General features: G+C 65.8%; 52 protein-coding genes (2 of these 52 running past the window's edge). 28 read left to right on the top strand and 24 right to left on the bottom strand.

From position 1 onward, the window contains the following. On the top strand, positions 1–1,298 hold the 3' portion of the coding sequence (locus DZC73_RS03090; RefSeq protein WP_198414765.1) for a Do family serine endopeptidase. 223 nt of this gene lie to the left of the window's left edge; only the last 1,298 of its 1,521 coding nucleotides appear in the window; its start codon lies off the left edge, out of view; the stop codon is at positions 1,296–1,298. A 43-nt stretch (positions 1,299–1,341) separates the two neighbouring features. Further along, entirely contained in the window at positions 1,342–1,758 is a 417-nt protein-coding gene (locus tag DZC73_RS03085; RefSeq protein WP_124538718.1) for a carboxypeptidase-like regulatory domain-containing protein, read from the top strand. A 21-nt stretch (positions 1,759–1,779) separates the two neighbouring features. On the opposite strand, the gene DZC73_RS03080 is transcribed toward DZC73_RS03085, so the two are convergent. The 5 genes from DZC73_RS03080 to kynB all read right to left on the bottom strand — a co-directional run bounded on the left by DZC73_RS03080 (position 1,780) and on the right by kynB (position 5,867). Further along, positions 1,780–2,223 (bottom strand): VOC family protein, encoded by a 444-nt coding sequence (locus tag DZC73_RS03080; RefSeq protein ID WP_124538717.1) that lies wholly within the window; start codon positions 2,221–2,223, stop codon positions 1,780–1,782. Positions 2,224–2,296: 73 nt separating this feature from the next. Next, positions 2,297–3,112, bottom strand: coding sequence for an AraC family transcriptional regulator (locus DZC73_RS03075; protein WP_124538716.1), 816 nt, complete (start codon positions 3,110–3,112; stop codon positions 2,297–2,299). Positions 3,113–3,124: 12 nt separating this feature from the next. Further along, the gene (gene kynA / locus DZC73_RS03070; protein ID WP_124538715.1) at positions 3,125–3,961 is read right to left on the bottom strand and encodes a tryptophan 2,3-dioxygenase; all 837 of its coding nucleotides are present in this window, start codon (positions 3,959–3,961) and stop codon (positions 3,125–3,127) included. Continuing rightward, positions 3,958–5,229, bottom strand: a complete 1,272-nt coding sequence (gene kynU, locus DZC73_RS03065) for a kynureninase (protein ID WP_124538714.1) — start codon at positions 5,227–5,229, stop codon at positions 3,958–3,960. Before kynU ends, kynA begins: the two co-directional genes overlap by 4 nt. A 14-nt stretch (positions 5,230–5,243) precedes the next feature. Beyond that, a complete protein-coding gene (gene kynB / locus DZC73_RS03060) occupies positions 5,244–5,867 on the bottom strand; it encodes an arylformamidase (RefSeq protein WP_124538713.1) in 624 nt (207 codons plus the stop codon). 139 nt (positions 5,868–6,006) lie between these two features. Here kynB and DZC73_RS03055 point away from each other — a divergent pair, with 139 nt between their 5' ends. The 8 genes from DZC73_RS03055 to DZC73_RS03020 all read left to right on the top strand — a co-directional run bounded on the left by DZC73_RS03055 (position 6,007) and on the right by DZC73_RS03020 (position 15,026). After that, positions 6,007–8,373, top strand: a complete 2,367-nt coding sequence (locus tag DZC73_RS03055; RefSeq protein ID WP_124538712.1) for a bifunctional salicylyl-CoA 5-hydroxylase/oxidoreductase — start codon at positions 6,007–6,009, stop codon at positions 8,371–8,373. A gap of 1 nt (position 8,374) precedes the next feature. Continuing rightward, a complete protein-coding gene (locus tag DZC73_RS03050) occupies positions 8,375–9,121 on the top strand; it encodes an SDR family NAD(P)-dependent oxidoreductase (protein WP_124538711.1) in 747 nt (248 codons plus the stop codon). Positions 9,122–9,156: 35 nt separating this feature from the next. Next, the gene (locus DZC73_RS03045) at positions 9,157–9,702 is read left to right on the top strand and encodes a MarR family winged helix-turn-helix transcriptional regulator (RefSeq protein ID WP_407924085.1); all 546 of its coding nucleotides are present in this window, start codon (positions 9,157–9,159) and stop codon (positions 9,700–9,702) included. After that, positions 9,699–10,550 carry an enoyl-CoA hydratase family protein gene (locus tag DZC73_RS03040; RefSeq protein WP_124538710.1) on the top strand — a complete coding sequence of 284 codons (852 nt, stop codon included), beginning with the start codon at positions 9,699–9,701 and terminating at the stop codon, positions 10,548–10,550. Before DZC73_RS03045 ends, DZC73_RS03040 begins: the two co-directional genes overlap by 4 nt. A gap of 3 nt (positions 10,551–10,553) precedes the next feature. Beyond that, on the top strand, positions 10,554–11,711 hold the full coding sequence (locus tag DZC73_RS03035; RefSeq protein WP_124538709.1) for an acyl-CoA dehydrogenase family protein: 1,158 nt from the start codon (positions 10,554–10,556) through the stop codon (positions 11,709–11,711). Between the two features lie 18 nt (positions 11,712–11,729). Beyond that, positions 11,730–13,361, top strand: coding sequence for an AMP-binding protein (locus DZC73_RS03030; protein WP_124538708.1), 1,632 nt, complete (start codon positions 11,730–11,732; stop codon positions 13,359–13,361). Next, positions 13,358–13,750 (top strand): RidA family protein, encoded by a 393-nt coding sequence (locus DZC73_RS03025; protein WP_124538707.1) that lies wholly within the window; start codon positions 13,358–13,360, stop codon positions 13,748–13,750. The genes DZC73_RS03030 and DZC73_RS03025 overlap by 4 nt, the downstream gene beginning before the upstream one ends. A 67-nt stretch (positions 13,751–13,817) precedes the next feature. Further along, the gene (locus DZC73_RS03020; RefSeq protein WP_124538706.1) at positions 13,818–15,026 is read left to right on the top strand and encodes a serine hydrolase domain-containing protein; all 1,209 of its coding nucleotides are present in this window, start codon (positions 13,818–13,820) and stop codon (positions 15,024–15,026) included. A gap of 7 nt (positions 15,027–15,033) precedes the next feature. Here the strand turns inward: DZC73_RS03020 and DZC73_RS03015 are convergent, their stop codons facing one another. Together DZC73_RS03015 and DZC73_RS03010 are read right to left on the bottom strand one after the other, a co-directional pair. After that, complete coding sequence (locus DZC73_RS03015; RefSeq protein WP_235834963.1) at positions 15,034–17,151, bottom strand: TonB-dependent receptor; 2,118 nt, start codon at positions 17,149–17,151, stop codon at positions 15,034–15,036. A 72-nt stretch (positions 17,152–17,223) separates the two neighbouring features. After that, on the bottom strand, positions 17,224–18,501 hold the full coding sequence (locus DZC73_RS03010) for an RNA polymerase sigma factor (protein WP_124538705.1): 1,278 nt from the start codon (positions 18,499–18,501) through the stop codon (positions 17,224–17,226). A gap of 242 nt (positions 18,502–18,743) precedes the next feature. Here DZC73_RS03010 and DZC73_RS03005 point away from each other — a divergent pair, with 242 nt between their 5' ends. Further along, positions 18,744–20,783, top strand: coding sequence for a hypothetical protein (locus DZC73_RS03005; protein ID WP_124538704.1), 2,040 nt, complete (start codon positions 18,744–18,746; stop codon positions 20,781–20,783). A 478-nt stretch (positions 20,784–21,261) separates the two neighbouring features. Then, the gene (locus tag DZC73_RS03000; protein ID WP_124538703.1) at positions 21,262–22,011 is read left to right on the top strand and encodes an SDR family NAD(P)-dependent oxidoreductase; all 750 of its coding nucleotides are present in this window, start codon (positions 21,262–21,264) and stop codon (positions 22,009–22,011) included. 1 nt (position 22,012) lies between these two features. Here DZC73_RS03000 and DZC73_RS02995 read toward each other — a convergent pair whose 3' ends face one another. From DZC73_RS02995 to DZC73_RS02980, 4 genes are all read right to left on the bottom strand, one after another. After that, the gene (locus tag DZC73_RS02995) at positions 22,013–22,396 is read right to left on the bottom strand and encodes a hypothetical protein (protein ID WP_235834962.1); all 384 of its coding nucleotides are present in this window, start codon (positions 22,394–22,396) and stop codon (positions 22,013–22,015) included. A gap of 72 nt (positions 22,397–22,468) precedes the next feature. Next, positions 22,469–23,314, bottom strand: a complete 846-nt coding sequence (locus tag DZC73_RS02990) for a hypothetical protein (protein WP_124538702.1) — start codon at positions 23,312–23,314, stop codon at positions 22,469–22,471. Positions 23,315–23,320: 6 nt separating this feature from the next. Next, positions 23,321–24,517: an alginate lyase family protein gene (locus DZC73_RS02985; protein ID WP_124538701.1), complete on the bottom strand. Its 1,197-nt coding sequence runs from the start codon at positions 24,515–24,517 to the stop codon at positions 23,321–23,323. Between the two features lie 344 nt (positions 24,518–24,861). After that, the gene (locus DZC73_RS02980) at positions 24,862–25,518 is read right to left on the bottom strand and encodes a peptidylprolyl isomerase (RefSeq protein WP_235834961.1); all 657 of its coding nucleotides are present in this window, start codon (positions 25,516–25,518) and stop codon (positions 24,862–24,864) included. A gap of 208 nt (positions 25,519–25,726) precedes the next feature. Here DZC73_RS02980 and DZC73_RS02975 point away from each other — a divergent pair, with 208 nt between their 5' ends. The 5 genes from DZC73_RS02975 (at position 25,727) to DZC73_RS02955 (ending at position 30,576) form a co-directional block, all read left to right on the top strand. After that, positions 25,727–26,425: an energy transducer TonB gene (locus DZC73_RS02975; protein ID WP_124538700.1), complete on the top strand. Its 699-nt coding sequence runs from the start codon at positions 25,727–25,729 to the stop codon at positions 26,423–26,425. Next, entirely contained in the window at positions 26,425–27,171 is a 747-nt protein-coding gene (locus DZC73_RS02970) for a MotA/TolQ/ExbB proton channel family protein (RefSeq protein WP_407924084.1), read from the top strand. Before DZC73_RS02975 ends, DZC73_RS02970 begins: the two co-directional genes overlap by 1 nt. Before the next feature lie 10 nt (positions 27,172–27,181). After that, on the top strand, positions 27,182–27,601 hold the full coding sequence (locus tag DZC73_RS02965) for an ExbD/TolR family protein (protein WP_124538698.1): 420 nt from the start codon (positions 27,182–27,184) through the stop codon (positions 27,599–27,601). Between the two features lie 77 nt (positions 27,602–27,678). Then, positions 27,679–29,892: a TonB-dependent receptor gene (locus tag DZC73_RS02960; protein WP_124538697.1), complete on the top strand. Its 2,214-nt coding sequence runs from the start codon at positions 27,679–27,681 to the stop codon at positions 29,890–29,892. A gap of 3 nt (positions 29,893–29,895) precedes the next feature. After that, entirely contained in the window at positions 29,896–30,576 is a 681-nt protein-coding gene (locus DZC73_RS02955) for a Fe2+-dependent dioxygenase (RefSeq protein ID WP_124538696.1), read from the top strand. Between the two features lie 10 nt (positions 30,577–30,586). Here the strand turns inward: DZC73_RS02955 and DZC73_RS02950 are convergent, their stop codons facing one another. Beyond that, positions 30,587–31,285 (bottom strand): hypothetical protein, encoded by a 699-nt coding sequence (locus DZC73_RS02950; protein ID WP_124538695.1) that lies wholly within the window; start codon positions 31,283–31,285, stop codon positions 30,587–30,589. A 450-nt stretch (positions 31,286–31,735) separates the two neighbouring features. Here DZC73_RS02950 and DZC73_RS02940 point away from each other — a divergent pair, with 450 nt between their 5' ends. From DZC73_RS02940 to DZC73_RS02925, 4 genes are all read left to right on the top strand, one after another. Then, entirely contained in the window at positions 31,736–32,062 is a 327-nt protein-coding gene (locus tag DZC73_RS02940; RefSeq protein WP_124538693.1) for an EthD family reductase, read from the top strand. An 89-nt stretch (positions 32,063–32,151) separates the two neighbouring features. Next, positions 32,152–32,490, top strand: a complete 339-nt coding sequence (locus tag DZC73_RS02935; protein WP_124538692.1) for a DUF805 domain-containing protein — start codon at positions 32,152–32,154, stop codon at positions 32,488–32,490. Positions 32,491–32,615: 125 nt separating this feature from the next. After that, a complete protein-coding gene (locus DZC73_RS02930; protein ID WP_161974428.1) occupies positions 32,616–34,637 on the top strand; it encodes a S9 family peptidase in 2,022 nt (673 codons plus the stop codon). Positions 34,638–34,990: 353 nt separating this feature from the next. Then, a complete protein-coding gene (locus DZC73_RS02925) occupies positions 34,991–36,088 on the top strand; it encodes a D-alanyl-D-alanine carboxypeptidase family protein (protein WP_235834960.1) in 1,098 nt (365 codons plus the stop codon). 1 nt (position 36,089) lies between these two features. On the opposite strand, the gene truD is transcribed toward DZC73_RS02925, so the two are convergent. Next, entirely contained in the window at positions 36,090–37,115 is a 1,026-nt protein-coding gene (gene truD / locus DZC73_RS02920; protein WP_124538689.1) for a tRNA pseudouridine(13) synthase TruD, read from the bottom strand. Positions 37,116–37,255: 140 nt separating this feature from the next. Continuing rightward, positions 37,256–38,680, bottom strand: coding sequence for an SGNH/GDSL hydrolase family protein (locus tag DZC73_RS02915; protein WP_124538688.1), 1,425 nt, complete (start codon positions 38,678–38,680; stop codon positions 37,256–37,258). Between the two features lie 153 nt (positions 38,681–38,833). Between DZC73_RS02915 and DZC73_RS02910 the strand changes: the two genes are divergently transcribed. Beyond that, the gene (locus tag DZC73_RS02910; RefSeq protein ID WP_124538687.1) at positions 38,834–39,784 is read left to right on the top strand and encodes an ADP-ribosylglycohydrolase family protein; all 951 of its coding nucleotides are present in this window, start codon (positions 38,834–38,836) and stop codon (positions 39,782–39,784) included. 46 nt (positions 39,785–39,830) lie between these two features. Here the strand turns inward: DZC73_RS02910 and DZC73_RS02905 are convergent, their stop codons facing one another. Continuing rightward, positions 39,831–40,442, bottom strand: a complete 612-nt coding sequence (locus DZC73_RS02905; RefSeq protein ID WP_124539476.1) for a DUF1003 domain-containing protein — start codon at positions 40,440–40,442, stop codon at positions 39,831–39,833. Between the two features lie 32 nt (positions 40,443–40,474). Continuing rightward, positions 40,475–41,554 carry a zinc-binding dehydrogenase gene (locus DZC73_RS02900; RefSeq protein WP_124539475.1) on the bottom strand — a complete coding sequence of 360 codons (1,080 nt, stop codon included), beginning with the start codon at positions 41,552–41,554 and terminating at the stop codon, positions 40,475–40,477. Positions 41,555–41,726: 172 nt separating this feature from the next. Here DZC73_RS02900 and DZC73_RS02895 point away from each other — a divergent pair, with 172 nt between their 5' ends. Then, entirely contained in the window at positions 41,727–44,072 is a 2,346-nt protein-coding gene (locus DZC73_RS02895; RefSeq protein ID WP_124538686.1) for a nitric-oxide reductase large subunit, read from the top strand. 78 nt (positions 44,073–44,150) lie between these two features. On the opposite strand, the gene DZC73_RS02890 is transcribed toward DZC73_RS02895, so the two are convergent. Then, positions 44,151–44,564, bottom strand: coding sequence for a DUF6691 family protein (locus tag DZC73_RS02890; RefSeq protein ID WP_124538685.1), 414 nt, complete (start codon positions 44,562–44,564; stop codon positions 44,151–44,153). Between the two features lie 10 nt (positions 44,565–44,574). Next, a complete protein-coding gene (locus tag DZC73_RS02885) occupies positions 44,575–45,066 on the bottom strand; it encodes a YeeE/YedE family protein (protein ID WP_328589470.1) in 492 nt (163 codons plus the stop codon). Between the two features lie 144 nt (positions 45,067–45,210). Between DZC73_RS02885 and DZC73_RS02880 the strand changes: the two genes are divergently transcribed. Both DZC73_RS02880 and DZC73_RS02875 read left to right on the top strand, forming a co-directional pair. Next, positions 45,211–45,636: a CopG family transcriptional regulator gene (locus DZC73_RS02880; protein WP_124538683.1), complete on the top strand. Its 426-nt coding sequence runs from the start codon at positions 45,211–45,213 to the stop codon at positions 45,634–45,636. 27 nt (positions 45,637–45,663) lie between these two features. Next, positions 45,664–46,887: an extracellular catalytic domain type 1 short-chain-length polyhydroxyalkanoate depolymerase gene (locus tag DZC73_RS02875; RefSeq protein WP_124538682.1), complete on the top strand. Its 1,224-nt coding sequence runs from the start codon at positions 45,664–45,666 to the stop codon at positions 46,885–46,887. A 21-nt stretch (positions 46,888–46,908) separates the two neighbouring features. On the opposite strand, the gene DZC73_RS02870 is transcribed toward DZC73_RS02875, so the two are convergent. Together DZC73_RS02870 and DZC73_RS02865 are read right to left on the bottom strand one after the other, a co-directional pair. Next, positions 46,909–47,766: a transglutaminase-like domain-containing protein gene (locus tag DZC73_RS02870; RefSeq protein WP_161974427.1), complete on the bottom strand. Its 858-nt coding sequence runs from the start codon at positions 47,764–47,766 to the stop codon at positions 46,909–46,911. Between the two features lie 38 nt (positions 47,767–47,804). After that, positions 47,805–48,482 carry a type 1 glutamine amidotransferase domain-containing protein gene (locus tag DZC73_RS02865; RefSeq protein WP_124538680.1) on the bottom strand — a complete coding sequence of 226 codons (678 nt, stop codon included), beginning with the start codon at positions 48,480–48,482 and terminating at the stop codon, positions 47,805–47,807. Here DZC73_RS02865 and DZC73_RS30555 point away from each other — a divergent pair. From DZC73_RS30555 to DZC73_RS02850, 3 genes are all read left to right on the top strand, one after another. Next, positions 48,481–50,361, top strand: a complete 1,881-nt coding sequence (locus DZC73_RS30555) for a LuxR C-terminal-related transcriptional regulator (protein WP_198414764.1) — start codon at positions 48,481–48,483, stop codon at positions 50,359–50,361. The two genes, DZC73_RS02865 and DZC73_RS30555, sit on opposite strands and share 2 nt — an antisense overlap. Positions 50,362–50,479: 118 nt before the next feature. Beyond that, positions 50,480–51,109 carry a methyltransferase family protein gene (locus DZC73_RS02855; protein ID WP_124538679.1) on the top strand — a complete coding sequence of 210 codons (630 nt, stop codon included), beginning with the start codon at positions 50,480–50,482 and terminating at the stop codon, positions 51,107–51,109. A gap of 27 nt (positions 51,110–51,136) precedes the next feature. After that, complete coding sequence (locus DZC73_RS02850) at positions 51,137–51,793, top strand: choice-of-anchor R domain-containing protein (protein WP_124538678.1); 657 nt, start codon at positions 51,137–51,139, stop codon at positions 51,791–51,793. A 261-nt stretch (positions 51,794–52,054) separates the two neighbouring features. Here DZC73_RS02850 and DZC73_RS02845 read toward each other — a convergent pair whose 3' ends face one another. From DZC73_RS02845 to DZC73_RS02830, 4 genes are all read right to left on the bottom strand, one after another. Beyond that, positions 52,055–52,678, bottom strand: coding sequence for a tyrosine-type recombinase/integrase (locus DZC73_RS02845; RefSeq protein WP_124538677.1), 624 nt, complete (start codon positions 52,676–52,678; stop codon positions 52,055–52,057). A gap of 178 nt (positions 52,679–52,856) precedes the next feature. Further along, positions 52,857–54,227, bottom strand: coding sequence for a TolC family protein (locus DZC73_RS02840; protein ID WP_124538676.1), 1,371 nt, complete (start codon positions 54,225–54,227; stop codon positions 52,857–52,859). Between the two features lie 97 nt (positions 54,228–54,324). Next, the gene (locus tag DZC73_RS02835) at positions 54,325–55,740 is read right to left on the bottom strand and encodes an HlyD family type I secretion periplasmic adaptor subunit (RefSeq protein WP_124538675.1); all 1,416 of its coding nucleotides are present in this window, start codon (positions 55,738–55,740) and stop codon (positions 54,325–54,327) included. An 11-nt stretch (positions 55,741–55,751) separates the two neighbouring features. After that, positions 55,752–55,984: the 3' portion of a type I secretion system permease/ATPase gene (locus tag DZC73_RS02830; RefSeq protein WP_124538674.1), read on the bottom strand. Its footprint extends 1,927 nt past the window's final position; only the last 233 of its 2,160 coding nucleotides appear in the window; its start codon lies beyond the right edge, outside the window; the stop codon is at positions 55,752–55,754.

The following is a 55,984-nucleotide window of genomic DNA, read 5'->3' as shown; positions in this document are numbered from 1 at the left end:
TGAAACAGGCCGGCCCTGCCGTCGTGGGCGTGACGGTGGAAGGCATGCACAAGGCCACCGCCGAGGAATCGGGCCTGCCGCCCGGCGCCGAGAACGACCCGTTCTTCCAGTTCTTCCGCGGCCTGCCCGGCTTCCAGGGGCGAGGCGGGCGCGGCGGCCTGCCGTCGGTGCCGTTCAAGGGCCAGGGTTCGGGCTTCATCATCTCGTCAGACGGCCTGATCCTCACCAACGCCCACGTCGTGCGCGAGGCCAAGAACGTCACCGTCAAGCTCAGTGATCGCCGCGAGTTCAGCGCCAAGGTGCTGGGCTCGGACACCACCACGGACATCGCCGTGCTGCGCATCGACGCCAAGGACCTGCCCACGGTGCGGCTGGGCGACCCGCAGGCGCTGGAGGTCGGCGACCCGGTGCTGGCCATCGGCTCGCCCTTCGGCTTCGAGCAGACCGCCACCCAGGGCATCGTGAGCGCCAAGGGCCGCTCGCTGCCGGGCGACGCGGTGGTGCCGTTCATCCAGACCGACGCGGCGGTGAACCCCGGCAACTCCGGCGGCCCGCTGTTCGACGGCAACGGCTCGGTCGTGGGCATCAACGCACAGATCTACTCGCAGTCCGGCGGCTACATGGGCCTGTCGTTCGCGATTCCCATCAACGTCGCGCTGAAGGTGAAGGACCAGATCGTGGCGCATGGCAAGGCGCAGCATGCGCGGCTGGGCGTGACGGTGCAGGAGCTGAACCAGGCGCTGTCGGAGTCCTTCGGCCTGCCGCGCCCGGGTGGTGCACTGGTGTCCAATGTGGCGCCCAGCAGCGCGGCGGCGGCGGCCGGCCTGAAGTCGGGCGACGTGATTGCCTCGGTGAACGGCCAGGCCATCGACCATTCCGGCGAGTTGTCCAGCATCATCGGCATGTCCGCGCCGGGCGAGCACGTCAAGCTCAAGGTCTGGCGTGACCGCAGCTGGCATGAACTGGAAGCCAAGCTGGGCAGCGCCGAGGAACCGGGCAAGCAAATTGCTGACAAGGATGGTGCGGCCGAGCCCGGTTCGCTCGGCCTGGCGCTGCGGCAACTGACGCCGCAGGAAAGGCGCCAGGTCCATGTGGACCAGGGCATGGTGGTGGAAGACGTGGGCGGCCCGGCCGCACGCGCCGGCATCGAGCCGGGCGACGTGCTGCTGGCCATCAACGGCAAGCCGGTGCAATCGATCGACACCGTCAAGAGCGTGCTGCAGAGCAAGCCCAAGAGCGTGGCCTTGCTGGTGCAACGCGATGGCGACAAGATCTTCGTGCCGGTGAACCTCGGGTAAGCGTCTGTACAACAGCGCCGGCCCGCAACGAGGAGAGTGAGCGATGAGATCGATGACGCTTCTTCTGGGCGGGCTGGCGCTGGCGGCCTCTGCCATGGCTGCGGGCCTGCCGCCCGAACGGCAGGCCGGTGGCGTGAGCTACGTGAGCGGCGGCGTGTCGGCCGACGAGGCCGAGGCCTTCAAGGCCATGCGCAACAACTATCCGCTGGCCATCGAGCTGGTGCAACAGGTGGGCGGGCGCAACATGTTCACCGCGGACGCGAAGGTGCGCGTCATGGACAGCGCAGGCCACGTGGTGCTCGACGCCCGCGCCGACGGCCCGTTCATGCTGGTGCGGCTGCCGCCGGGCCGCTATCGTGTGGAGGCCACCTTCAAGGGCATGACGACGGAATCGCCTGCCACCGTGAACATCGGCGGGCATGCCCAGGCCACCTTGAACTTTCCGGGCAGCCCGGACTGAGCCACTTCTTCAGTCGTCGGCTCAAGTGCTGAGCAGCGCCGTGTAGCGGCGCTGCATTTCTTCGGGCGTCAGCTTCTCGATGGTGTGGCCCAGCAGCCAGTCGTGGCCGAACGGGTCGCGGATGCGGCAGCTGCGTTCGCCGTAGAACTGGTCGGTGGGTGGCATCACCATCGTGGCGCCGGCGGCCACGGCTCGTGCGCCCATCTCGTCGGCGTTGTCCACATGCAGGTGCACGGTGCAGCCCGTGCCCTTGTCGGTCTGCGGGCCGCGCATGCCGTACTCGGGAAACTCGTCGGCCACCATGAGCACCGCCGGACCGAGCTGGAGTTCGACGTGGCCGATGCGGCCGGAGGGCTCGGTAAGACGGAAGATTTCCCTGGCGCCGAAGGCCTGCCCGTAGAAGGCGACGGCGGCTGTCGCGTCGCGGACCATGAGGTAGGCGAAGACTTCGTGGATGGTGTTCATGCAGGGCTCCGGGATGGGAATGGCCGGGAGTGTGGAGGCATCCAGCGCCGCCGTATTGGAGATTTTTTCGGCGCTACCGGATGGCCACGTGTGTCGGCTGGTCCGCTTGCACCGGCAAGTAGCTCGATGGCGTCATCCCCGCCAGCCGCCGGAATTCATGGATGAGGTGCGACTGGTCGTAGTACCCGCCATCGACGGCCACCTGTGCCCAGTCCCGTGGGCCGCAGCGCACCAGGGTCGGCAGCAGGGCATTGAAGCGCCGCACCCGCGTGTAGCGCTTGGGCGTGAGGCCGACGTTGGCTTCGAACCGGCGGATGAACTGCGCAGTGCTCAGGCCGGTGGACTGCTGGATCGGTTCGATGAGTGCATCGGCCGGCGAGCGCTCGAAGCTCGACAAGGCATTCGCGATGATCGGATCGGGCGCCGTCGCACGCAGCCGCTGGGCCAACAGGTGTTCGAGCAGTGCCAGCGCATCGTGCGGGGTGGGGGCCAGGGCCAACTGTTCCTGCAGGTGCCGCGCGGCCGGCCCCCACAGGTCTTCCAGCAGCTCGGTGCGATTGCGCAGCTCAGCACACAAGGATCCGAACAGGGCCGCGGCACCGCCCGGCTTGAAGTGCACGCCGGCCACGCGCGACGGACCTTCCACGCCACGCACCGAATGGCGGTCGTGCGCGCCCTGCACGATCGGCCCGCGCAGCCGCCGCGCCCCCGCGTCGTCCTCACTGCCGTAGCGAAGGATGTCCTGCCCTTCCAGCAAGGGGATCACGATGTCCGCGCAGCCCGTGGGCAGGCTGCGTTCGCGGCGGTGCGGCAAGGCCCCGCGCTCGCTGAACCACAGGTGCTCCACGAAGAGCGCCAGCGGTGCAGCGGGCTTGCGGGTGATGAGCATGGCGTGTGGTTGCTACAGGTCGGTGCGCAGTTTCCAGATCTCGGGAAACAGTACCACGTCCAGCATCTTGCGCAGGTAGCCCACGCCGCTGGTGCCACCGGTGCCGCGCTTGAAGCCGATGACGCGTTCCACCGTCGTGACGTGCCGGAAACGCCAGAGGCGGAAGGCGTCTTCGAGGTCGGTCAGTTCCTCGCCGAGCTGGTAGAGGTCCCAGTTCGCATCGGGGGAACGGTAGACCTGCAGCCAGGCTTGTTCCACTTCGTCGCTCGATACGTAGGGCTGCGTCCAGTCGCGCTCGACGTAAGCCGCAGGAATCGGCAGGCCGCGCCGGGCCAGCAGCCGCAAGGACTCGTCATACAGCGACGGCGCCCTGTACGCCTGCTCCACCCGTTCGAGCAGGTCGGGCCGATGCTGATGAGGCTTGAGCATGGCCGCATTCTTGTTGCCCAGCATGAACTCCACGCAGCGGTATTGCCAGCTCTGGAAGCCGCTGCTGTTGCTGAGGTAGGGGCGGATGGCCGAGTACTCCGGCGGCGTCATCGTCGCCAGCACGTCCCAGGCGTGCACGAGCTGCTCCATGATCTTGCTCACCCGCGCCAGCATCTTGAAGGCGCTGCCCAGCTTGTCCTGCGACACGCACTGCACGGCGGCGCCCAGCTCGTGCAGCATCAGCTTCATCCAGAGCTCGCTGGTCTGGTGCTGCACGATGAACAGCATCTCGTTGTGGTCGGGCGAGAGCGGGTGCTGCGCGTTCAGCACCGCGTCCAGGTGCAGGTAGTCGCTGTAGCTCATGTCGCGGCTGAAATCCAGCTGCGCGCCTTCTTCCTTGACGATCTTTTCGCTGCTCATGTCACCGCCGCACGCTGGTTGAACCGGGCCTCGCGCCACTCGCCGCCATCAAGCACCTGCGCGAGATGCTCCACCGAGTTCCACACATCGATGAAGCGCACGTACAGCGGGGTGAAGCCGAAGCGCAGGATGTCGGGCGCGCGGAAGTCGCCGATCACGCCGCGCGCGATGAGCGCCTGCATGATGGCGTAGCCGCCTTCCTCACGAGCGAAGCTCACCTGGCTGCCGCGGATCGACGCGTCTCGCGGCGTCTGCAACGTGAGGCCGTGGCCGGCGCAACGCTGCTCGACCAGGGCGATGAAGGTGTCGGTCAGTGCGATGGACTTCCTGCGCAGTGCCGTCATGCCGCCCAGCGGTTGTGCGGCGAGCATCGTGTCCACGCCGCATTCCAGCGCGGCCATGGAGATGACCGGTGGCGTGCCGCAGATGAAGCGGTTCACGCCCGCTGCCGGACGGTAGTCAGGCGTGAACTCGAAGGGCGCTGCGTGGCCCAGCCAGCCCGACAACGGCTGCCACAGCTGCTCGGCATCCATCACCTCGGTGTGCGAGCGATGGGCCCAGGCGAAGGCCGGTGCGCCCGGACCGCCGTTGAGGTACTTGTAGCCGCAGCCCACCGCGAAGTCGGCACCGGCGGCGTTCAGGTCCACCGGCACGGCACCGGCTGAATGGGCCAGGTCCCAGATCACCAGCGCACCGGCTTCCTGTGCCTGCCGGGTGAGGGCGGGCATGTCGTGCATGCGGCCGGTGCGGTAGTTCACGTGGGTGAGCATCAGGACGGCCAGGTCGTCGTCCAGGTGCGCGGGAATCTCGTCGGGCTCCACCAGCCGCAGCACCAGCCCCCGTTCGCGCGCCAGGCTCTCGGCGATGTAGAGGTCCGTCGGGAAGTTGTGCCGCTCGGACACGATGACCTTGCGCTGCGGTGCATCGGTGCGCTGCAGGTTCAGCGCCGCGGTGAGGACCTTGAAGAGGTTCACCGAGGTGGAGTCCGCCACCACCACCTCGTTCTCGCCCGCACCGATGAGCCGGGCGATCTTGTTGCCGATGCGCTGCGGCATGTCGATCCAGCCGGCGGTGTTCCAGCTGCGGATGAGGTCCTGGCCCCACTCGCGCGTGACCACGTCGGCCACGCGGGCCGCAGCGGTCCTGGGCAGCACGCCGAGCGAATTGCCGTCGAGGTAGGTCACCCCATCGGGCAGTTCGAATTGCTCGCGCAGCGGCGCGAGCGGGTCTTGCGCATCGAGCGCGAGGCAGTCTTGTCTCGTGGTCATGGTCGGGTCGTCGGTCAGAGTTCGCGCAGCACCGCCCGCACGGGGCTGGCGCAGGCCTGGGTGAGTTTCAGGGGCAGGGCAATCAGTTCGTAGTCGCCGGCGGGCACCTCGTCGAGCACCAGGTTCTCGAGCACGCGCAGGTCGTTGGCGAGCAGCCGGTGGTGGCTGTCCAGTGTCTTGCTGCTGGCCGGGTCCACCGACTGGCTGTCGATGCCCACCAGCTTCACGCCCAGCGTGGCCAGCCAGTCGATGGTCTCGGGCGCGAAGGAGGCAAAGTCCTCACTCCAGGTGGTGGGCGCCCGCTCGCAGGTGCGCACCAGCACGCGTTCGGGAACGCCCTCGATGAAGGGCAGCAAGTGTTCGGGCCGCACCAACTGACCCTTGCCGATGACATGGAACACGCGGCACGGCCCGAGGTAGGGAACGAGGCTCACGGCGCCGATGGCCGGGGCGTCGTCCGCATAGTGAAGCGGTGCATCGGCATGCGCGCCGATGTGCGGCGACATCGTGATCGCGCTCAGGTTGACCGGGCAGCCAGGACCGATGCGCGCCGTCCATTTCTGCGAGTACGGCTCGTCGCCCGGGAACAGCGCAGAGTCCGGTGCGATGGGCGGTGAGATGTCCCAGATGCGTTTCATGCAGGGGACGTTAGCACCGGTTCAAAGCGCGTGGTGTCGGTTTATTCGCACACTCGACCCATGGTTTGCGATTATTTGACATCTCAAATATCTCAACCTAAAGTAACTGCGTTCCCACCTGGAGTCGGAAGCGGTTTTCATGCGCATCACCTGCATCGGCGGCGGTCCGGCCGGCCTGTACCTGGCCCTGCTGATGAAGAAGCAGGACCCGTCGCACGAGGTGACGGTGCTGGAGCGCAACCGCGCCGGCGACACCTTCGGCTGGGGGGTGGTGTTCTCCGACCAGACCCTGTCCGCGCTGCAGCGCAGCGACCCGAAGACGGCCACGCAGATCCTGGACGCCTTCAACCACTGGGACGACATCGAGGTCCACTTCCGGGGCCGCACCATCCGCTCGTCCGGCCACGGCTTTTGCGGCATTGGCCGGCGGCGGCTGCTCGACATCCTGCAGGCGCGCTGCACCGAACTGGGCGTGAACCTGCGCTTCGAGACCGACGTGGCCGATGACTCGCAGGTCGACGCCGACCTCATCATCGCGGCCGATGGCCTGAACAGCCGCATCCGCAGCAAGTACGCCGCCACCTTCTCGCCCGACTTCGACCTGCGCCGCTGCCGCTTCGTGTGGCTGGGCACGCACAAGTGCTTCGATGCTTTCACCTTCGCCTTCGAGGAAACGCCCTGGGGCTGGTTCCAGGCGCATGCCTACCGCTTCGACGAGAACACCTCGACCTTCATCGTCGAGGCGCCGGAGGAGGTGTGGCGCGCGGCGGGGCTGGAGGGCATGTCCAAGGAAGAGGGCATCGCCTTCTGCGAGCGGCTGTTCGCGAAGTACCTCGATGGGCATGCGCTCATGTCCAACGCGGCGCACCTGCGCGGCTCGGCGCAGTGGATCCGCTTCCCGCGCGTGGTGTGCAAGACCTGGATCGAACCGAACGGCGGCGCAGACGGCCGCACGCCGGTGGTGCTGATGGGCGATGCAGCGCACACGGCGCACTTCTCCATCGGCTCGGGCACCAAGCTCGCGCTGGAAGATGCGATCGACCTCGCGGCAAGCCTTGCCGCACAACCGCATGACGCGATGGCCGCGCTGCAGGCCTACGAAGCGCGCCGCAGCATCGAGGTGCTGAAGATCCAGAACGCCGCGCGCAATTCCACTGAATGGTTCGAGAACGTGGCGCGGCATGCGAAGCTGGAGCCCGACCAGTTCGCCTACTCGCTGCTCACGCGCTCGCAGCGCATCTCGCACGAGAACCTGCGTGAGCGCGATGCCGTCTACGTGGGCGGCTTCGAGCACTGGATTGCCGACCGCGCCGGCCTGCACGTGCCCGATGGCGTGCCGCCGATGTTCACGCCGTTCCAGCTGCGAGGCCTCACGCTGAAGAACCGCGTGGTCGTCTCGCCGATGGCGCAGTACAGCGCGGTGGATGGCGTGCCGGGCGACCATCACCTCGTGCACCTGGGGGCGCGGGCCATGGGTGGTGCCGGGCTGGTGTTTGCCGAGATGACCTGCCCCACGGCCGAGGCGCGCATCACCCCGGGCTGCCCGGGCCTGTGGAACGACGAGCAGCAGGCCTCCTGGAAACGCATCGTGGACTTCGTTCACGGCGGCACCAGCGCGAAGATCGCGATGCAGCTCGGCCATGCCGGCGCGAAGGGATCCACGCGCGTGCCATGGGAAGGCGAAGACCTGCCGTTGGCGTCCGGCAACTGGCCGCTCATCTCCGCATCGCCTCTGCAATACATCGATGGCGTGAGCGACTGGGCCCGGGCCATGACGCGCGACGACATGCACCGCGTGACGCAGGACTTCGTGGCCTCCACCCGCCGGGCGCAAGCGGCCGGCTTCGACTGGCTGGAGCTGCACTGCGCTCACGGCTACCTGCTGTCGGCCTTTCTCTCGCCGCTCACCAACCAGCGCACCGACGAGTACGGCGGCTCGCTGGAGAACCGCCTGCGCTATCCGCTGGAAGTGTTCCAGGCGATGCGCGCTGCATGGCCTGAAGACAAGCCCATGTCGGTGCGCATCTCGGCGCACGACTGGGTGGACGGCGGCAACACGCCCGAGGACGCCATTGCCATCGCGCGTGCCTTCAAGCAGGCCGGTGCCGACCTGATCGACGTGTCCTCCGGCCAGGTCAGCAAGAAGCAGAAGCCGGTGTACGGCCGCATGTACCAGACGCCGTTCGCCGATGCCATCCGCAACGAGGTCGGCATCGCGACGATGGCGGTGGGCGCGATCTCCGAGGCCGACCATGTGAACAGCATCATCGCGGCGGGCCGGGCGGACCTGTGCGCCATCGCGCGGCCGCACCTGGCCAACCCGGCATGGACGCTGCTGGAGGCCGCGAAGATCGGCCACACCAACGGCATCGGCGTGGACTGGCCGGTGCAGTACCTCTCGGGCAAGTCGCAGCTGGAGCGCAACCTGGAGCGCGAACGCGCGCTCGCCGCGCAGAACGCCGGGCTGAGCCCGCAGGAACAGGCCAACCTGGCGCAGGGGGTCTGACATGAAAGGCCTGCACGCAGTCGTCACCGGGGGAGGCAGCGGCATCGGTGCGGCCATCGCGATGGCGCTGGCCGCCGAGGGCGTGGCCGTGACGCTCATGGGCCGGTCGATGAAGCGGCTGAAGTCGCTGCCCCTGCCCGCCTCGCATTGCATCGTGGCGGACGTGTCCGACCCCGAGAGCGTCAAACGCGCCTTCGATGCCGCGGCGGACTTCGGCCCGGTGGACATCCTCGTCAACAACGCCGGGCAGGTGGAGAGCCAGCCCTTCGTGCGCACCAGCGTCGACGTCTGGCAACGCATGCTGGACGTGAACCTCACCGGCAGCTTCGTGTGCACGCAGCAGGTGCTGCCAGGCATGGTGGAGCGCGGCTTCGGCCGCATCGTGAACGTGGCGAGCACGGCGGCGCTCAAGGGCTATGCCTATGTCGCGGCCTACTGCGCGGCCAAGCATGGCGTGCTGGGCATGACGCGCGCACTGGCCCTGGAGGTGGCGAAGAAGGGCATCACCGTGAACGCGGTGTGCCCGGGCTACACCGAGACATCGATCGTCGACAAGGCCGTGCAGCAGATCAGCAGCAAGACTGGCCGCAGTGCCGACCAGGCGCGTGCTGAACTGGCGTCGAGCAATCCGCAAGGACGCCTGATCCAGCCCGACGAGGTGGCGCGCACCGTGGTGTGGCTGTGCCGGCGCGAGTCCTCGTCCATCACCGGCCAGGCCATCGCGGTGGCCGGCGGGGAGGTGATGTGAGCGCCGCCCGGCCGCCCGAAGGCGCTCGCACCGCAGTGCGAAGCACGGAGGTTACTCAGCACGCCATTCCCGACCAAGACCTGGAGTCGCGCGTCATCGACGACCACCACCAGGCCATCAAGCTGTGGCTGCGCATGCTGGCGTGCACGACGCGCATCGAGTCGGTGGTGCGCAACCGCCTGCGCAGCGAGTTCACGACGACGCTGCCGCGCTTCGACCTGCTGTCGCAGCTGGAGCGCGAGCCCGACGGCCTGACCATGGGCGAACTCTCGCAACGCCTGATGGTGACCGGCGGCAACGTGACGGGCGTGACCGACCAGCTCGAAGCCGAGGGCCTGGTGAAGCGCACGCCCCATCCGCACGACCGACGGGTGTCGTCGGTGCAGCTCACGCCCGCGGGCAAGCGGCAGTTCCGCCGCATGGCCGCAGTCCACGAGCAGTGGGTGATCGAGCTGTTCGCCGGCTGGAGTGCGCAGGAGAAGTCGCAGGTCTATGCGCTGCTGGCCGGCCTCAAGAAACACCTGGGCGACGTGGACCCCGCGCTGCCCAAACGCAACAAATCGAAGAAGGAGACGGCATGAGCCGAACCATGGATTCGCACCTGCTGGCCGGCAACCGCCGCGATGCCGCTGGCCTGGCGCCCAAGCACTTTGGCTGGCGCATCGAGGACAAGGTGGGCGTGGTCACGCTGGATCGACCCGAGCGCAAGAACCCGCTGACCTTCGAGAGTTATGCGGAGCTGCGCGACCTGTTCCGCCTGCTCGCCCAGGCCGACGACGTGCGCGCCGTCGTGATGCAAGGCGCCGGCGAGAACTTCTGCTCCGGTGGCGATGTGCACGAGATCATCGGCCCGCTCACGAAGATGACCATGCCGGACTTGCTGACCTTCACGCGCATGACGGGCGACCTGGTGAAAGCGATGCGGGGCTGCCCGCAACCCATCATCTCGGCGATCGACGGCGTGTGTGCCGGAGCGGGGGCGATCATCGCGATGTCGTCGGACCTGCGCATCGGCACCGCGCGCAGCAAGGTGGCCTTCCTGTTCTCGCGCGTGGGCCTGGCCGGTTGCGACATGGGCGCCTGCACGATGCTGCCGCGCATCATCGGCCAGGGCCGTGCGTCCGAGCTGCTGTTCACCGGCCGTTCGATGAGCGGCGACGAGGCGCTCGCCTGGGGCTTCTACAACCGCATCGCCCGCAGCGATGACCTGCACGCCCACGCCGTGGGCTGGGCGGCCGAGCTGGCCGCCGGCCCCACCTTCGGCCACGCCATGACCAAGCGCATGCTCCACCAGGAATGGGCCATGGGCGTGGACGAAGCCATCGAGTCCGAGGCGCAGGCGCAGGCCATCTGCATGATGACGCAGGACTTCCATCGGGCCTACGCGGCATTCGCGGCCAAGGCCAAGCCGGTCTTCGAAGGCGACTGAGCGATGGACCGCCAACACCTGGAGCTGCCGTTCTTCGAGGCTCGCCATCGTGAACTGGCGGCGGCCGTGGATGCCTGGGCCGGCGCGCATGTGCACCACCCGGCAGGCCTCGGCGTGGACGACGAGTGCCGGCAGCTCGTGCGGCAACTGGGCGAAGCGGGCCACCTGCGCCATGCCGTGGCCGGCGTGGCGCAAGGTGGCTCGGCGGAGGTGATCGACACCCGCTCCATCTGCATCCTGCGCGAGACGCTGGCCTTCCACCATGGCCTGGCCGACTTTGCCTTCGCCATGCAGGGCCTGGGCTCGGGCGCCATCTCGCTGCACGGCACGCCGGCCCAGCGCGAGCGCTACCTGCCGCGCGTGGCACGCGGCGACGCCATCGCGGCATTCGCGCTGTCCGAGCCGCACGCCGGTTCCGACGTGGCGGCCATGGCCTGCGAGGCCAAGGCCGAAGGCGACCACTACGTGCTCGATGGCGAGAAGACCTGGATCTCCAACGGCGGCATCGCAGACTTCTACGTGCTGTTCGCCCGCACCGGCGAGGCACCCGGTGCACGCGGCATCAGCGCCTTCATCGTGGACGCGAACACCCCGGGCTTCGAGATCGCCGAGCGCATCGACGTGATCGCACCGCATCCGCTGGCCAGGCTGCGCATGAACCGCTGCCGCATCCCGACATCGCAGCGCCTGGGCGACCCCGGCCAGGGATTCAAGATCGCCATGCAAACGCTGGACATCTTCCGCACCTCCGTCGCTGCCGCCGCACTGGGCTTTGCACGCCGCGCCCTGCACGAAGGCCTGCAACGCGCCACGCAGCGCCAGATGTTCAGCCAGCGCCTGGCCGACTTCCAGCTCACGCAAGCCAAGCTCGCCGACATGGCCACCACGGTGGACAGCGCCGCGCTGCTCACCTACCGCGCCGCCTGGCAGCGCGACCAGGGCGAGACGGTGACGAAGCAGGCCGCCATGGCCAAGATGGCGGCCACCGAAGGCGCGCAGAAGGTCATCGATGCCGCGGTGCAGCTCTTCGGCGGCGAAGGCGTGCGCAGCGGGCAGATGGTGGAGTCGCTGTACCGGGAGATCCGAGCGCTGCGGATCTACGAAGGGGCGACCGAGGTGCAGCAGCTCATCATCGCCCGCGAACTGCTGCGCGATCTCTGACAACGCGTGAGGTGTTCCGTGACACGTCCTTCCCATGTCGATGACTTCTGTGCGCGCAACCTCCCGCCTCGGGAGTGGTGGCCGGAGTTCCGCTTCGATCGCCCAGAACTCCAGTTCTCCGAGCGGATGAACTGTGCGTACGAACTGCTGGACAAGTGGGTGGCGCAAGGCCACGGCGACCGGCCCTGCCTCATCGGCAGCGAAGTGCGGTGGACCTATGTCGAACTGCTGGCACAGGCCAACCGCATCGCCAACGTGCTCACGCAGGACCTGGGCCTGGTGCCCGGCAACCGCGTGCTGCTGCGCGGCGCGAACTCGCCGATGCTGGCCGCCTGCTGGCTGGGCGTGGTGAAGGCCGGCGGCGTGGCGGTGGGCAGCATGCCCCTGCTGCGGGCCAAGGAGCTGACGCAGATCGTCAACAAGGCCGAGATCAGCCACGTGCTGTGTGATGAGCGGCTGGCCGACGAGGTCCGCAACGCGCAGCCGCAATGCCCGACGCTCAGGCGGGTGGTGTTTTTCCACAGCGATGCGGCCGACGGCCTGGAGGCGCGCGCGGCGGCCAAGTCGCCACAGTTCGCGAACGTCGACACCGCGGCCGACGAGGTCTGCATGATGGCCTTCACTTCCGGCACCACCGGCACGCCCAAGGGCGCGGTGCAGTTCCATCGCGACGTGATGGCCGCCTGCTGGTGCTGGCCCAGGCATCACCTGCAGGCCACCCGCGACGACCTCTTCATCGGCAGCCCGCCGCTGGCCTTCACCTTCGGGCTGGGCGGGCTGCTGCTGTTCCCGCTGTCCATCGGCGCATCCAGCGTGCTGCTGGAGAAGGCCACGCCCGACGTGCTGCCCGCGGCCATCGAGAAGTACAAGGGCACGGTGTGCTTCACCTCGCCCACCGCCTACCGCGCGATGTCGGCGGCCGTGAAGAACCACGACATCAGCTCGCTGCGCAAGTGCGTGAGTGCCGGCGAGGCGCTGCCCGCCGCCACCCGCAAGCTGTGGAAGGATGCGAGCGGCATCGAGATGATCGACGGCATCGGCTCGACGGAAATGCTGCACATCTTCATCTCGCACACCGACACGGATGCGAGGTCCGGCGCCACGGGAAAGGTCGTGCCCGGCTACACCGCCGCGATCCTCGACGACGACCTGAAGCCATTGCCGGCGGGAAAGATCGGCCGCCTGGCCATCAAAGGCCCCACCGGTTGCCGCTACCTCGGCGACGACCGCCAGCAGCAGTACGTGCAAGGCGGTTGGAACCTCACCGGCGATGCCTACCTGGTCGATGAAGACGGCTGGTTCGTGTACCAGGCCCGCACCGACGACATGATCGTGAGCGGCGGCTACAACATCGCCGGCCCCGAGGTGGAAAGCGTGCTGCTCGCCCATCCGGCAGTGGCCGAATGCGGCGTCATCGGCGCGCCCGATGAGGAACGTGGCCAGGTCGTGAAGGCGTACATCGTGCTGCGCCCTGGATTCACCGGCAACGACGAGATGTGCAAGACCCTGCAGGACTACGTGAAGCAGACCATCGCCCCCTACAAGTACCCGCGCAAGATCGAGTTCCGCGAGAGCTTGCCCCGCACCGAAACCGGCAAGCTGCAGCGCTTCCGGCTGCGTGCAGAAGCATCCAGCGGAGGCCAGGCATGAAACTGCTGCAACCCGCGGGCTGGAAGCCGCCGCGCGGCTACGCGAACGGCGTCGCTGCCCAGGGCACGACGGTGTTCGTGGCCGGGCAGATCGGCTGGAACGCGCAGTGCGAGTTCGAGAGCGACGACTTCGTGGCGCAGGTGCGGCAGGCGCTGCTGAACGTGAGGGCCGTGCTGGAAGCAGGAGGCGCGCGGCCCGAGCACATCACCCGCATGACCTGGTACCTCACCGACAAGCGCGAATACCTCGCCCGCGGAAAGGAGATCGGCGCGGTGTTCCGTGAGGTCATCGGCAGCTACAACGCGGCCATGAGCGCGGTGCAGGTGGTGGCGCTCATCGAGGACCGGGCGAAGGTGGAGATCGAAGTCACGGCCGTCATTCCCGCGTAGGGTTTTTGCGCGTCGGGTGTTGCGGGCGCAAACTGGAGCTTCGCAACGGCTCCATGGAGGACACGGCATGGCTCCTACGACCTTCTCACGCGCCCGTCTCATCCGCATGCGCGACACCTTGTCGGGCCATGTCGAGCGCGGGCAGGTGCCGGGCCTGGTGAGCCTCGTGAGCCGCCGGGGCGAAGTGCACGTGAATGCGATGGGAAGCCTGGCGCTGCACGGCGAGCCCGTGCGGCGCGACAGCATCTTCCGTATCTCGTCGATGAGCAAGGCGGTGACGGCCGTGGCCGCGATGATCCTCGTCGAGGAATGCGAGCTGCGGCTGGACGACCCGGTCGAGCAGTGGCTGCCCGAGCTGGCGAATCGCCGCGTGCTGCGCCGCTTCGACAGTCCTCTGGATGACACGGTGCCCGCGCGCCGCTCCATCACCGTTCGCGACCTGCTCACCTTCCGGCTGGGCATGGGCCTGGGGCTCGCGCCGCCGGGCAGCACGCCCATCCAGCAGGCCATGCAGGAAATGCAACTGGGCCAGGGCCTGCCGGCACCCGCGCGTGTGGTCGCGCTGGAGGAGTGGATCCGGCGGCTGGGCATGCTGCCGCTGATGCACCAGCCCGGCGAGCGCTGGATGTACCACACCGGCTCCGACGTGCTGGGCGTGCTCATTGACCGTGCGGCCGACCAGCCCTTCGAGGCTTTCCTGCGGGAACGGATCTTCGAGCCGCTGGGCATGAAGGACACCGGCTTCTTCGTGCCCGACAGCAAGATCGACCGCTTTGCCACCAGCTACCTCACCGACGCGACCACGGGCGCACTGTCGCTGCACGACGAGGCCGAGGGTGGGCAGTGGAGCCGCCGGCCCGCCTTTGCCGGCGGCGGCGAAGGGCTGGTGTCCACGGCCGACGACTTCCTCGCCTTCAGCCTCATGCTCATGAACAAGGGGCGGCACGGCGCCAACCGCATCCTGTCGCGCTCCTCGGTGGAAGCCATGGTCACCGACCAGCTCACGCTCGAGCAGAAGGCGGCGACCGCCTGGCCGGGCGGCTACTTCGACAACCACGGCTGGGGTTTCGGCGTGGGCGTGTGCACCCGCCGCACCGACCCGGCCGAGCCCGAAGGCTGCTTCGGCTGGGACGGCGGCCTGGGCACGGCGTGGCGCTGCGATCCGCAGGAAGACTTGGTCACCGTGCTCATGACGCAGGCGGTCTGGGCCTCGCCGGCGGTGCCGGCCGTGGTGCAGGACTTCCGCACCCTGGCCTACGCCGCCATCGACGATTGACCCGCGCTCAGAAGTTCATCGACACCGTGAGCCGCACGCTGCGCGGCTCCACCGGGTGGAAGTGGATGTCGTCCACGTCCGCCGCCTCGCCCTTCAGTCGCGAGCCGTAGTAGTAGTCGATGTCGCTGGCCTGCTTGTCGAAGAGGTTGAACACGTCCAGCGCGACCTTCACGTCCTTGCTCACGCGGTAGCCGGCACGCAGGTACGCGAGTGTGGTGGCCTTGGAGTTCTGCGACCCGTCTTCGATGAGCGGGCGCGGTCCGAAGTAGCGCAGCTGGAACTGGCCGGACCACGGGCCGCGGTCAGCCACCGTCACGCCGAACGAAGCCACGGTGCGGATCGCCCCGGGAATCTGGTCGCCCGCCGGGTCGGCTTGCGTGAAGCGCGCGTGCGAGAGCGAGAGGTCCGCATCGAAGAACAGCCAGGGCCTGGCGGCGTAGTGGTTGTTCCACTCGATGCCGTAGCGCTTGCTCGCGCGGTTGGGCTCGGTCTCGCCGGCGTCGCCGACGAACAGCAGCTCCGAGCCAAGCGTGAGCTGCCACAACGCCAGCGAGCTTTGCAGGCCGGGGATGATCTCCGTGCGCAAGCCCAGCTCGCCGCCCCTGGAACGCACCAGCGCATTCACGCGGTCCACCGGATCGTGCGGCGGCTTTGCAGTGACGGTGGCGGTGGTGCCGCGAGCGTCGTTGCTGTGGAAGCCGTGGCCGTAGTTGATGAAGAGCTCCGTCTTGTCCCACGGACCGAACACCAGCGACAGCTTGGGCGAAGCAATGCCCGCGCCCTGGCTGCCGCTGTTCTGCGCGATGGAGCTGTCCACCCTGAACGAGAAGCGGTCGGCGCGCAGCCCGGCGATGCTGCGCAGCCAGGGCGTCCACTGCGTGCTGTTCTCGGCGTAGAGGCCGAGGCTGGTCTGGCGCACGCGGCTTTCCTGCGTGGTGGCGGTGCGCCGGCGTGCCACGGTCGAATACAGGCCCACGGGGTCGAGGCGGTCGTGGCGCAGTTGCAGGCCGACGGTGGTGGTGCTGTCGTGGCCGGCCAGGGAATGGTCCCAGGCGCGGCTGCTGGTCAGGCCCATCACGCGGCGGCGCTCGGCCTGCTCGAACTGGTCGCCATCCACCGGGTTTTCGGAGAAGAAGGTGAAGTTGGAGAACAGGTCGAGCGTCGAGCGGATGACGTACGCGTCGACGCTGAAACGGCCGTCCGTCAGCGTGCGCTGCAGGGCGTACGACAGGCTGTAGCGCGATGTCTGGCCACCGTCGGTCGGGTCGAGGTTGCCGAAGCGCCCGACGAGGCCGGACTGCACCGCGCGCAGCGGTATCTGGTCCGTGGAATTCCAGCCGGCGTTGTAGGCCATGGCGGTGAATGCGGCTCGGCTGTCGTCCGTGCGGGTGGCGTAGCGCAGCACGCCGTTGAAGCGGTGGAACTTCTCTGGTGAATCCCAGGGGCCATCGTTGTGCGCAGCTTCAACGGCGTACAGGAGCTGGCCTGAGGCCATGGCCGAACTGTTCGCCAGCAAGGCGCGGCGGTAGCCGTTCTGGCCCAGCGTGACGCTGCCCACGCCGCGCGGCAACTGGTCGAAGAGGTCGATGTGCGCGGCACCGGCGGAGGCGAAATCGCCCTCGTCCGCGAAGTACGGCCCCTTCTTGTACGAGATGCGGTTCACCAGCTCGGGAATGAGCCAGTTGAGGTCGGAGTAGCCGTGGCCGTGCGCATGGGTAGGCATGTTCACCGGCATGCCGTCGACGCAGGTCGCGAAGTCGGTGCCATGGTCGAGGTTGAAGCCGCGCAGGAAGTACTGGTTGGCCTTGCCGTCACCGCTGTGCTGGGTGACGATCACGCCGGGCACGAACTCCAGCACCTCGGCCGGACGCAGCGTGGGTCGGCTTTCCAGCAGCTTGGCGGTGACGGTGCCCTGGCTGGCGGCGTCGGAGGTGCCCACGGCGTTGGCGTAGTTGCCGGTGATCTCCACCGTGGGCAGCGATTGCCTGGCCAATGCGACTTGGGTGTCAGCGTCCTGCGCCCTGGCGTGAGGGGCCAGCAGCGTCAGCATCTGCAGGGGAATCAGGCCGATGGGAAGCCGGGCGAGGGCGTCGCGCAGCGATGGAAGATGGAGAAAGGGATTCATGGCGTGAGCAAGCGTGGGATTCTGTACGCGCATCCGTGACAACCGGATGCAACGCGCTTGCTCCGCCTCGGCTCAGGAAGGCAGCATCCCCTCCGCACAGGCCGCCGCCCTCGACAGCAGCAGCGCCTTCTCCCGCTCGTTGCGGGCCAGGTCCGCTGCCTTCTTGAACTCCGCACAGGCCTCCTGCAGCCGGCCCAGCTTGGCCAGCAGGTCGCCGCGCACGCTGGGCAGCAGGTGGTAGTTCTTGAGCTGCGGCTCTGCCACGAGCTGGTCCGCGAGGTCCAGCCCGGCCTGCGGACCGAAGGCCATCGACACCGCCACCGCCCGGTTCAGCGCGACCACCGGCGAGGGCGAGAGCTGGTAGAGCGCGTCATACAGTGCCGCGATGCGGGCCCAGTCGGTCTCCTGCGCTGTCTTGGCCCGTCCGTGGCAGGCCGCGATGGCGCCCTGCAGCGCGTAGGGCCCCAGCGCCCCGCCCAGGGCCTCGGCCCGCTCCAGCGCCGTCAGCCCGCGGTGGATCAGCATGTGGTCCCACTTCGCGCGGTTCTGGTCCAGCAGCAGGATGGGCTCGCCCTGCGGCCCCACGCGGGCGCGCGAGCGCGAGGCTTGGATCTCCATCAACGCCACGAGCCCGTGCACCTCCGGCTCGCGCGGTGTCAGCTCGGCCAGGATGCGCCCCAGCCGCAAGGCTTCCTCGCACAACGCGGGCCGCATCCAGTCGTCGCCGGCGGTGGCCGAATAGCCCTCGTTGAAGATGAGGTAGATCACCTCCAGCACCGAGGACAGCCGCGCCGGCAGCTCGTCGGCCCGCGGCACCTCGTAGGGCACGCGCGCTTCCGACAAGGTGCGCTTGGCCCGCACGATGCGCTGCGCGATGGTGGGTTCGGGCACCAGGAAGGCCCGGGCGATCTCATCGGTCGTCAGGCCGCCCAGCAGGCGCAGCGTGAGCGCCACGCGCGCCTCGGTGGAGAGCACCGGGTGGCAGGCGGTGAACACCAGCCGCAGCATGTCGTCGTCGATGTCCTGGTCCAGGAGTTCGGTGAAGTCCACGCGTGCCACCTCCTCGCGCAGGGCCATCTCGTGGCCGAGCTCCTCGTGCTTGCGGTCCAGCAGCTGCTGGCGGCGCAGGTAGTCCAGCGCGCGGTTCTTCGCCGCGGCGGTGAGCCAGGCGCCCGGGTTGTCGGGCACGCCGGTGGAGGGCCAGGTTTCCAAGGCGGTGAGCAGCGTGTCCTGCGCCAGCTCCTCGGCCATGCCCACGTCGCGCAGCATGCGGGCGACGGTGGCGATGATCTTGGCGGATTCGATCCGCCAGACGGCGTCGATGGCGCGGTGGGTGGCCGTGGTGCTCATGGAATCTGTCCTCTCGGCAGTCGACGAATCAGGATGCCCGAAATCGACATCTGGGGATGGCGATTTTGTCCATCTGTGGGTGACGGGTGCGGACAGCGCGCGCACGGCCGTCGTGGGTTTCCGCCCAAGGGTCTGGATCGACCGTTCACCGGGCCGATCCTGCGCTTGGCTGGAGTGGGTCTTGCTGCTGCGGAAGCGGCCGCTAAGGTGCCGCCACCACAACAAACAATCGGAGGTTCACCATGGCATCAGCACGTGCCCTCGGGTGGCTGATCCTGCCCCTGGCCGTTCTCGGCCTGCATGGGTGCGGAGGAGGAGAAGCACAGCAGCCCGGCAGCCAGGTCCGGGCGCAGGAGGCGGTCTCTCAGGCGGCCGCGGTCGCGGCCAACCCCAGGCGCTTCAGCGGCCTGGCCGTCAACCTGTCCAGCCTGGAGTACTGGTCCACCGACCTGCCCACCATCGACCAGTTCAAGCGCGCCAGCACCTGGGTCACCTCGTGCGACGCCGTCAACACCCCGTACGACCCGGGCAGCTGCACCTTCAACCAGGCGGACAAGGACCAGGGCAAGAGCGCCTGGGACACGCTGGAGGAGGCGAAGCTGGACCTGGACGAGAACGGCTGGGTGCGCAGCATTCCGTCGGTGGACGACCCCAACGTGAAGTACCACATGGTGACGTCGCTGGTGTTCCAGGGCGACGGTGGAGCGCATCCCGCTGGCACCTACACCGTCGTGTACGACGGGAAGGGCGACATCGAATTCCAATCGGGCGGGGCGGTCACGCGCCTCGATGACCACCGGGTGCAGGTGGAGGTATTCAACAAGCCCGACAGCGCGTTCTTCATTCGCATCAGGAGCACGGTCGCGTCGGACTACATCCGCAACATCCGCGTCTATCCGCCCGGTGGCGTGTGCAGCAGCGCCAAGCTGGTGGTGGTCGGCAAGGCGGCGGACTGCACGGGCAGCGGCAACAGCTTCATCAACTTCGAGACGCTGGCGCAGACGCAGGCCTGGTACCCCACCTTCCGTGCCCACCTGAACGGCATGCGTGCACTGCGGTTCATGGACTGGGGCCACACCAACGACTCGACCCTGGCGAACTGGGCTGACAGGCCCAAGAAGGCCGACGCGACCTGGACCGGAAAGTACGGCGTTCCGCTCGCGGCCATGGTGTCGCTGGCCAACGCGGTGCAGGCGGATGCGTGGGTCAACATCCCGACCGAAGCCACGGACGACTATGTCCACAACGCCGGCAAGTTGCTGAAGTCCCAGCTGGACACGCAGTCGCAGGTGCTCGTCGAGTACAACAACGAGCCGTGGAACGGGCAGTTCCGCCAGTACAACTCGATGTATGACAAGGCAGTGGGCCTGTGGGGCGTGCCCGATCCGAAGAAGGGGCAGAGCAAGCACGAATGGGTGCTGAACTACCACGCCATGCGCTTGGCGCAGGTCTGCGACATCGTCAAGGCCGAGTTCGGTTCGGACGCCGGCCGCGTGAAGTGCGTGCTGAATGCGCAGGCCAGCGGCGGCAGTTGGAACGTCCTCAACGTCAGCCTGCCTTGCCCCAAGGGTGCGCCGATCATCGGGCACGCTTGCGAGCAGAGCATCGACGTGGTGGCCATCGCACCGTACTTCGGCGTGTACATCGCCGACGGCAATGCGCGGCAGGACTACATCGCCAGCAACTGGTTCACCCAGCCCGATGGCGGCATCGGCAAGCTGTTCGAGGAGATCCGCGCCAAGGACGCCAACGACAACGTGGTGGTTCCGCCGCTGTATGCCGCGGGCAAGACCGGGCAGGAGCAGAAGAACGGTGCCCTGATGGAAGCCCGAGGCTGGATGGACGACTACAGGAAGGCTCTGGCCGGCAAGAAGCCGTTGTATGCCTATGAAGGTGGCCAGCACCTCGTGAACCTGTACCGCGACTGCGGGGGTCTGTCGGGCGATGCGCTCAAGGCCTGCCAGGACAAGGGTGCCCAGTTCGTCAAGGCGTGGACGCAGCTGTTCAGCAATGCGAGCCACCATGCCTTGATGGGGCGTGCCTACACCACCATGATGGACGACTGGATGGCCGCGGGCCCGCAGGGCAACAAAGGCCAGGTGTTCGCGGCCTTCAACTTCGTGTCGGCCTACAGCCAGTGGGGCGCGTGGGGCCTGAAGGAGACGCTGTTCGACAGCGATGCCGTGAGCCCGAAGTGGCAGACGCTGCTGCCGTATCGGGACAGCATCGGTTGCTGGTGGGAGGGGTGCCGTGATCTGACGGCGACGGTGCTGGCCCAGTAGAGGGGCGCATCACAAGTTCTGCCCACGTCGGCACCCGATGCCGACGCGGGCGGTCTGCGTTGACGGCAGTGCGGCTTGCGAGCCCATGGCGTTGTGCGTGCGTGTCCTTTCATTGAGACAGCCCATCAAGCAACACGAACGTTAGATGTCCGTCTGCAGCGGCTCATGCTGAGGCTGCTCCTGCGACTCGTCGATCGGATAGTGGTACCACGCTTGAAGGGTACGACTGCGAGGGGTCGATTCATGGAGTGGGGTCCGATGATTGTTGCAATCAGCGAGCCACACCTCCTCATCCCAGCCGTCTTATCAACCGCGGCCTTCATCTCCACCATTCGCAGTACGCCCCGACGCATGCGTCAGGGCCACGAACGAAGACAGGCCCAGAACACCTGCCTTCCACCCAGCGGCCTTTCGGGGCGGTGCGCTGCGGGGTGCTGCTGCCGGCTCCGGGCAAATCTCAACTTCGGACACACATCACATGAGCAACAAACTCACAGGCAAGGTCGCGCTCGTCACCGGCGCATCCAAGGGCATTGGCGCGGGCATCGCCCGCGCATTGGCGGCCGAAGGCGCCTCGGTCGTGGTCAACTTCGCGAGCAGTCGTGAAGGGGCCGACAAGGTGGTTGGCGAGATCACCGCCGCCGGCGGCAAGGCGGTGGCGGTAGGAGGCGATGTCTCCAAGGCTGCGCAAGCCAAGGCGCTGGTGGCCGCGGCCGTCGAGCACTTCGGCAGGCTGGACGTCGTGGTCAACAACTCGGGCGTCTATGAGTTCCTGCCGTTGGAGGAAGTGACCGAAGAGCACTTCCATCGCCAGTTCGACGTCAACGTGCTGGGCCCCATTCTCGTCACGCAGGCGGCGCTGCCTCATTTGAAGGAAGGCGCCAGCATCATCAACGTGAGCTCGGGCGTCACGCGCATCACGCCGCCGAACTCCGGTGTGTACTCGGGCACCAAGGGCGCGGTCGACGCGTTGACGGGCGTGTGGGCACGCGAGTTCGGGCCAAGGAAGATCCGCGTCAACGCGATCAACCCGGGCCTGGTGGAGACCGAAGGCACCCGCTCGTTCGGCGCCATCGGCTCGGAGATGGAGTCCCATTTCGTCGGCCAGACGCCACTGGGCCGCACGGGCCAGGTGGACGACATCGCGCCGGTGGCGGTGTTCCTGGCGTCTGACGATGCGAAGTGGCTGACGGGCGAAACGCTGCTGACCAGCGGCGGGATGCGCTGAGTCAGTCCATCGCGTCGCCGAACTCGGCGGCGAATGCGTCGATGAACTGAGGAGATCCCGCGAGGGAGAGGGTGACGGTGTGCCAGCCGCCATCCTCTTCCTGCACGAGCAGGTCGTGGTTCCAGGCCATGCCGTCTTCGATGGGGCCGTGCCGGTCCGGAAAGCGGCGGTGCGCCCAATCGAGGATGTTCTGGACCTCGCGCATCACCTCGGCATGGCTTTCCGGGCGGGTGGAAGCCATGGCGTCCAGGGTGCTGATGCCGTCGGTGTCTTCGCTGAGGGTGAAGGTGAGGTAGCGCAAGGTGATAGTGGAGAAGATGTGGAGGGGAAGACGCTCAGGCTCTTGGAGGGACGAGTTTGTGACGCACCAGATCGACAGGTTCAAGGCTGAAGATCGGCGGCGTCGTGCCATGGACCCGCGCATAGCCGCTGCGCTGCACAAGCGCGGACATATGGACTACTGCGTCAACTGGTCGAAAACGCCCTCGGCCATCATGAGAAACGGCATGTGTCCGATCGGCGGTTGAACGTCTGCCAAGGCCTGGAATGCCGGTGTCAGCATCTTCGAAGCAAAGCGTTGCCGATGGACTGGGTCGAGCATCCATGCCTGGAGCTGCGCTTGAAAGGCATGGCGGTCCGAGGCGAAAGCATTGCGGTATTTGCGATCCTCCCAGAAATCCCAGTAGGTCCCAGTCACGAATTGCACGGTAGACACGGGATCTTCGCTTTGCAACCAAAGGTCGAGCAGGGGCTGGACCGCAAATCCACCGATGTGGAACATCAACAGGACACTCAACGGTTCCTCGTGCCATCGGCGTTCGCCGTGCAGGATGAGGGCGAAGTAGGCGAGCGCGAAGCGGTCGAGCACGCGCCGCTCGGCGTCGTTCCAGCTGCCTTCCGGGCACAGCCCGAGTCTGATGAGGGACAGTTCGATGGAGTGATGAATCTCCTCACCCTCGGACAGCAGATCGAGCATGCGGGGCAGGAGGTGCTTCACCTCCTGCACAGGTTGAACGATGCCCTTGGCCGAGCCGTTGTATTCGTAGAGATGCCGGGCGGTGATCTGTTCCAGGGGCCATTCGCGCAACGCTCGTTCGACCTCCTCTGAGACGCAGCACATCAGGCAGACATCCAAAGGGAAGCTCGGCGCTGCGTGGCGGCGGAATGTCTCGTACACCTCGGCCACTGCCGGACGCAGGGAAGGACGGTGAAAGTTCGGGCTCAATGAAATGCTGTCGGCAACGTTCGTGGTGGAGACGCTACCAGAAGACGGATGCAGCCGCGATGGCTGCATCCGTGTCATCGCGGCTCAGTAGTCATCCCGCCCGTGCGTGGCCGTCGTCCACCCCAGGAACTGCATCGACCCCGCGTCCGGCCTGCGCTGCTTGGCCAACTGCTGGAAGTTCGGAATTGCCACGCCGCGGTTCATGTAGCCGTTCACCGCGATGTCCATGTACCCCGCCTCCAGGTGCTGCCCCTGGCAGTTGCGCACGCCGCTGCCGTTCATCAGCGACTTGGCCATGTACTCCAGCCCCTTGGCCAGGCGCGGCGTCGTCTCGCCGGAGCCCGTCCACATCCACACCGAGGTGTCGCCGGCCTGGATCACTGCCATCTCCGCCGCTTGCGCCAGGCCTTCGAGGTTGTATTGCGGATGCGTGCAGTCTCGCGCCTTCAGCTCGTTGACCTCGCCACTGGAGAACACCGACAGCGGGATCATCTCGGTGATGCGCTGAAGCCCGGCCGAGTAGCGCGAGGTGTTGTTCTGGTAGACGCCCGCGGCCATCATCGCCAGACCTGCAGACACCGCCCAGTTGTTGACGCGGGTGCGCGCCTGCTCGGCCTGGTTGTAGAGCCGGTCCACGAAGCCGTTGAAGGTGTTGATGTCGGCCTGCGACCAGCCGGCCTCGCCGTTGTTGTAGTGGCGGATGATCTCCGCCGCGCTCACCCACACCGGGAGCATCCACGCCGCTTCCAGCTGCACCTGCGCCGCATTCGTGCCCGAGGCCACCGAGAACGTGCGGAAGGTGCGCCCCCAGTCGTTGAGGATGGCCACCGCCTTGTCACGGTGCCGCGCGTCACCGGTCTTCACCCAGCGCAGCGCGTTCAGGTAGGCGGCCTGCGCATCGTCCTTGAAGCGCTTCTCCTGGTCGCCGATGGCGCTGCCCACCACCTCCACGTTGGACAGCGCCTTGTGCGGGTAGGTGTGCTCGCTGCGCGCATCGCTGGTCACGGCCTGGTAGCCGATCTTCATCACGCTCGGGTTGGGCGAATTCTGTGCCGCCTTGAAGCTGTCCAGCCTCGCTTGCGTCGCGAAGATGCCGGGGTGGCGGAATGTCGATGGCACCACGGCCTGTGCGCGGCGGACGCCGTCGCTGGCGGATGCGGACATGGCGTCGCTGGTGGCATCGTCGCTGCCGCCGCCACCGCAGGCAGACAACAGGGCCAGGGTGACAGGGGCCAGCGCCCAGCGCAGGCGGCGCGCGGCAGGGGTGTGTTGGAAGCTCATCGGTGTTCTCCTCACTCGTCTCACGAAGGTGGTGGCGAGGGGCCGCGGATGGTTCGGGCACACCGGCGGCGAGCGTGGACACGCTCGTGAACATCCTCAGGTGTGATCCCAACCGTCCAGCCGCCCGCAGGCGCTTGCGCGCACGGGCCGGCGTGGCTCCTCCGACCTCGCGTCGACGTGCCGTCGGGTTCTGGGCGAGGTCTGTTCGCTGGGCCGCTCCATGCATCGTGGAAGCGGTCCCATGGCGTGAGATTGAATCACGCACGGTCATCAGACAAGACGGTGGAAACACCTAGCGTTTGCAACGAAAGTTGTCTGATGACGATGGGCTTGCTTCATTGGCCTTACTTCAACTGCTTGGCCCAATACGTGACCACATTCGTGCGCGGCTGCGAGTTGCCATCCACCGACACGGCCGCGATCTTGTCCACGGTGTCCAGACCGGAGATCACCCGCCCGAACACCGCATACCCGTTGCCGGTGGCGTCGCACACCGTCTTGCCGCGGTCCAGGCAGGCGCTGTTGTCCACGGTGTTGAAGAAGAACTGGCTGGTGGCCGAGTTGGGATCGCTCGTACGGGCCATGGCGATGGTGCCGCGGACGTTGCTCAGGCCGTTGTTGCTCTCGAGCGTGATGGGCGCGTAGGTCGCGACGCTGGCGCCGCTGGCGGTGTAGCCGCCGCCCTGGATCACGAAGCCCGCGACCACGCGGTGATACAGCGTGTTGTCGTAGCGGTTGGCCGTCACGTACTTCAGGAAGTTGGCGACGGTGATGGGCGACTTCGCCGCTTCCAGCTCCACCACGATCTCGCCTTGGGTGGTCAGCATGCACACGGTGTTGAGGGTGCTCGCGTTGGACGCCGCCACGCCTGCGGCGCTGCAGGTGTTCGACGGGGCCGGTGGCGTGGGCGTCGGCGCGGTGCCGGCATCGGAGCCGCCTCCGCCGCAAGCGCTGAGGAAGGCCATGGACATGAACAGCGGGATCAGGCGTGATGTGGTCATGAGATCGGTGGATGTCGGTTGACGAAGATGCCGCGGTGGCGGTCGCCGCGCATTCTCAATGAGCCGCGGCACGGATCGACAAAGCCTTGTGCGCTGGTCGCGTTTGTCTGTTTTGCCATGCACTCAATACAAGTGCAATAGCAAATGAGAACGATTATCAATTGTGTTAGAGTCCGGTCCGTCCCGATGAGGGCTGACCGATTCCGACATGACTGCCGCACCCCATCACCTGCTGTCGACTCCTTCGCCCGCCGCGAGGCTGCCGCGCACCGGTCAGCGCGCCGACTCGCTCACGCCGAACCAGCGGCGGGCGATGGTGGGTGTCATCGTCGCGCTGCATGCCGCCTTGGGCCATGGGCTGATGCAGGTGCGCGAAGTCCGCGAGGCGGTGGCAGAGGTCGCGCCGATCTTCGTGAGCATGGTGGCGCCCGAGAAGCCTCCCGCGCTGCCTGCGCCTGCGGTCACCAAGGCACCGCCGCCGCTGCAGCGGCCCATCGTGACGGCGGCTCCCACGCCCACGCCACAGCCTGAACAGTTCACCGCACCGCCGCCCGAGCCACCAGCACCACCGGTGGCTGTGGCCGTACCGGCACCCACGCCGCCCGCACCTGCGCCCGCTGCCCGCACCATCCCGCCATCAGCCGTCCAGTACCTCGAGCCGCCGCAGCTCGTGTACCCCCGCGCCTCGCGCCGCGCCAGCGAATCAGGCCGCGTGGTGCTGCGCGTCTTCATCGACGAAGCCGGACTGCCGCGGCAGGTGCTGGTGAGCCAGTCCACCGGATTCCCTCGCCTGGACGAAGCCGCTACCGCCGCCATCCAGAAGGCCCGCTTCAAACCCTACACCGTCGACGGCCAGCCGGCATCCGGCTGGGCGCTCGTGCCCCTGTCTTTCGATCTGGAGAAATGATGAACCAAGACACCGCCCTTGGCATGGGCCACTTCATCGCGCAAGCCGATGGCGTGGGCAAGGCCCTGCTCTTCATCCTGCTGGCCATGTCGGTCATCTCCTGGGCCATCCTCGCGGTGAAGGGGCTCACGCTCATCGTGCGGCGCAGCCGCAGCGAGAGCTTCCTCAACCTCTTCTGGAACGCGACCTCGCTCGATGCGGTGGCCAATGAGATCGCCACGCACGGCGCGACCGATCCGTTCTCGCACCTCACCAGCCACGCCATGCACGCGCAGGCCCACCACGCCAAGTACGGCGCGGCCAAGCTGGAGGAGGCGGGCACGGCCAGCGACTTCGTCACCCGCACCATCAAGAAGGTGCTCGACGAAGAGACCATGCGGCTGGAGAACGGGCTCACGCTGCTGGCCACCGTCGGCGCCACCGCGCCCTTCGTGGGCCTGTTCGGCACGGTGTGGGGCGTGTATCACGCGCTGGTGGCCATCGGCATGAGCGGGGCCGGCACGCTCGACAAGGTGGCCGGCCCCGTGGGCGAGGCGCTCATCATGACCGGCCTGGGCCTGGCCGTCGCCATCCCCGCGGTCATGGGCTACAACTGGCTCACGCGTGCCAACCGCGTCATGGTCGCCAAGCTCGATGCCTTCGCCTACGAGCTGCACACCTTCGTCGCCATGGGGCAGCCGCTGGGCGCCGACGGCACGGCCGTGACCAACGTGCGCGCGCTGCCGCAGCGCGTGCAGCCGGCCTGAGGAACGCGCCATGGCTTTCGCGAGTTTCGACAGCAAGAACGCGAGCGCGCCGGTCGCGGACATCAACATGGTGCCGCTCATCGACGTGATGCTGGTGCTGCTGGTGATCTTCATCATCACCGCGCCCTTGCTCACCAACGCGGTGAAGCTGGAGCTGCCCAAGGCGACGTCGCAGGCCAATGAAGCGAAGGCCGAGAAGATCGACTTTGCCATCGATGCGGGCGGCACCTTGTTCTGGAACGGCGAGGCGGTGTCGCGCGCCGAGGCGTCCCGACGCTTCGCGGCCGAGAGCAAGAAGCAGCCGCAGCCCGAAGTGCATCTGCGCGCGGACCAGGCGGTGGCCTATCGCTTCGTGGCGCAGACGCTGGCCGATGCCTCCAAGGCGGGGCTCAGCAAGGTCGGCTTCGTGAGCGATCCCGAGCAACCCTGAGCGGCGCGGCCGCCATCCCATCCTGCTGGCCTCTTCCACAGGGGAGAGGCGGCCCTTGTTCACCCTTTCAACGCACCATGAACCACAAACAGAACCGAGCCGTTCCGCTGAGTCTTCGCGCGGCCACCCTGGCGCTGGCCTTCGGCACCGCACACGCCCAGGAGGCGAAGAAGCCCGATGCCCCCAAGCCTGCCGAAGCCTCGCTGCCCGAGATCAAGGCCACGGCCACGCGCGAGCGCGACAACGGCAGCTCCAGCGCCGGCGCCAAGTTCGACACGCCGGTGCGCGACATCCCGCAATCGGTGACGGTGATCGACCGCAAGATGCTCGACTCGCAGGCCGCTGCATCGCTCAAGGACTCGCTGCGCAACGTGCCCGGCATCACGCTGGGCGCGGGCGAGGGCGGGGTGATCGGTGACAACATCAACCTGCGCGGCTTCTCGGCCCGCACCGACGTGTACCTCGACGGCCTGCGCGATCGCGGCCAGTACACGCGCGACACCTTCTCGCTGGAGGCGGTGGAAGTGCTGAAGGGGCCGTCGTCGATGCTGTTCGGCCGCGGATCCACCGGCGGCGTCATCAACCAGGTCAGCAAGAAGCCGGACCTGCGTGACCGCACCGAAGTCGTCGCGACCCTCAGCACCGACGACTACTACCGCGTGACGGGCGACGTGAACCGCAAGCTGTCCGAAACGTCGGCCGCGCGCGTGGCCATCTTCGGGCAAGACATCCAATCCACCCGCGACGTCGAGCGCCTGAAGGACTTCGGCATCGCGCCCTCGGTACGCTTCGGTATCAACACGCCTACCGAGGTGACTTTCTCGGCGCTTCTCCAGCGCAACCGCGACCTGCCCGACTACGGCTTCCCTTTCGTCACCACCAACGGCGCGGGCACGGTGCGCAAGCCCATCCAGGCTGCGGCCAACGTGTTCTACGGTTACACCGACGACTTCTACAACCAGTCGGTGAACGTGCTCACGGCCGGCATGCAGCACAAGTTCAGCGCGACCACCATGCTGCGCAACCGCACGCTCGTGAGCGCGAACGTGACCGAGGCATCGCCTTCTCCGCTGGGCACGGTGACGCGCACGGGCGGCGGCACGCCTTCGCTGAACGACCCGCTGTCGCTGCTGAGCGCGCCGCGCCAGGACCGCGATCGCGTGATCCATGACAAGAGCTTCAGCAACCAGACCGACCTGGTGATGAAGTTCGGCGACGATGCCCTGCGCCACACCGTGACCACCGGCATCGAGATCGCCCACGAGGAGAGCAAGGAAGACCGCTACGTGTGGAACACCGCGGCCGCGGATGCCGCCATCAACCTGGGCAACCCCGTCAACGGCACGCGCCAGGGCAGCCGCGCGCTCAGCCGCACCGTCACCGGCAAGGCCGACACGCTGGCCGCGTACGTCAACGAGCAGCTGGACATCGGCAAGCAATGGAAGCTGGTCGGCGGCCTGCGTGCCGAGCGTTTCAAGGCCAGCAGCGACCTCGTGAAGTACACGTTGCCCAGCGGCTTCCCGGCCGACACCACGGCGGCGGCGCAACCGAAGTCTGAGACCATGCTGAGCCCGCGTGCCGGCGTGCTGTTCCAGCCCAATGAGGCGCAGTCCTGGTATGCGTCCTACGGCACCTCGTTCAACCCTTCGGCCGAGACCGTCACGGCCACTGCCGCCACCGCGCAGCTCGATGCGGAGAAGAACCGCTCCATCGAAGCCGGCGTGAAGTGGGACGTGCTCGACGGCGAGCTCTCTCTGACGGGTGCGCTCTTCCGCACCGAGAAGACCAACGCCCGCATGCGCGACGGCGCCGGCAGCGTGACAGTCACGGCAGGCCGCATCCGCGTGCAGGGCGTGGAGCTGAGCGCCGCGGGCCGCATCACGCCGACCTGGCAGGTCTTTGGCGGCTACACCTACCTCGATGGCCGCATCGTGCAGTCGCCGGAAGTGGGCACGGGTGTGGATGCCGGCATTGCAGCCCAAGGCAAGCGCACACCGAGCACGCCTCGCCACAACGCCACGGTGTGGACCACCTGGCGCGTGCAGCCGAAATGGGAAATCGGTGGCGGCGTGCTGTATTCCAGTGCCCGCACGCTGAACAACTACGAGACCGCGATGGTCGATGGCTTCACGCGGCTCGATGCGACGGTGGCCTACCTGGAGAAGAACTTCGAGGTGCGGCTGAACTTGCAGAACCTGACGGACAAGCTGTACTTCGAGGGCAGCAGCGCAGGCCGGGCCACGCCGGTGCGCGGCCGTACCGCGCTGGCCAGCGTGGTCTATCGCTTCTGAACCATGATCGTCCAGCTTCCCGACGTACTCACGCACGAGCAGGTGCTTGCCGTGCGTTCGCAGTTGCTTGCCGCCGACTGGGTCAGCGGCCTCGCCACCGCAGGGCACCAGGGCGCCCCGGTGAAGAACAACCGGCAATTGCGCGAAGGTTCACCGCTGGCCGCGGCGCTGGGTGACGTTGTGCTTGCGGCGCTGGAGAAGCATCCTCTCTTCATCAGCGCCGCACTGCCCGCCAAGGTCTACCCGCCCATGTTCAACCGCTACGAGGGCGGAGAAGCCTTCGGCAACCACGTGGACAACGCCATCCGGCTCATGCCCGGCAGCGGGGAACGCATCCGGACCGACCTGTCGGCCACGCTCTTCCTGTGCGAGCCGCTGGACTACGACGGCGGAGAGCTGCTGATCGAGGACGTGTATGGCGCCCAGTCCGTCAAGCTGCCCGCGGGCCACATGGTGCTGTACCCGTCCACCAGCTTGCATCGCGTCGAGCCGGTGACGCGCGGGGCTCGCCTGGCCTGCTTCTTCTGGGTGCAGAGCATGGTGCGTGATGCCGGCCAGCGCAGCCTGCTGCTGGACATGGACACGTCCATCCAGCGGCTGGCACAGACTGGCGCCGACGAAGGAGCCCGCGTGCAACTCACCGGCTGCTATCACAACCTTCTGCGCATGTGGGCTTCGCCGTAGCGCGACGTCGTCACGTCGCGCGCGGCACCGCCTTGGCGACCAGGTAGCCGGTGTGGCTGATGCCGAGCAAGGTCACCATGCTGGAGTCCAGTACCGGCAGTTCGTGCAGGCCTCCTGTGGGGATGCTGCCGAAGCGGGTCCACAGCAGACTGGCATAGGCCACCACGGTGACGAGCGTGAAGAAGAACATCTGGATGCGCGTGAGGTCCAGGTGAGGAGAGGGCGGCTTGGCGGGGTCTTCCTGCTCGCTCTTGAACAGGTCCGACCACTGGGCGGCGTCGGGCGAGGCATTGACCCGGGGCTTCTGTGTCGGGGCGGCCAGCGTCAGGGCCTGCTGCTTGTTGTTGGACAGGATCAGCGGGGAGGCGACGAGCGAGGTGGCGCTGATGCCCATGAGCGCCCACAGTTCGTGCGGTACCGCGATGCTCAGCGCGGAAGCATCTTTCGCGGCGATGTTGCTCATCGCTGCGCAGAAGAACGCGGACAGGATCAGCACCGTCCACAAGGCCATCTGGAAGCGCGACAGCGAGATGACGTTGCGCTCGTCGATCAGGGCGCCTCGCCACACGCCCGTGACGCCCCTGCCGGCGACCAGCGTGAACACGGCCATCAGGACCAGCACGGCGATCCAGCTGCGCTGCGGGACGGGATCGATCAGCGGCCACACGATGATGGCCAGGCCATTCAGGGTCAGTGCCAGGGGATACATGCGAGGTCTCCGGGTGGATGCCGCGATACGGCGGGGTTCAGCGTTTCGTCAATGCATCGACCAGGACACCGCCTTCGATTGCCACCAGATTGCGAAGCGTCTGCGCCTGTGGGCATGGCGTCCTTTCGTCGGCGCCCGATGAACTCGGACCGAGGAATTCTTTTCGCGCTGCGAGCGCGGCGCATCCGCACATTGGATGAGGTGTTTCGCATCACTTCCCGGCTCGCCGAAAGTCCAGCCTTGGAAAACGTGATCGATCACGACAGGATTGTCGTTGTAGTCACGCCCGAACAGGTTCTCCACCCAGAGAGCACCGAGATGGTCGCCAACTTCTTGTTCCAGGTCTCTTCGACAACCCCGCGGCAGCTGTGCACCGGTGTACCGCAAGAGCAGCCGTGTTTGCAACGAGAATCCCTGTGTTGCGACGCCAATGATGGCAAGGAGGACCACATGATCAAAGTCACCGTGATGTACCCGTACACCGAAGGCGCACGCTTCGACCACGCTTACTACCGCGACCGGCACATGCCGATGGTCAAGGCCAGGCTGGGCAGTGCCTGCGCCTACTACACCGTCGAAAAGGGGCTGGCGGGCAGGGAGCCTGGTTCGCCGCCAGCCTTCGTGGCGATGTGTGCGTTCATTTGTGACTCGGCCGAAGCCTACCTCGCCGCGTCGCAGGAGCACCGGGCCGAGATCCGGGGCGACATCGCCAACTACACCGACATCGTGCCGGTGGTCCAGATCAGCGAGGTTGTCGTCGAGAGGTCGGATCGTTGATCGCACCGGACGGAGCTTGACGACACCCGGGCGCCTGGTGCCAGGATGCGAAAATCGGTCCTGTAGTACGAACAGGGAGGTGGAAGAAAATGGAGTTCTCACACGCAGTTCAGGCATGCCTTCAGAGGTACGCCGATTTCCAGGGCCGCGCGTCTCGGGCCGAGTACTGGTGGTGGGTTCTGTTCTTGTTTCTCGTTTCGTCGGCGCTCGCGATCGTGCACGAGAAGCTGTGCGACTTGTTCTGGCTTGCCGTGCTGGTGCCAACAGTGGCGGTCACGACCAGAAGACTGCATGACACCAATCGCAGCGGGTGGTGGCAGCTTATCGAACTCGTTCCCCTTGTCGGGTTCATTCTCATGATCGTCTGGCTCGTCGAAAAACCTGCGGAGCCGAATCGCTTTGAGCAAACAAGCTTGCGCGAAGCCTAGCCCTTCTGACCGGCGCGGATAATATTTCGCTCGTTGGCACCGTCGGATTGGTCGATGCACGGACTCCGTGGCTCCCGCCGGTGCATGGTCAGTGCCACGTGTGTGCGTGCATGGGAGACATGGGAATGAACCTGGGATTCATCAAGCGGGCAGTCTGGCCCTTGGCAGCGGCGGCGCTGCTGTGCGTCTCGTCGGTGAGGGCGCAAGCGCCGGTGGAAGAAATTCCGATCGAGACACTGTTCAAGAAGCCGGCGTTCACCGGCCTGGTGCTCTCCCCGGACCAGAAGTTCATGGCGGCACTGATGCCGTCCAATGGCCGCAGCAACCTTGCGGTCATCGACCTCGAGAACCGAAAGGCTGTGCGGCTGACCAACTTCCGCGACCTGGATGTGCTTCAGCCGCGCTGGGTGAACAACGAGCGGATCGCCTTCACGCTGGTCGACATGCAAGGGATCGAGACGCGCAACACCGGTGGCCTCTTCGCCATCGACCGCGATGGATCGCGAGAACGCATGCTGGTGGAACCCATGGACGGTGGTTCGTCCGTGAAGTTTGTCTGGCGCACCACCCGCATCCTCGGGCGCATCAAGGGCAACAAGGAAGAAGTCCTGGTCGAGGCCAACGACCGCAATGTCGAAACCGCCGACATCTATCGGATGAACACCCTCTCCGGGCGGAAGACCCTCGTGACGGACCGGGGCCCCGGCCACGTCGTCAGGTGGGTGCTCGACGACGACATGGCGCCGAGGGCGACCTTCAACCACGACAGCAAGAAGAATCGCTGGTGGTTCAGCCTGCTCAAGGGCGGCGAGTGGGTCACGGCCGCCCAATGGGACGAGCAGTTGCGCGACGTCGTGATTCCCATGGCCTTTGACCCGCAGGACAGCAACACGCTCTATGTCGCGAGCAACGTCGGCCGCGACACGCTGGCTCTCTTCAAGTACGACGTGCAGGCCGGCAAGCTCGGCGAGCTGGTGTTCGGCGACGCCCGCTACGACATCGCATCGTTCGGCCTCATCGGCGAGGCCCTGGGCGAAGGCGGCAACCTGATCTTCGCCGGCACCGAGGAGTCCCCGGGCAAGCTCGTGGGCATCTCCTACCAGGCTGACAAGCCGCGCCGGTACTTCTTCGATGAAGCCGCCGCGCGAACCCAGGCCATGGTCGACGCTTCCTTGCCGGGCATGAACAACTCCTTCAGCCTCAGCGCATCGACGACGCTCGTCTTCTCCCGCTCGGACACCAACCCCGGCCAGTACTTCCTGTTCGACCGCGACAAGCGCCGGCTGGAGGACACCGGCATCCGCGTGCGGCCCGACATCGATCCGAAGAAGATGGCGCCGATGATGCCCGTGAGCTGGACGGCGCGCGACGGCGTGCGCATCGACGGCTACCTCACCTTGCCGAAGAACTACGTCAAGGGCTCTCCGGTGCCGCTCATCCTGCACCCGCACGGCGGGCCCTGGGCCAAGGACAACTGGCAGTACAACGCGGAAGTGCAGTTCATGGCCAACCGTGGCTATGCGGTCTTGCAGCCGAACTTCCGCGGTTCCACCGGCTATGGTGCCAATCACCTGCGCTTGAGCTACAAGCACTGGGGCGACACCATGATCGACGACATGATCGATGGCGTCGAATGGGCCATCAAGGAAGGCTACGCCGACCGCAAGCGCGTGGCGGTGTATGGCGCAAGCTACGGCGGCTATGCCACGCTGCAGGCGATGGTGCGGCGGCCCGATCTCTTCAAGTGGGGCGTGAACTACGTGGGCGTGACCGACATGGCCGTCCACCAGGACACGCAACCGGCGCAGCTCTACAGCGACTTCAGCGACCTTGCGAAGATCATCAACGGCGACCAGTCGGCCGACAAGGACCTGTTCGAGAAGCAATCACCGGCTCGCCACGTGGACAAGATCGCCGCGCCGGTGTTCCACGCCTACGGCGGCGAGGACAGGAACGTGGACTTTGCCAACGGCCGCACGATCAAGTCGGCATTCGACAAGGCCAAGAAGCCCTTCGAATGGATGTTCGTGAGCGACGAAGCCCACGGCTACCGCCAGGATGCGAATGTCTTCGAGTTCTACAACCGCTTCGACAAGTTCATGAAGGCGAACACGCCGGCCGTGGCGCCGATGGCCTCGACCAAGTAGGCGAAGGTTCAGGCACCGCCGTTGAGCGGTTGCTGCTTGGGCGTTTGGGTGGTGTCAATGGGGGCATGAAGATCCGCCACAATGGGATCAGCACCCACGCACGACCACTGTCGAGCATACCCATGGACGCAGAGCCAGTTTCCGCCGTCCCCGACGGGACGCGACCAGATGCTGGCTTCTTCAGGAAAATTTTCTTCATGACCCCCAATCTCCGGATTTCCCGTTTACTCCCTTCCGTCGTTGCAACCGCGATCCTGGTCTGTTCGGTTGGGGCTGCTTCCGGCAAGCCGCATTCCAAACCCCACGCCGCAGCTCACAAGTCAAAGCCGGCCGCCGAATCCACCGAACCCGCGATGACCACCGACGCGAATGGGCAGTCCGTGCCGGTGCTGGCCAACAAGGCGTGGGTGCTCATGGACTTCAACACGGGGCAGGTCATCGCCTCGTCCAATCCGGACGAACCGCTGCCGCCCGCGTCCCTGACCAAGATGATGACCAGCTACCTGGTGGAACAGGGGCTCAAGAGCGGCAAGCTGAAGCCCAACGACCCGGTCACCATGAGCCAGAGCGCCTGGTGCCGCGGTGGCAAGGACGGCGACAGCTGCATGTTCGTGCCGCTCAATGCGCAGGCGTCCTTGATGGACATGCTGCGTGGTGTCGTCATCGACAGCGGGAACGACGCCTCGAAGGCCTTGGCCGAGCACATCGGTGGCTCGGAAGCCGGGTTCGTCGTCATGATGAACGCGGAAGCGGCCAAGCTGGGCATGACGCGCACGCACTTCGAGAATTCGGCCGGGCTGCCCCATCCCAACCACAAGGCCTCGGCACGCGACCTGGCCGTGCTTGCCCAGGCGATCATCCGCAACAGTGCCGAGTACTACCCGATCTACGCGGAGCACGAGTTCACCTACAACGGCATCAAGCAGGGCAATCGCAATGCGTTGCTGTACACCGATCCGACGGTCGACGGACTCAAGACGGGGCACACGGAGGAAGCCGGCTACTGCCTGACCGCATCGGCCAAGCGCAACGGCATGCGCCTGATCTCGGTCATCATGAACGCCAACAGCGCGCAAGCCCGCGCTGACCAGACGCGGGTGCTGTTCAACTGGGGCTACGCCAACTTCGAGGAGGCCACCCCCGTCCAGGCAGGCACGACGCTGGCCACCGCCAAGGTGCAGTACGGCGTGGCGCCCGATGTGGCCGCGGGCGCTGCACAGGCATTGACGCTGATGATCCCCAAGGGACAAGGCGCCGCGGTCAAGACCTCGGTCTCGCTGAACCCCGGCCTGGAGGCGCCGGTTGCCAAGGGTGCGGTGATCGGCAAGCTTGTCGTCACCGCCAACGGCAAGCAACTCGGGGAGGCGCCGGTCGTCGCGCTGGCAGGCGTGGAGCGTGCCGGATTCTTCCTGCGCTTGCGCCAGCGCATCTCCGGTTGGTTCTCAAAGTAGCTCATTCGGCAGCCGCGGACTCGTTCTCTGTGTGCCGGTCAGGCTCCGTGGTGCGGAGGATTTCCTTCAGGACAGAAGTGGCGTAAATCCCGGCGGGCAAAGTGAACGTGAGCACCAGTTGATCGGCTTGCGGCCATTCCCATGACATGTCCGCCGGGCTCGCCACCAGGGCGCGGCGCTCCTGATCCAGACCGGCGTGTTCCATGCCGTCGCACAAGGCGGCGTGACGTTCAGCCACTCCGTTTTCCAGGGCCTGCGCCTGATCGGTGGCGATCACGCGGCCCCGCCCCCAGAGCGGTCCGGTGGGCCGGCCCGCCTCGTCCATCACGTCACCGGGCAGGGTCTTGCCCCAGAGTCCCTGTTGAATTCGCAGCGCCAGCACTTCATTGAAGACGAAGGAGCGCACCGCCGACAGGTAGATGCCCTTCTTCTTCGGGTTGCGCACGCGGATTTCGCGCGCCAGCATGGCACGGCCCTGCTCGACGTTGCCGCCGTCGTGGCCGAAACGCTGAGCGCCGAAGTAGTTGGGCGCGCCGAGTGACGCAATGGCCTGAAGATTGGGCTCAATGGCGTCGCGGTCGCCGGTCACGTCACGCAGCACGATGCGGAATCGGTTGCCCTGCAGATCACCGGGGCGCAGCTTTTTCACGTGGCGGCTCTGGCCCAGTACCTTGAATTCCGGGTGCTTAAGCTGGGTCAGGTCGGGCGTCTCGCCTTTCCCTTTCGCATTCGGCAGATAGATGCTGAACCACTGGCGGGTGATGGCGTAGCGGTCCTTGAGGCCGGCATAGCCCACGTCCCTTTCTTGCACGTTGGCGGCTTCGGCCAACTGCTGGGCGACGAAGGCGGTGTTGGCACCGTTCTTTTCGATGTCCAGCCAGATGTGTTCGCCCTCACCGCAGGGGAGCTGCAGCGGCAGTTCGGTCACGATGAAATCCTCGTTGAGGAATTTCAGGGTGGCGCTGGCGCCGCTGGCCGGATAAGCGTTGGGCCACTGCGGCAAGGTCGTGTATTGAGCGTCTGTCATGTGCAGTCTGACGGCACCAGTTGTAGAGAGGGACAGGCTGCCTGGCCGTCCAGGGGCAGTCCAGGCAGTGATTGTCTCCGTGCCCGCATGCCCTGATGAGTTGGTGCTGGACGTCAACGGTGAGACGTCCGAATCGAGCATCACATCCCTGAGCAACTTCCGATTCTCTGCAATTCTCCGCGGCCGTCTGCGTTGCCAGGAGTTCGGAGTTGCTGCCCGGACACGAGGCCGTCGAACATGTCGAGCGGCACTTCTCCCGCTGCTGCGGCATAGCCTGCGGCATTCGGGTGCAGATGGTCGCCGCTCGCCAGGCGCGCCAACAACCGGGTCTGGCGCAGCGGGTCTCGCAGCGAGGCGTCGAGGTCAATCACCGCATCGAACTCGCCGCTTCCGCGGATCCAGTCATTCACCACGCGGCGCATGGCTTCCTTGGCCGGTGTGTCGTAGGCCGGCAGCACAGTCACACCTTCAACAGGTGTCAGGGTCGTGCCGATCACGCGCAGGCCAGCTTTGTGGCCCCGCGCGATGAGCACCCGATAGCCCGCGATGAGCGAATCGGCTGTCGCACTCTCGCCCACAGGCGCGACCCCGCCGCCAAAGCCGATGTCGTTGGTGCCGAGGTGGATGATCACGGCTCGGACACCGGACTGGCAAAGCACGTCGCGCTCGAAGCGGGCGACGCCAGCTTCGCCAAGCGCATGGCCGAAATCCGGAACCCCCGGCGCGTGTCTGCTCGCACTGTCGTAAAGCAGCCTGTTGCCGATCAGACCTTCGTTGAGCACCGAAATATTCGCGTGCTCGGCGCCAGCCTTGTGCAAACGCGCGGCCAACGCGTCCGTCCAGCGCGTATTGGTGTCGGGATCGGTACCGTCGCCGTCGACCAGCGAGTCGCCGAGGACCACCACTGCGGCGGCTGCGCCCCTCACCTCGACATCGACGCCGGTCAGGAAGGGCCAGTTGTCAATGGTGCGAGCGTTTGGCAGGTGTTCGGCGCCAGTGACATTGCCCCGCCCAGCACTGACGTAGCTCGTCTGCTGTGCGAGCGCATGCACGGTGCTCGCAGCGATGCGGCCCGCGGCATACAGACTCACCGCCAGATCAGACAGTGCGGGCACATCGAGGTCGACCGGATCGCTGACGACCGTTTCGCCGGGTGCCACCACGACGTCCGCACGGCCGCCGAAAGAAAGCGCTCGATCAGACGAAGCGTCGATGCTGCCGCCGCCCGCGCGTCTCGCGACATGCGCTGCTGCGATGGTCAATGGCACGAGGCCATGCGTGTTTGACAGGCGGATGCGTACGCGTTCGCCGCCCAAGCTCGTGTGCACAATCAAGCGCAGCGTGACGTCCTGGTAACGATCCACCGTGCCAGGGAACGCAGGCTGCGGCGCCGCTGCCCACGTGCCAACCCATGTCCGCGGGGCGCCTTGAGCCAGCGAGGCCGCACTCAAGGCGACCATGCCAGCGGCCAACACCACGCCACGCATCACCATGAAGAATGACGGGAACGCGCGGTGCGTATGCGCGCCACGTACCGGGCGGGGGGTGAAAGGGCGTTTGTTCATGTTCGGCAGGGTATCCGTCGCACGACGGGCTGGCGGGCACGTTGCGACGAAGCACTGATTTCCGTGGGCGAACGGTGGAGCAGGTCCGTCTTGGCGGCCAGGGGCGGACGACTGCAAACGGTGGCTTGCGGGATCGCTGGTACGCTTTTGGGGATGTCGACCATCTCTCCCGTCATCTCCCAGCGTTCCCGTCTTCGCGGGGCAATCTACGGCCTTCTCGTTGGTGACGCTTTGGGCGTCCCCTACGAATTCTCAAGTGCTGAAGATCTGCCGAAGCAGAACCTCATTGAGATGGAGCCGCCGCCCGCTTTCGATCGAGCGCACGCGGGCGTGCCTCCTGGTACCTGGAGCGATGACGGCGCGCAGGCATTGCATCTTCTTAGCGTTCTCCTGCAAGGCGACGTCGACATTGAGGGCCGCCTGGCACAGGGATTGCAATCTTGGCTCGCGCGTGGAGAGCTGACACCGGATGGGCGCGTTTTCGACATTGGTATTCAGACGCAGGAAGCGTTGTCTCGCCTCGCGCGAGGAGTGCCGGCGAACCAGAGCGGCTTATGCGAAGAGCGAAGCAATGGGAACGGGTCACTCATGCGAGTGCTTCCAGCCGCCCTTGTACCTGCCGAGGGTGACCACGTGCTGCTTGACAGAGCGCGAAGACAAAGTCTCCCCACGCATGGGCATACGAGATCGTTGCTCGCCTGCTCCCTGTCGACGTTGATCTCAGCCAGGCTGCTCAACGGCACTGGTTTCATTGAGGCACTAGACCAGGCGCAGGAGTGTCTCGAAACAATGACGATTCGAGAGGAAAGAGACGAGCTTCGAGTGTTGCTGGACGGGAGGTTGGACCCACCCAGTGGAAGTGGCTACGTGGTGGATTGTCTTTGGTCCTCCGTCGCCGCAGTCCTTCGCACCCGCAACTTCGAAGATTGCGTTCGCACCGCGATTGGCTTCGGAAACGATACAGACACGACTGCCTGCGTTGCTGGAGGCTGGGCTGGGCTGCTCTATGGCGAAGAAGCGATCCCGCTACGGTGGCGTGAACAACTGCGGGGAAAACAACTCGTTGAACCGTTGCTACAGCGTCTGACCGATTGCTGGGTCTAGTCACGGCCATGAGCGGTCAATCATGCTGACGGCCGACAGCAGACAGTCACTGCGATGCTGTAGCTTCCGGTGAGCGCTTGGCGATCAGGCCGGCCAAGAGAGTGAGTTGCTGCGTTTGCATCTCCAGCAACTCGGTCCACTGCGTTTCCCGCAGCGCATCGATCTTCTCGTGCAGCAGCATGATTTCCAACTCGGCCTTGAGGTTGACTTCGTAGTCGTGTTCCGCGGTGATGCGATCCTTCGCGGATTGGCGGTTCTGTGACATCAGGATGATCGGCGCCTGGATGGCTGCAAGCATCGAAAGAAAGAGGTTGAGCAGGATGTATGGATAGGGGTCGAATGTGCTCGCTGTGGCGAACAGGATGGCCGCATTGAGCGAAACCCACAGCACCATGGCTGCGGCAAACAGGCCGACGAAGGCCCATGAGCCACCGAAGAGCGCCACCGCATCCGCAGCACGCTGCCCTCGAGATGGTGTGGTGGACTCGAACTGGCTTGCCAGATTGCGGGCAATGTGCGTTCGCTGCGCGACGTGGCGTGCCACCTTTTTCGCGTGCTCGTCCAGCGCGACAAACGAGGTGCCGAGCAGTCTGTGCGCGATTTCATCAGGCTTGTGCTTGCCGCGGGATTTCGATCCAGCCGGAGTCTGCGGACACAATGCCGCTGACGTGGGAGTGTCTACCGGTTTGCTCACGGTGTGATCGCAACCTTGAGGACGCCATCGCGTTGATGACTGAAGAGCTCGTAGGCAGCCTCGATGTCATCGAGCTTGAAGCGGTGAGTGACCATCGCCGACAGGTCGACCCTGCGTGCAGCAATGACCGCCATCAAGCGTCGCATGCGTTCCTTGCCGCCCGGGCACAACGTGGTGACGATCTTGTGATCCCCAAGTCCCGCGCCGAAGGGCCCCAGCGGGATGGTGAGGTCGGTAGAGTACACGCCCAGGCTGGACAAGGTGCCTCCGGGTCGCAGGGCACGCAGGCTTGCATCGAACGTCTGCTGCGTTCCAAGAGCCTCGATCGCCACATCAACTCCACGGCCATGTGTGAGCCGCATGATCTCGGCCACCGGGTCGACCCGGCTGCTGTCAATGACATGGTCGGCCCCCATCTGCCGCGCCATGGCGAGTCGATCGGGCAACCGGTCGACTCCGATCACCAGGCTTGCACCGCTGAGCTTGGCGCCGGCAGTTGCGCACAGGCCGATGGGCCCTTGCGCGAAGACGGCCACCATGTCGCCAATCCCGACGCCGGCGGTTTCCGCGCCGCTGAAGCCCGTTGACATGATGTCCGGACACATCAGCACCTGCTCATCGCTGAGATCGTCAGGTACCGGTGCCAGGTTGGCCATCGCGTCGGGCACGAGTACGAACTCGGCTTGACAGCCGTCGATGGTGTTGCCCAGCTTCCAGCCGCCCATTGCCTTCCAGCCGTGCTCGGTGCCTGCCCCGTCTTGCGAGCAGACGCCGCACAAGCAGGCGTTGCTCCACCCGCTCGGGGTGATGGCTCCGGAAACCACGCGTTGGCCTTCGAGATAGCCTCTCACGGCCGAACCGAGCCTCTCGATCACGCCAACCGGCTCATGACCGATGGTCAGACCGCGCGCCACCGGATACTCACCTTTCAGGATGTGCACGTCAGTGCCACAAATGGTGGTCGTCGTCACCCGCAGGAGTGCATCGAGGGCGCCGACCTCCGGAACGGGTTTCTCGTCCAGGACGATGCGTCCAGGCGCCACGAATATCGCGGCTTTCATTTTGCGGGTAGTCATCTGCACCACTGTGCCGACCTCAATGGCCAGGTTCTGTGCGCTGTCGTACGGTTCATCGTGAGTCGAGCCCCGTACCGACTCAGGAATCGGCAGGGAGTGTCTGTTGGCGCACATACATCGGAGCTGCTCGAAGCGCACCCTGGCTGGCGATGCACGCACAGTGGGAGCCATCATGAGTGAAGCTGCTCTGCCTCTCACCGACGAGGACGATGGTTCCTTGTCGCCATGGTGGGTTCGTGCAGTGTTGATCGTGATGGCACTCGGCTTTTCCGGCCTCATCGCGGTGACCTTGCTCGCTTACCGCAATGCACCACCCATCCCGATGCAGGCGACCGACCCGGCGGGCTCGCTGCAGTTCAGCGGCGAAGACGTTGCCGAAGGGCAGGCCGTGTTCCTGAAATACGGGCTGATGGCCAACGGAAGCATCTGGGGCCATGGTGCCTACCTCGGGCCCGACTACTCTGCCGAGGCCTTGCACCGAATGGGCGAGGCCACCGCGCAGTCCATCGCGCAGGCCCGTCACCAGCTGCCCCTTTCAGCTCTGACGCCATCTCAGCAGGCTGCGGTGCGCGCCGAAGCGGCCGTCGAGCTGAAGACCAACCGCTACGAGCCCGCCACCGGGGTGTTGCGGCTGACCGCCTCGCAAGCCACGGCACATCGCGAACTGATCGAGCACTGGACCCGCTACTTTCACGACCCCGCACTCAATGGTGGGCTCCAGGCCGACCTGATCACGGATCGCATGGAACTGAGGCAGTTCACGGCCTTCGTCAGCTGGGCCGCGTGGGCATCTGTTGCCACACGGCCGGGTGAGGACTATTCCTATACCAACAACTTTCCCTACGACCCGGATGTCGGCAACCGCCCGATCGCCGGTGCGCTCTTCTGGAGCGCCCTCAGCCTCGCAGTGCTGCTGGCCGGCATCGCCGTGGTGCTGCTGGCCTTCGGCAAGTTCGACTACCTCGGCTGGGTCATCCGGGACCACAAGGTCAGGCCGCAATTGGTGCCCGGTCCAGCCAGCGCCGGGCAAAAGGCGTTGGTCAAGTTCTTCGTGGTGGTCTCCGTGCTCCTGCTGGGGCAAGCCCTGGTGGGTGGTGGTGTCGCACACTATCGCGCCGACCCAGGTGGCTTCTATGGCTTCGATCTCGAACGCATCTTCCCCAGCAATCTGTTACGAACCTGGCACCTGCAACTGGCGATCTTCTGGATCGCGACCGCCTATGTCGCGGCGGCGTTGTTCCTCGGGCGGTCACTGCGCAAGGATGAGCCGCGCTGGTTGACTGCGGTGACACATGGACTCTTCGCCGCCTTTGCCGTGGTGATTGGTGGCAGTCTGATCGGGGAATGGCTGGGCATCACGCAGGTGCTCGGCGATTGGTGGTTCTGGCTCGGCAATCAGGGCTGGGAGTACCTGGAACTCGGCCGAGTCTGGCAATACCTGCTGGTGGCGGGACTCTTCGTGTGGTTCGCACTGCTGTGGAGCCTGGTGCGACCCCACGCGCTTGCGAGCCCCAGGGCGCAACCCATCGTCAGGATGTTCCTGGTCGCCGCCATTGCGATTCCACTGTTCTACATTCCAGCGCTGTTCATCGGTGCCAAGGCAAACTACACGGTGGTCGACACTTGGCGCTTTTGGATCGTCCACCTGTGGGTCGAAGGATTCTTCGAATTCTTTGCCACGACCGTGGTGGCGCTCACGTTCTTCCAGATCGGCTTGGCTGGCCGCAATGTCGCGTTGCGCGTGATCTACCTCGACGCGATCCTCTATTTCCTCGGTGGGCTGATGGGGACCGGGCATCACTGGTACTTCACCGGCCAGAGCAACTTCAACATGGCCTTGTCGGCATTGTTCTCAGCCCTCGAAGTGGTTCCGCTGACCTTGCTGACGCTGGACGCATGGGACTTCGTGCGCACGACGCGCGGCGAACGCGACGCCACCGGCACGGCGATGAAGATTCCGCACAAATGGGCCTTCTACTTCCTGATGGCAGTCGGTTTCTGGAACTTCGTCGGCGCAGGGATGCTTGGCTTCCTGATCAACCTGCCCATCGTCAGCTACTACGAAGTTGGCACGTTGCTGACGCCCGCTCACGGGCACTCGGCCATGATGGGTGTCTTCGGCATGCTGGGGATCGCGCTGATGGTCTTCGTGCTGCGCCAGACCAGCGACGACACGCGGTGGCCCGCGGTCGAAAGGTATGTCCGTGTGGCGTTTTGGGGCACCAACCTGGGCTTGGTGCTGATGGTGGTCCTGAGTCTGTTCCCGGCCGGGCTTTTGCAACTGTGGGACGTCCTGCACAACGGCTACTGGCATGCCCGCAGCCTGGACTACATCGGCAGCGAACGATCCCACCTGCTCGAATGGATGCGCATGCCGGGCGACGTGGTATTCATCGTGTTCGGGGCCTTGCCGCTGGTGATTGCATCGGTCAAGGCCTACCTTGGCGTGCGTGCGGGCGCCAAGGTGCACCGCACGCTGCTCGATTCAACGAAGCTGCCGGCGCAATTCTTGAAATGAACTCACCCGTCCGAGGCCGCTGCAACACGGCCTCGACGTGCGCTCAAGGTTCTCGCACTCGGCCTGGACTCCAAGCTGTCACTCGCGGCGCTCCAAGACTTCAAACGCAGCCATGCCGCAAAGCATCGCCGCGACAAAGATCAGGGCATTGGTTTGTCCCATCCCAAGCGCCACCAGGGCCGGGCCAGGACAGAAGCCTGCGATGCCCCAGCCCATTCCGAACACCGCACTGCCGGCAATGAGCCGTCGGTCAATGCGACGGGCCTGCGGCAGAGCCATGGTCAGTCCCAGGACCGACACCTTCCGGCGGCCTGCGACGGCCAGCGCGGGCGCCGCCACGCCAATGGCGCCCACCATCACCAGCATCAGGGAGGGATCCCATCGTCCGGCAAGGTCCAGGAAGGCGAGCACCTTGGCCGGATTGACCATGCCCGACAGGATCAGGCCAAGCCCGAAGACCAGGCCTGCAAGAAGAGAGGTGAAGACAGGCATGTCCGTCTCCTCACCATGCCCGCAGGTGAAGGGTCACGTAAGCCGTGATGAAGCCCATCGCCATGAATGTCAGCGTGGCCACGATGGAGCGGGGCGAGAGCCGGGCCACGCCGCACACGCCATGGCCGCTGGTGCATCCGGACCCGTACCGCGTGCCCAGGCCGACCAGGCATCCCGCGACGACCAGACCCAGCGGCGTTGCAGAGCTCTGAGGCGCGGCGGGGCCGGTGAAGAGACTCGTGAACAGGAGCGGCGACGCCAACAGTCCCGCCACGAACGCCGCCCGCCAGGCGATGTCGCCCGCAGCGGGGCGCAGCAGTCCACCCACGATGCCACTGATGCCGGCGATGCGGCCATTGAGCAGCACGAGCATGGCCACGGCCATCCCGATGAGGGCACCGCCGGCCAGCGAGGTCCAGGGGGTGAATGCAGTCCAGTCGATGGTCATGGTGTGAGCGCGGCGTGATGACGTGTGTGCCGATGATCTCCGAGTTTCCGGCATCGACCCAGCCTGGGAAGGCCGGCCTGACCGTCACTCGTGCAGCACGCACCCGACCACGTCGCAGGTGCGGTCAAAAAGATGGTCAGGCGTCACGGCAGCTGAAAGTGCTCCAATTGGAATCCATATGGAATCCAATTGGATGGTATGAACGCTGACAATCACCCGATCCAGCCGAGGCAAAAGGCCGGAGAAACCGAAAAAATGACGATCAACGTGGGCGTGGTCGACCTGGGCCAGGTCGACTTGTTGGTGCAGGAAGGTTTCTATTCAAACCGGTCTGACCTGATCAGAACGGCACTGCGCAACCAGCTCGCTTTGCACTCGGATGTGCTGAAGCAAACGCTGGCGCGCCGAACGCTCACCGTGGGCTTGCAGCACTTCAGCCGCGCAGACCTGGAGCAGGCCGTCGCTGCCGGTCAGCGGCTTCACATCCAGGTCGTCGGGCTGGCTCGCATTGCCGACGACGTGACCCCCGAACTCGCGCGCGCCGCCATCGAATCCGTGACGGTGCTGGGCGCATTCCAAGCCAGTACCGCCGTGCGACGGGCCTTGTCCGGCCGCATCCACTAGTTTCTTCCTCATCAAAGGAAAGTTCTCATGAAGTACCCCCGCCATTCCCATGTGCCGCGCTTCGACGCGGCGAGCATCACCGAAACCATCGAGCGTGCCCTGGCGTCTGCAGGCCTCGATACCAAAGCGGGGCCAATGCAGGACGTCACTGACACCATACGCAAAGCCCTCTCCGCTGGCGGGATGGCCGCGCCCTCGTGGGCATCCAGCACGGACCCGCATTGCGTCGATGTCGAGGCTCGCCTTGTTGTCGAGCCGCAAGACAAGGTTGTGGACTTTGTACCCAGGCCGGGAATCGCCAAACGCGAGGAGCCCGGCACCTTCGTGACTCGCGAGTTCACCAACCACGCCGGGACGCGGGCGTACAAGCTGTACGTTCCTGCCCATGCATCGGCGCCGATGCCGGTGGTGGTGATGCTGCATGGCTGCACCCAATCGGCCAATGACTTCGCCACGGGAACGAAGATGAATCGATTGGCTGACGAGCATGGCTTCCTGGTGGTGTATCCCGAGCAGCCTGCGCATGCCAACCCGTCGAAGTGCTGGAACTGGTTCAAGTCCCAGGACCAATTGCGCGACTGCGGCGAGCCGTCGTTGATCGCTGGAATCGTGCGCGAGGTGGTCGCGAACCACGACGCCGACCCGCAACGGATTTTCGTGGCGGGGCTCTCGGCCGGCGCTGCGATGGCCATCGTGCTGGGCGAGACGTATCCGGAGTTGTTTGCCGGTGTGGGTGCTCATTCAGGCCTGGCGTATGGAAGTGCCCATGACATCCCCTCGGCGATGCTGGCGATGAAGGGCGGCCGAAGCGGAATACGGCATCCGCGGGGGCTTCCCGGCACGCCACCGGTGCCTCGCAGAAAGGCGGCGCAGGCGGTGCCCATCATCGTCTTCCACGGCGACCGGGACCACACGGTCCAGCACGCCAATGGCGAGGAGATCATCCGGCAGGCGGCCGATGCGCACGCGGCCGATGCAGGAGAAGGCTTGCGCACACGCGTGGAGCGCGGATCGGTCCCGGGCGGTCGCGCATACAGCCGCACCATTCATGCCGACGCCAGCGGTCAGTCCCGCATGGAGTCATGGACCGTTCACGGTGCCGGGCATGCGTGGTCCGGGGGCGACGCCCGCGGGTCGCACACTGATCCAAACGGGCCGGATGCATCCGCGGCGATGGTTCGGTTTTTTCTCGACCTGCCGTGTGCCGGCGCGGTGAGCTGTGGCGAGCCTGCTGAAGAATGTTCGAGCTGAGACCAGCGCAGGCTGGGTTGGCTATGTGGTGGATCGCGCAGGGCGCGATCGCACCTGCTCCACCTCCGGCCGGATGAGGCGGGTCTCCACCGACCCGAACAGGGTGGCAAAGGCGACGTCACCCGCATCGCGGCCCACGGCGATGCGCACCATGTCGCCGGGGTCGGTCATGCCAGTCGGATCGAAGAGTTCCCATTGGCCTCCCAGGAAGGCCTCGAACACCGCATGGAAGTCCGGGGGAGGGGTGTCGAAGCGCGAGTAGCCCACGGCCAGGCGCGCCGGGATGTTGAGCGCGCGGCACATCGCCACGCCGAGATGTGCAAAGTCGCGGCACACGCCCGCGCGCTGAAGGAACACGTCGCAAGCGGTGGTGGTGCTGTCGGTGGAGCCGGTGCGGTAGTCCACATGTTCGCGGATCCATTCGCTCACCGCCTTGACGCGCGAGTACCCCGGCGGGAGGTCGCCGAACATCTTCCAGGCGGCTGACGCGAGCCGGTCCGATTCGCAATACCTCGTTGGCATGAGATCCGCCAGCACCGGGTAGGGGAGTGCCTCGATGGGCACCTCCTGCGCGCTGGTGTCAGGTGTCGGGCGGCTCAGGCGGACCTTGGCACGGTAGCGCAGCGTGAGTGGACCGGTGGGCGCCTTCAACCGCAGGATGCGATGGCCGAGCGCCTCGTCGACGTGCACTTCGTGTTCAAGCGTGGGCGTGATGCGAAGGGATTCCTCCAGGACTTCCTGGTCCATGCCGTTCAGGGCATGCACCATGAAGAGGAAGTGCGTGTCGCCGAGCAAGGTGTAGGAGAGTTTGCAGTCGACGGCAAACACGCGGGCGGCGGAGGGCTCGCGCAGCTTGCGGCGACGGGGCGTCGCGGTCATCGGTGGGCTCGCCATGCAATTCGGGTGGCGGGCGCGCTCTACACGGGGGCCGTCCTCTTTGTCAGCGCATCGACCATTGCCGTTGCGATCGCATCGCTTGAGCGCGGATTCTGACCCGTGAGCAGATTGCCGTCGTGCTCGACATGACTCAGCATGGGCAGCAGCGCCGAATGGAAGTCTGCCCCTTTGGCCTTCATGACATCTTCGAGCAGGAATGGCACTTCGTCGTGCAGTCCGGCCATGCGCTCTTCGGTGTTGGTGAATCCGGTCGCTCGGCGGCCTGCGAAGAAGGGTGCGCCGTTGGCTCGCTGCGCATAGACGAGTGCCGCCGGGCCATGGCAGACGGCCGCGATCAGCTTGCCCTCGGCGTCGTGCCGTGAGACCAGGTCGTGCAACACCTGGTCGTGTGCCAGATCCACCATGGGGCCGTGTCCACCCGGAATGAATATGGCCTCGAAACTTTCGTCCCGTACCGACTCCAGCGGGACGCTCTTGCGCAGGGCCGCCAAAGCAGGCGCCCAGCGTTCCGTTTCGCGGTCGCTGGGCGCCGACTTCGCATCCAGCGGCACCGCGCCGCCCTTGGGTGAGGCGACAACGACGTCGATGCCTGCTTTACGCGCCGCCATGTAAGGGACGGCAAACTCTTCCACCCACAGGCCGGTAGGGTGTCCGGAGGCCAGTTCGTCGCTGCTGGTTGTAATGAAGAGAGCTCGCATGGTGGGTTGGCCGGAGAGTGAATGGGCTCACTACCAGCAATTTGGGCGCCTGGGCTCGATGTGGACCAGTTGGTGGTTCACCCATCAAGAAAAGACTTTGCTGGAGTGCCGAACGCCAACCTTGGTGACCGATCGCCAGTTCGAGCATGCTCTGTGCCGCAACAAAGGTATGCTCGGCAAGATCCCTGCCAGCATAGAGCGTGCACCCATGCGTTCATCCCAGCCCACGGAGATGGCCCATCGACTCGCGGCAGCTCGCGCTGCCTATGATGATCGCCGCTGGGCCGACGCCTTGCATCAGTTCCGGGAATGCGATGCATTGCAGCCGCTGGCACGAGAGGACCTCGTCCGATTGGCTTGGTCGGCCGGCATGCTGGACCGCGATGATGATCTGCTGGCCTGCTGCGCGCGACTGTTCGAAGAGAGCGAGGCCGCAGGCGACCTTGCCTCGGCGGCTTACTGGGCGTTCTTCCATGGCTTCCGCTTGATGGCGCTGCGCGAGCACGGCCTGTCCTCGGCTTGGCTGCAACGCGCTCGCCGTCATGCAGATTCGGCCGGCGAGGACTGTTCCGTCCATGGTTATCTCCTGCTGCCACAGATCATCAAGCACGTGATGAGCGCAGAGTTTGGGACGGCCATCTCCACTGCACAAAGGGCTTTGGAGGTCGCAGGGCGTTGCTCGGACGCCGAGCTCGAAGCACTGGCGCGCTGCTGGATGGGAAAGGCCATGCTGGCGCAGGGACAGCTCGACGACGGCGTGGCGGCGCTGGATGAAGCCATGCTGCTGGCGCTGGGCGATTCTTTGTCGCCGGTGGTCACCGGGCTTGTCTATTGCAACCTGATCGCCTCCTGCCGCCAGGTGTACGAATTCGAACGCGTCCGCGAATGGACTGCAGCCCTTGCCAAGTGGTGCCACTCGCAACCGCAACTCGTGCAGTTCGGTGGCGCCTGCGAGCTCCACCGGGCGGAAATTCTTGAACTCGACGGGGCCTGGCAGGAGTCGGTCGCTGCCGCCCGTGATGCGACACGGCGTGCCGTCCGCCCTGCGCATCTTGATATCCGCGCAGGCGCCGCTTATCAGGAGGGGGAGATCCATCGCCTGCGGGGCGAATGGTCACTGGCCGAGCAATGCCTCGTCGAGGCGCACAGGCTGGGCACAGACCCTCAGCCGGGCCTTGCATTGCTTCGGCTGGCGACCGGAGAGGCCGCGCAGGCGAGCGCCATGCTCCACCGGAGTCTGTCGGCGGCGGCAAGTCCCCTGGCCCGCGCGCGCCTGCTACCGGCGATGGTGGAAACCTTGCTGGAAGTGGGCACAGTGGAGGCTGCAGCGGATGCCGCTGCGCAATTGCAGGCTGTCGCGGACTCGTACCCCTCCTCCATGTTGGAGGCTGCCGCTGCGCAGGCGCGCGGGCGAGTGCGACTCGCGCAGGGAGATCCCGGCGGTGCGATGCATGGTCTCGAGCACGCGTTGTCGGCGTGGCTGCGATTGTCTGCACCCTACTTGGCAGCTGGTGCGCGGGTCCTGCTCGGGCTTGCCTGCCGGGGCATTGGCGACATGGAGAGCACACGCATGCACTTCGAGGCGGCTCGCGAGTGCTTCATCTGGCTGGGTGCGCGGCCCGCACTGGGGAAGCTGGAGGCGTTGGATGCAGCTCCCGCATGCGGGACGCCGGACGCAGGGCTGTCCCCTCGTGAGCTGGAGGTGCTGCGCCTGCTGGCGACCGGCCAGACGAACAAGGGCATTGCCCGTGAGCTTGGCCTGAGCGAGAAGACCGTGGAACGTCACCTCAGCAGCATCTTCGACAAACTGCAAGTACACACCCGATCTGCCGCGACGGCGTTCGCCTTCCGGCAGGGGCTGCTGCCCGCCAGTCCCTAGCCACTGGGGGATTCCACCCAAACCCGGCACCCGGCGGTCTTGGGTGATCTACCCGAAGTCAGGCGAGCAGGGACGAGCGAACCTTGGACCTCCCCACAGTGACGGTGCGGAGGTGCACATGGACAAGCAGCAGGTGACGGGCCAGGTCGACTTCGCGCAGACGCGCCAACGTGCCGGACGCCTCATCGAGGAGGGGCTCGCGATCGGCGGCAACCGGAACGACCAGCCGATCCCGGCGAGCGGCGGCGATGGCGCGGGCTCGGTGCTTCTGCGGATTCCGCCTCCATTGGTCTACGTCGCCGCGTTCTTGCTTGGGTTTGGTCTTCAGCGACTTCTCCCGGCGCCGGCAGCCCCACCCGGGCTTGTGGACTGGAGCCAAGCCGTTGGCGCTGTGCTGTTGACTCTCGGCGTCGTGCTCGGGCCTGCGAACGCCCTGATGTTCCTTTTCCGTGGAACGACATTGAACCCGGTGCGCACTCCCACGCGGTTGTTCACTGGCGGGGTCTACAGGTTCTCGCGCAACCCCATGTACATCGGGCTGCTGTTGATCTATGCCGGCGTGGCCTTGCTGCACTGGCAGCTCTACGCCTTGCTGCTCATCTGGATCCCGTTCGGCGTGGTGGACCGGGTCTACATCCCGTTCGAGGAGCAACGGATGCTGAACGAGTTTGGCGCTGACTACGCCAGCTACTGTGGGCGCGTCGGGCGCTGGTTGACGATCGCTCGTCCGGCGGGCTCTGCCGATTGAACCAACAACCTCAAGGAGAAACCGCTCATGAACTGCATCCGGAAACGATTCACCGCCGCCGCCGCGATGGCCCTGGCCGCGTCCTGCGCCCAGGCCGACGTGCTCGTCAGCAACCTCGCGCAGCCCGAACGCGCCTTCAGCGAGCTCACCTCGCAGTTCTGGGCGGCGCAGTCCTTCACCACCGACGGCAGCGTCCATTCGCTGCTGTCCATCGACGCGATGCTGGGTGCGAGCGCGCTTGGTGGCGACGACACCGAGTACGTGGCCGAATTGCATGCGAGCGGCCCGGGCATCATCGGCACGCTGCTCAGCACCTTCTCGTTCGGCAGCATGCCGTCGGGTGCGCCCACCTCCATTTCGCTGCTGCCCACCAGTGGCGTGTCGCTGGCCGCCGGCACGACCTACTGGCTGGTGATGGGCGAACGGCACGGCAGCCTGGACACCGAATACCTGGGCTGGTCCTATGCCGAGGGCAACGCCTCCATCGGCCCCGGAACGCTGGGCGCCTTCGGCTACTCGACCGACGGCGGCGCGAGTTGGTCGGCATCGACCTTCGACACGCCCAATCCCTTCCGCCTGGCGGTCAACGTGGCATCGCCGGTGCCCGAGCCTTCGTCGATGGCGCTGATGGCGCTGGGCCTGTTGGCACTGCTCGCGATGCGCCGTGTCCATCGCATGGAATGACACCACAGTCACCCCTCTCGATGCCCCTGGCAGAGCGGGGCGCCATCGGGAGCTCGGGCAGCCAGTTCGGTTGCTCATGGTCAGTCGTTTCGACGACGAGGGCACCCAGTCCGCAACAACGGGCCGGCTGCAATCGGCCAAAAGCGGACGGTCACGTACTTCCGCTTTTGGCCGGGACTTCGAATTCGGTGCGGCGCCAGATAGCTGACATCGAAGACAACCGCGCCGATACCAAGGGCGGCGCGGCCACCGTCGACGTCCTCAGATTTCCGTCTGCTCGGAGATCTCGAGCGCGTCGTCGACCTCGATGCCGAGGTACCTCACCGTCGACTCAAGCTTGGAGTGTCCGAGGAGCAGTTGCACGGCGCGCAGGTTCTTGGTGCGCCGGTAGATCAGCGTCGCCTTCGTCCGTCGCATCGAGTGCGTCCCGTAGTCGGCGCGGTCCAGCCCGAGCTCGTCGACCCAGTGCTCGAGGATCCTGGCGTACTGGCGAGTGCCGAGATGAGGTGAGTCGTGAAGCCGGCTGGGGAACAGAAAGTCCTCCGACTTCAGCCCGGCAAGCTTGATCCAGGCCTGAACGGCGTCGCGGGCGGCCGGCGTGATCTCGAACTGAACCGGCCGCTGGGTCTTGTGCTGAACCACGATGGCGCGTGCCGCCACTTGGTCGCCGTGGCACACGTCCCGGACCTTGAGGCTGACCAAATCACATCCTCGCAGCTTACTGTCGATGCCGAGGTTGAAGAGTGCCAGTTCGCGAACCCGGCCTTCCATCTGCAGCCGGACGCGCAAGGCCCAGATGTCCTTGAGCTTGAATGGGGCCTTCTGCCCGACCAGCTTGCCCTTGTTCCACGGCTCGCGATGAGCGGCATTGCCTGCGGTACCCATGATGGTCTCCCATCGAGTTGAGGGCCACGCAGAATGCGCCCGCCGCGATAGTCAGGTTGCGGCGCACCGAGTGAACCCACGGACTCGGCCAGGAGAGCACCGTCACCAATGTCCCGTTTCAGATGAGATCGGTGAGGGCAGCGTTTCCAGTGGGTTGCCCGGAGCGGAGCCGCACCAGCTATGGATATACCAGCCACATTCCGAGTGTCCCCAACTTCTCCGCCAACTGCAGCCGAGATATGCGCCAATCCGTCAAAGCTCGCAGATGCTGGTTCTTGGCCTCGGCCAGAGCGGACTGCGCACTCAGCAACTCGACAATGCTTCCGACGCCGGCGACATACCGTTCCTCTGTGGCGGCGCGCGAAGCTTCTGCAAGCTTGAGCAACCTGGAATTGTTGATGACGCTTTGGGTAGCGGTTTGTAGGTCGTGGTAACCGGTCCAGACATCAAGCGCGACCTGCTGGCGAACCTGATCAAGCGTCGCTCGCTGTAGTTCGGATTGCGCCTCGGCCTGCCTTACCTGATAGCTCCTGGAAAGGCCCTCAAAGAGCGGAACGTTGACTTGCACACCGACAGACCAGTCGCGGCCCGTTGCAGGGTACTGCGGGAGTCCCAGGCCCTGACTTGCCCGCTGGTTGTTGTGCCCAGCCTTCGCAACGACGCTGACGCTTGGCAGCCCCTCTGCACGCACCTGATCGGTCTTGGCTTGCGAGGCGCGCAGTTGTGCTCGCGCCTGTTGCACGTTCGGGCTTGTCCGCTCGGCCTCTTCCATGAGCTCCGACACTGATCGGAGAAAATCCTTGTCAGCGGTCACGCCTTCAGTTACCGCCGGCAAGATGAGTCGGGCGTCAGGTCGCAAACCGAGGTCCACCGCAAGAACACCCAAAGTGGATTGCAAGTTTCCTTCCGCCCTGGTGCGACCAATCGTTGCTTGAGCGTAGGCGGTTTGGGCCTGCAGTGCGTCGCTGACAGGCGCCGCGCCTCTTTCGACGCGGCCGGTTGCAGCCACGAAGCTCTCGTTCGCTGACCGCTCGATGTCCAGCGCCGCTGCCAGTGCTCCTTGTGCGCCTTGTGCCGTGTAATAGTCTTTGGCGACGGCCGCAAACACCGTTTGCAGCAAGGCATCGTGATTGGCCTGTGCTGCCGCGAGCAGTTCCTGTGCATTGTGCAAGGCCGCTTCGCGACCACCGAAATCGAATAGCACCCAACTCAGCGAGATCGTCTGACTTTGCACCAGGGCATGGTTTTGCGAGCTCAGATCAGGACGGCCTGACACATCGGTGACGGCCTCGTCGTGCACCGCCTGGGCCGACGCATTGATTGAGGGCAGGTAGGTGGCTCGGGCCGCTCCGACCGCCGCTGCTTGAACCTTGATGCTTGCCCACGTCTGCCGTGTTTTAGGGTTGTTGCAAAGCCCCCGCTCGATGGCTTCTTCAAGCTTCAACGGCGTGCCCGGCATGTCGAACCGGCAGACCGCTGCGGGACCCAGCAAAGGTGCCGCGGCCGTCTCTGGCACGCTGCGTCTCGAGTCGAAAGGGTCGAAGGCCATGGCGTGCATGCACGCCAGGCAAGCAAGCACCGAAACAGTCCTTCTTGCTGCGATTGCGGATGGTCTCTGTGGATATTGGGTCGCGTGATCAGACCGTTCAACGTTCACGCAGACTCTCCTGGGTAGCGCGCGCCAGCGGATCAAGGAAGTAGCCGGCGACGCTGCGTTTGCCGGTGTTGATCTCCGCAGTCGCACTCATTCCGGCAGTCAGGTTGACCCATTGGCCGTTAATGTTCATTCGATTCGTTGGCAATGCCACACGTGCGATGAAGCTCAGTCCGAGCTTTTTGTCCGGTATGGCGTCATTCGATACTGATTTCACAGTTCCGTGCAACAGGCCGAATCGCGTGTACGGGAAGGCATCGATCTTGACGACGGCCGCCTGCCCCGCGCGCACAAAACCGATGTCCTTGTTTTCGACAGTGACCTCCACCTCCATGGCATCGTCCGGAACAATGTCCATCAGATGCTGCGCAGTGGTGACGACACCGCCGACTGTGTGCACGGAAAGTTGCTGCACCGTCCCGGAAACGGGGGCTCGAAGCGTCGTCAAGCCTTCGCGTGTCTCGGCCTTGGTCTCTTCATCTCGTACCTGTGCCAGCTGCTGCTTGGCACGCTCCAATGCGTCGAGCTGCTCGCGACGAAACTGGGACGTGATGCCAGCGACCGTGGATCGTTGCCCAACGATGGCAGCCCGCAGTTCATGAGCGTGACTGATTTGAGCATCCAGCTCATGCTCTTGTTGAAGCGCATTCTGTTCCTTGTCCAAATATTCCGACTTCGCTACATACTTTCGCTCAACCAACGCCTTGAAGTCCGCGGCCTGCTGACGCGCCAATGGAGCGGTCGCCCTCAGCTTCGCGATCTGATGCTGCGTTGACTGCAGCTCGGCTTCGCGCCTGGCAAGGTCCGCCTGCGCGCCAGCAAGCTTGTCTCTGTATTCCTTGGCGAGGCCCTCGGCAAGGTTCTGGGCGGCATCCAGATCGCTCGCTCCCGCTCCCTCGACCGGCATCAGAACAGGTGACCGTCCAGACTGTTGCGCCTCCAGCAGTGCAATGGCCCGCGCAGCCGCCAGGGCAGCCGCCACGCGCGTAGAGCGGACCTTGCTGGAATCTGCCGCTGCTTGCCGCGGGTCAAGTTCCATCAGGAGTTCGCCCGCAGCGACTCGCTGACTGTCGTGCACCAGGATCCGCCGAACAACGCCCGTGATCGCTGGCTGGACCACCTTGACGCCTGCGTTCGGTACAAGCTTTCCCTTTGTAGACGCCACGATGTCGAGCTGCCCAACCAGTCCAATCAGCACGACGATGATTGCCAGCACACCAATTCCAACCATCGTCCATCGTGGCGCTGGATGAACAGGAGTTTCGGCGAGCTCCAAGCTCGCCGGCAAGAAGGCGAGCTCGTGGTCAAGGCGGTCCGGACTCTGCAGGTGGTGTCGGACGGCCCACGAGGCGGTGAATACTGAAGCATACCTGCGCGCCAAATCAGCATAGGCTTGGAGAACCAGCATATCTCGCCCCGTCAAGCATGTTGCAAAGTCACGAGATGTGCATAGTGGCCGCCCAGGCGCACCAACTGCTCGTGCCCACCGCGCTCAACAATCTTTCCTTTGTCCAGCACAAAGATGTGGTCTGCATGCCGAACTGCGCTCAGGCGATGCGCGATGATGATCACGGTGCGCCCTTGGCACATCGCCTTCATGTTGTTCCGGATGACGAGCTCGGTCTCGAAGTCGAGAGCGCTCGTCGCTTCGT

Source organism: Rhizobacter terrae (assembly GCF_003852895.1).
Lineage (GTDB): Bacteria > Pseudomonadota > Gammaproteobacteria > Burkholderiales > Burkholderiaceae_C > Albitalea > Albitalea terrae.
Note: the sequence above shows the minus strand (reverse complement) of the source record. Positions and strands in the feature narration are given on the sequence as shown.

What these genes read in the sequence shown, in the direction of transcription:
- DZC73_RS03085 (WP_124538718.1), top strand. Translation starts at nt 1,342, where the DNA reads ATGAGATCGATGACGCTTCTTCTGGGCGGGCTGGCGCTGGCGGCCTCT.
- DZC73_RS03080 (WP_124538717.1), bottom strand. Translation starts at nt 2,223, where the DNA reads ATGAACACCATCCACGAAGTCTTCGCCTACCTCATGGTCCGCGACGCG.
- DZC73_RS03075 (WP_124538716.1), bottom strand. Translation starts at nt 3,112, where the DNA reads ATGCTCATCACCCGCAAGCCCGCTGCACCGCTGGCGCTCTTCGTGGAG.
- kynA (WP_124538715.1), bottom strand. Translation starts at nt 3,961, where the DNA reads ATGAGCAGCGAAAAGATCGTCAAGGAAGAAGGCGCGCAGCTGGATTTC.
- kynU (WP_124538714.1), bottom strand. Translation starts at nt 5,229, where the DNA reads ATGACCACGAGACAAGACTGCCTCGCGCTCGATGCGCAAGACCCGCTC.
- kynB (WP_124538713.1), bottom strand. Translation starts at nt 5,867, where the DNA reads ATGAAACGCATCTGGGACATCTCACCGCCCATCGCACCGGACTCTGCG.
- DZC73_RS03055 (WP_124538712.1), top strand. Translation starts at nt 6,007, where the DNA reads ATGCGCATCACCTGCATCGGCGGCGGTCCGGCCGGCCTGTACCTGGCC.
- DZC73_RS03050 (WP_124538711.1), top strand. Translation starts at nt 8,375, where the DNA reads ATGAAAGGCCTGCACGCAGTCGTCACCGGGGGAGGCAGCGGCATCGGT.
- DZC73_RS03040 (WP_124538710.1), top strand. Translation starts at nt 9,699, where the DNA reads ATGAGCCGAACCATGGATTCGCACCTGCTGGCCGGCAACCGCCGCGAT.
- DZC73_RS03035 (WP_124538709.1), top strand. Translation starts at nt 10,554, where the DNA reads ATGGACCGCCAACACCTGGAGCTGCCGTTCTTCGAGGCTCGCCATCGT.
- DZC73_RS03025 (WP_124538707.1), top strand. Translation starts at nt 13,358, where the DNA reads ATGAAACTGCTGCAACCCGCGGGCTGGAAGCCGCCGCGCGGCTACGCG.
- DZC73_RS03020 (WP_124538706.1), top strand. Translation starts at nt 13,818, where the DNA reads ATGGCTCCTACGACCTTCTCACGCGCCCGTCTCATCCGCATGCGCGAC.
- DZC73_RS03015 (WP_235834963.1), bottom strand. Translation starts at nt 17,151, where the DNA reads ATGAATCCCTTTCTCCATCTTCCATCGCTGCGCGACGCCCTCGCCCGG.
- DZC73_RS03010 (WP_124538705.1), bottom strand. Translation starts at nt 18,501, where the DNA reads ATGAGCACCACGGCCACCCACCGCGCCATCGACGCCGTCTGGCGGATC.
- DZC73_RS03005 (WP_124538704.1), top strand. Translation starts at nt 18,744, where the DNA reads ATGGCATCAGCACGTGCCCTCGGGTGGCTGATCCTGCCCCTGGCCGTT.
- DZC73_RS03000 (WP_124538703.1), top strand. Translation starts at nt 21,262, where the DNA reads ATGAGCAACAAACTCACAGGCAAGGTCGCGCTCGTCACCGGCGCATCC.
- DZC73_RS02990 (WP_124538702.1), bottom strand. Translation starts at nt 23,314, where the DNA reads ATGACACGGATGCAGCCATCGCGGCTGCATCCGTCTTCTGGTAGCGTC.
- DZC73_RS02985 (WP_124538701.1), bottom strand. Translation starts at nt 24,517, where the DNA reads ATGAGCTTCCAACACACCCCTGCCGCGCGCCGCCTGCGCTGGGCGCTG.
- DZC73_RS02980 (WP_235834961.1), bottom strand. Translation starts at nt 25,518, where the DNA reads ATGACCACATCACGCCTGATCCCGCTGTTCATGTCCATGGCCTTCCTC.
- DZC73_RS02975 (WP_124538700.1), top strand. Translation starts at nt 25,727, where the DNA reads ATGACTGCCGCACCCCATCACCTGCTGTCGACTCCTTCGCCCGCCGCG.
- DZC73_RS02970 (WP_407924084.1), top strand. Translation starts at nt 26,425, where the DNA reads ATGAACCAAGACACCGCCCTTGGCATGGGCCACTTCATCGCGCAAGCC.
- DZC73_RS02965 (WP_124538698.1), top strand. Translation starts at nt 27,182, where the DNA reads ATGGCTTTCGCGAGTTTCGACAGCAAGAACGCGAGCGCGCCGGTCGCG.
- DZC73_RS02960 (WP_124538697.1), top strand. Translation starts at nt 27,679, where the DNA reads ATGAACCACAAACAGAACCGAGCCGTTCCGCTGAGTCTTCGCGCGGCC.
- DZC73_RS02955 (WP_124538696.1), top strand. Translation starts at nt 29,896, where the DNA reads ATGATCGTCCAGCTTCCCGACGTACTCACGCACGAGCAGGTGCTTGCC.
- DZC73_RS02950 (WP_124538695.1), bottom strand. Translation starts at nt 31,285, where the DNA reads ATGTATCCCCTGGCACTGACCCTGAATGGCCTGGCCATCATCGTGTGG.
- DZC73_RS02940 (WP_124538693.1), top strand. Translation starts at nt 31,736, where the DNA reads ATGATCAAAGTCACCGTGATGTACCCGTACACCGAAGGCGCACGCTTC.
- DZC73_RS02935 (WP_124538692.1), top strand. Translation starts at nt 32,152, where the DNA reads ATGGAGTTCTCACACGCAGTTCAGGCATGCCTTCAGAGGTACGCCGAT.
- DZC73_RS02930 (WP_161974428.1), top strand. Translation starts at nt 32,616, where the DNA reads ATGAACCTGGGATTCATCAAGCGGGCAGTCTGGCCCTTGGCAGCGGCG.
- DZC73_RS02925 (WP_235834960.1), top strand. Translation starts at nt 34,991, where the DNA reads ATGACCACCGACGCGAATGGGCAGTCCGTGCCGGTGCTGGCCAACAAG.
- truD (WP_124538689.1), bottom strand. Translation starts at nt 37,115, where the DNA reads ATGACAGACGCTCAATACACGACCTTGCCGCAGTGGCCCAACGCTTAT.
- DZC73_RS02915 (WP_124538688.1), bottom strand. Translation starts at nt 38,680, where the DNA reads ATGAACAAACGCCCTTTCACCCCCCGCCCGGTACGTGGCGCGCATACG.
- DZC73_RS02910 (WP_124538687.1), top strand. Translation starts at nt 38,834, where the DNA reads ATGTCGACCATCTCTCCCGTCATCTCCCAGCGTTCCCGTCTTCGCGGG.
- DZC73_RS02900 (WP_124539475.1), bottom strand. Translation starts at nt 41,554, where the DNA reads ATGACTACCCGCAAAATGAAAGCCGCGATATTCGTGGCGCCTGGACGC.
- DZC73_RS02895 (WP_124538686.1), top strand. Translation starts at nt 41,727, where the DNA reads ATGAGTGAAGCTGCTCTGCCTCTCACCGACGAGGACGATGGTTCCTTG.
- DZC73_RS02890 (WP_124538685.1), bottom strand. Translation starts at nt 44,564, where the DNA reads ATGCCTGTCTTCACCTCTCTTCTTGCAGGCCTGGTCTTCGGGCTTGGC.
- DZC73_RS02885 (WP_328589470.1), bottom strand. Translation starts at nt 45,066, where the DNA reads ATGCCGGAAACTCGGAGATCATCGGCACACACGTCATCACGCCGCGCT.
- DZC73_RS02880 (WP_124538683.1), top strand. Translation starts at nt 45,211, where the DNA reads ATGAACGCTGACAATCACCCGATCCAGCCGAGGCAAAAGGCCGGAGAA.
- DZC73_RS02875 (WP_124538682.1), top strand. Translation starts at nt 45,664, where the DNA reads ATGAAGTACCCCCGCCATTCCCATGTGCCGCGCTTCGACGCGGCGAGC.
- DZC73_RS02870 (WP_161974427.1), bottom strand. Translation starts at nt 47,766, where the DNA reads ATGACCGCGACGCCCCGTCGCCGCAAGCTGCGCGAGCCCTCCGCCGCC.
- DZC73_RS30555 (WP_198414764.1), top strand. Translation starts at nt 48,481, where the DNA reads ATGGTGGGTTGGCCGGAGAGTGAATGGGCTCACTACCAGCAATTTGGG.
- DZC73_RS02865 (WP_124538680.1), bottom strand. Translation starts at nt 48,482, where the DNA reads ATGCGAGCTCTCTTCATTACAACCAGCAGCGACGAACTGGCCTCCGGA.
- DZC73_RS02855 (WP_124538679.1), top strand. Translation starts at nt 50,480, where the DNA reads ATGGACAAGCAGCAGGTGACGGGCCAGGTCGACTTCGCGCAGACGCGC.
- DZC73_RS02850 (WP_124538678.1), top strand. Translation starts at nt 51,137, where the DNA reads ATGAACTGCATCCGGAAACGATTCACCGCCGCCGCCGCGATGGCCCTG.
- DZC73_RS02845 (WP_124538677.1), bottom strand. Translation starts at nt 52,678, where the DNA reads ATGGGTACCGCAGGCAATGCCGCTCATCGCGAGCCGTGGAACAAGGGC.
- DZC73_RS02840 (WP_124538676.1), bottom strand. Translation starts at nt 54,227, where the DNA reads ATGGCCTTCGACCCTTTCGACTCGAGACGCAGCGTGCCAGAGACGGCC.
- DZC73_RS02835 (WP_124538675.1), bottom strand. Translation starts at nt 55,740, where the DNA reads ATGCTGGTTCTCCAAGCCTATGCTGATTTGGCGCGCAGGTATGCTTCA.